This is a genomic window from Streptomyces sp. STR69 (assembly GCF_024519455.1).
Classification (GTDB): domain Bacteria; phylum Actinomycetota; class Actinomycetes; order Streptomycetales; family Streptomycetaceae; genus Streptomyces.
The window spans coordinates 226608-283015 of sequence record NZ_JALJRY010000004.1; the positions used below are offsets into that span (position 1 = coordinate 226608).

Genomic DNA, 56408 nt, shown 5'->3' on the forward strand with positions numbered 1-56408 from the left:
CCCTGCGCCGGGTGGAGGGTCGTGGTCGCGGTGCCGCTCGGCGGCCAGACCTTCGACGTCTCCCACTGGTCGGGGTGGCGTTCGACGTCGGCCATGGGCTGCCGGTCGATTCCGTTGTCGTAGCCGAGGAGTTCGTGGTCGAACCAGCGGTGGAGTGTGTCGACCCAGGCGTCGCGGCGGTAGTCGAAGGGGTCGACGTGGCCGGTCTGGGAGAGCCAGATCTTGCGCTCGACGCCGTTCTTGGCGAGGGCGTCCCACCACTGGCCGAAGTTCTTGGTGCGGACGTTGAGGTCCTGCAGCCCGTGCACGAGGAAGACGCTGGCCCTGACCTTGCTCGCGTCCTTCACGTAGTCGCGTTCTGTCCAGAACGGTGTCCAGTCGCCGGTGCGCGGAGCCCCGTCGACGATCTTCTGCTGGACGGCGGCGCACTTGGCCTGCGCGTCGGAGTTCTCGACCACGTTGGACAGCCAGTCGGGGCCCGAGTCGTAGAGCGGGGCGCCCTTGGCGAAGTAGTAGTCGTACCAGGAGGAGATGGCGCTGATCGGGACGATCGTCTTCAGGCCCTTGACGCCGGTGGCGGCGACGCCGTTGGCGATGGTGCCGTCCCAGCTCTTGCCGATCATTCCGGTTCTGCCGTTGGTCCAACTCGCCCGCGCGGAGACGGTTCCGGTGCGTGTGGTGTACGCCTTGGCGCGTCCGTTCAGCCAGTCGACGACGGCCTTGGCGGACTGGATGTCGGAGCGGCCGCCGACGTCGACGCAGCCGTCGGAGCGGTTGGTGCCGGCGAGGTCGACGCCGACGAAGGCGTAGCCGCGGGGCACGAAGTAGTTGTCGTAGAAGAGCGGCATCTGGACAACGTTGCCGCTCGCGTCGTAGGTCTTCAGCTGGCTCTCGTTGCCGCGTCCGCAGCAGGAGTAGTAGGGGCTGGCGTCCATGATGACGGGGACTTTGCGGCCCTCGCGGGCGGGTTCGCTCGGCCGGACGATGTCGACGGCGACCCGGTCGGTCTTCCCGTCGCCGTCGCCGTCGAGTCCGGTGTCCACCCAGACGGCCTCGCGGATCGCGTTCGCGTAGGAGTAGACGGGTTGGCTTTCCTGCGGGGCGCTCTGGGCCACTGCCGGGGTGAGGAAAGTGGCCAGGAGGGCGGCGGTCGCCGCCGTCGCGAGCGATCTCCAGATCGTGAAGCGCGTGCGTTTCGGCATGCGCGGACGGTACATCGGTCAACTCCCGTGCTGGAAGAGGCACTCGGAGTCATGTCGGCCGAATGGCGATCGTGTGACAGGAGGTGCCGTGGACAGGCACGGGAGCACAGGGACTGAATAGCCTTTGAACAGACTGAAGACCGAGTGGACCCTACTGCTCTCCGACACTTCGGCTCTTCGGCCTTCGTGGACCCCCACGGCTCTTCGGCATTCCGCGGAGCCCTACGACTTGGAGTTCTCGTGCACCGCAGAATCATCGCGCCGGGAGCGCTCGCGGCGGCCTCCCTGCTGCTGGCGATCCCGGCCTCGGCGGCAAGCTACTCCCCCGGCGCTCCGGGTATCGGCGACCCCTACTACCCGGCCTACGGCAACGGCGGATACGACGTCTCGCACTACGACCTCAGGCTTCAATACCAGCCCGCCACCGACGAGTTGGCGGGCACGGCGACGATCCTCGCCAAGACGACGCAGGACCTGTCGCGGTTCGACCTGGACTTCCTCCTCGACGTGAGCGAGGTGCGGGTCAACGGCGTGAAGGCGACCTTCGCGACCTCCGGGCAGCACGAGCTGGAGATCACCCCGAAGACCCCGCTGCCATCGGGCACGCCGATCACCGTCGTGGTCCGCTACAGCGGGGTGCCGTCCACGAAGAGCGCGTACGGCTTCAACACCTGGCACCGCACTCCGGACGGCGCGGTCGCGGCGGACGAGCCCGAGTCGGCGTGGTGGTGGTTCCCGAGCAACGACCACCCGAGCGACAAGGCAACCTACGACGTGTCCGTGGCCGTACCGAACGGCACCCAGGCCATCTCCAACGGCACGCTCCAGTCGACGAGTTCACAGCTCGGCTGGACCCGCTACAACTGGCGGCAGAACAAGCCGCAGGCCACCTATCTGGCCACGCTCGCGCTCGGCAGGTTCGACATCACGACCAGCACCTCCGAGGGCGGGGTCCCGGTCGTCAACGCCTACAGCAAGGACCTCGGCGACAACGACGGGTCCGCGCGGGCGAGCGTGGAGCGCACCGGGGAGATCGTCGACTGGCTGAGCGGCTATTTCGGTCCGTATCCCTTCAGCAACGCCGGCGGGTATGTGCCCAACACGACCACCGGGTACGCGTTGGAGACCCAGAGCCGCGTCTACTACAGCCCGAGGCAGTTCGCGAACGGCGCCAACACCTCTGTCGTCGTGCACGAGTTGGCCCACCAGTGGTACGGCGACGACGTGTCGCTGAAGGGCTGGAAGGACATCTGGATCAACGAGGGCTTCGCGCGCTACGCGCAGTGGCTGTGGTCCGAGCACGAGGGCGAGGGCACCACGCAGCAACTCGCCGACTACGTCTACGCGTTGCACCCCGCCGACGACGCCTTCTGGACGATCGCGCCCGGTGACCCGGGTCCGGACAACCAGTTCGAACTCCCCGTCTACGACCGGGGCGCGCTGGCCATCCAGGCGCTGCGCAACGAGGTCGGCGACGACGCGTTCTTCGCCATTCTGAAGGGCTGGCCGAAGGAGCACGCGTACGGCAACGCGTCGGTCGCGGACTTCCAGAAGTTCGCGGAAGAGGTGTCCGGGAAGTCGCTGTCGGCGCTCTTCGACATCTGGCTGTTCCAGCCGTCGAAGCCGGCGGCCCCGGCGGCCCGTTCGGCGTCCATCGCGAAGGCGTCGCAGGCTCCGGTGCAGCCGAAGTCGTGGAAGAGGATCGCCGCGACGAACGACGTGCACGGGGGCTGACGGCACGGCGGCGGCTGAACGGTACCGGCACCGCTCAGCCGCCGCCGGATCCCGAGGACACCTGGCCGTGCCCGGTGTCCTTGACGAACACGATCCCGTCGTTGCCGGTCAGGTGGGCCGGGTCCAGCGGGGCGTACCCGTACCAGGACGACACGCGGGGCGCGGGCGTCGACCCGGCGAGCGCGGTGGCGAGCCGACGGGGGTCGACGAGGCAACGGGGGTGCGGGAGCGCGTACAGCAGCCCCTCTACGGTGTCCGGGGGCGGGGCGTGCACCCCCTGGTGGGAGATCGTGCCGAGGGCCGTGGCCAGGAAGGCGTACTCCTCGCCCAGGTGCGCGCCGACGATCGCGCCGGCGCTCCACCACTCCACCGGCGGGCCGCCCATCCGCATGCTGCTCCTGTTCCGCTGGAGGTGGCCGTTGTGGGCGTTCACCAGTGCCGGGCCGCGTTCGACGACGGCGAGCAGGTTGGCGGCCATCATCGAGTCCCGCAGGGCGACCAGCCGTGTCATGCGGCTCGGTGAGGTGTCGGCCATCGCTGAGTGGTAGCGCAGCAGCCCGAGAGCGGTACGGCCGCAGAGGCGGGCGCGGTGCCAGTCCTCCGGTGCGGACGCCGCGATCAGTTGTGGTGTCCACGCGTCGAGCAGGGCCACCAAGTCGTCGGCGAGCAGGCGGAGTTGTCCGGCCTCGGGTGTCCGCCCGACGGACCGGGACGGGTTCGTCATGGCTGCGGTGTCGGTCCATCGGTCGTCCGTGCCGAGCAGTTCGTCGAGGGTCTTGGCGGTGCAGGGAAGGAGGTCGGCGGCGACTCCGGCGGTGAGGTGGGCGTGGAGTCCGGTGAGGGCCTGGCGGGGGCTCGCGGCGCCGGTGATCTCCAGCGGACCGTCGATTCCGGCGAACCGCACCTGCTCGGCGTCGGGCCGGCCGTCGTTGTACTCGCGCATCCAGCGCACGAGTTCGCGGTTGCCCGGGAAGGCGCCCCACTCGTGGCTGAAGCCGCGCGCCATGGTGTCGTCGAGGGTGCCCGCGCCCGAGGTGACGTGGTCGTCCACGACCAGGCCCATGAGGCAGTCGCTCTCGATGGCGATGGTGCGGTAGCCCTCCCGTTCGACGAGGTGGCGGAAGATCTCGTTGCGCACGTCGAGGAGGACGTCCTCGCCGTGGGTGGGTTCGCCGAGGGCGAGCAGCCGCGGTCGGGCCGGGAGCAGTTCCAGAACGGCTGCGGGGTCGACGCCGTGCACGGCATCGGCGATACCAGGAGAAATACTGGGAGAGGCACCAGGAGTCATATCCTCAAACGTATCGTTGAAGTCTCAGTGGAAACTTTTCGTCGACAGTGGCAGGACAGTGGCGCGAAACCTTCAAAGCGATGGTCGGCTCAGGCCGGTCGATCTGGCGCGCGGGCACGGTCTGTCGACGCAGGCGGTCCGCAACTACGAGGCGGCGGGCATCCTTCCGGCCGCCGAACGCACCGCGCACGGCTACCGCACCTACACACCTCGGCACGCGCGGGCCCTGCGTGCGTTCCTCGCGCTCGTCCCGGGACACGGCCACCGGACGGCCGCGGCGATCCTGCAGGCGGTCAACCGGGGCGCCATCGAGGACGCCCTTCGCCTCATCGACGAGAGTCATGTGCAACTGCTCGACGACCGCCGCACCCTCCAGGCGGTCGAGGCCGCACTGCGCGACCTCGGTCCGGTGCCCGAAGAGCGGGGCGACACGTTCGTCGGCCCCCTGGCGCGACGGCTCGGCATCCGCCCGGCCACCCTCCGCGCCTGGGAGCAGGCCGGTCTGGTCCGGCCGCGCCGCGACCCGCGCACCGGCTACCGGGTCTACGGCCCGGCCGACATCCGCGACGCCCTCCTGGTCCACCAGCTCAGACGCGGCGGCTACCTGCTGGAACACATCGCTCCGCTGATCGCCCAGGTCCGTACCGCCGGCGGTGTCGCGCCGCTGGAGTCGACGCTGCGCGACTGGCACGCCCGCCTCTCGGCCCGGAGCCGCGCCATGCTCGCGGGCGCCGCCGCCCTGGACGCCTACCTCGACGCCCCACCGGCGCCGACAGCCGCGCCGGACGCCGGCATACCCGCCCCGTCGACCACGCCCTAGCGGGGCGCACCGATCGCCGCGGCCTCCAACTCCTCGACGCGTACGAGGAGTTCGTCCCGGCCCACGGGGTGGACCTCCGTCGACGGCACCGTGCAGGCGTGGGCTCCGGCGACCGCGCCGTAGCGGGCGCAGCGCAGTGGCGGCTCTCCGGTGAGCCATCCGAAGAGGAAGGCGGCGGCGAAGGCGTCGCCCGCGCCGTTGGAGTCGACCACCGGTTTCGGTGGCGGCGCGGTCGGGATGTGGGTCAGCTCGTCGTCGGCCAGCAGGTAGGCGCCCTCCGCCCCGGCGGTGGCGATCACCAGCCGGGCCCGGCCCCGCTCGGCGATACCCCGCATGGTGTGCTCGGGGGTGCCGGTCAGCGCGGTGGTGGACAGGAAGACGATGTCCGCGGCATGGGCGAACTCCTCCTGGTACGCGCTCTCGCCGTCCCAGTTGTGCAGGTCCGTCGAGATCGTCGCACCGGCCTCGCGCAGCGCGGGCAGGGCGTGGGCGCAGGGCTGGGTGATCGAGACATGGGCGTGGCGGCTCGCCTCGGCGAGGGCGCGGACCGTGGATGCGGGGAGCCGGTCGCCGGGGTGGGCGCGGGTCGAGTCGTAGAGGGAGAGCCGCCGTCCGTCCGGGCCCACGAGGTTGACCGCGCGCTTGGTGCCGGCGGGCTGCGGGACTTCGGTGAACGGGATGCCGTGGTCGCGGTGGAGGGCGCGGACCAGGTCGCCCTCGGGGTCGGCACCGAGCATGTCGAGGTGGTGGGTGCGCAGGCCCAGCGCGCTCAGGCCGAGGGCCACGAAGTCGCCGGTCTGGCCGGCACGGGTGCGGATACCGGGGTCGATCATGTAGCTGTCGGCGTACGGGAGCGGCAGTTCGGGGACGTGAACGATGGTGTCCACGCCGGCGCCGCCGAGGACGAGGACGTCGATGTCTCTGTCGCGGCTCATGGCTCACGGCCTTCCCTCTGGTTGCGCAAGATTCTGCAACTCCTTTCAGTCCGGGGCAAGTTGTTTCGGCGGCTCAGCCCTCGTGGTCGTACACCGTCACGGCGATCCCGCGCCGCGCCAGCCGCTCGGTGACCAGTGGTTCGACCCGTGACCACTTGCCGCCCGCGAGGCCGCACCCGATGCGGGGCATGTGCACGGACGCGCCGAGCTCCGCCGCGCGGTCGGCCAGTAGGCCCAGGGCCGCGTCGATCGCCTCGTAACGCACGGGGACGCCCTTGCTGCCCGTGCGTATCCCTCGCTGGCCGATCATGTTGGCCACCCACACATGGCGCTCGACCCGCACGAACTGGACGGCGCCCAGCGCGAAGTCGTTGGCCGCGCGGGCTCGGTGCCAGGCCCGGTACTCCTGCTCCGGCTCCGGCCAGCGGCGGGACACGGCCAGCACGAAGCCCTTTCCCCAGCCCCCGATGTCGTTGCAGACATGCGCGATCATCTTGACGCCCTTGACCGACGGAACGGTCGCGTCACCCCGGACATAGTTGATCTCCCCCATGCCGTCCACCGTAGGCGGCACCACTGACAACGGCCCTCCGGCCGACAACGGCCTTCGGTGGTTTCACAGCACTGGTGAGACAGCGATACTGCTGCGCATGACGACCGACGCCGGGGAGCCGACGCTCACGATCGACGAGCTGGCCGCGCGGGCCGGCACCACGGTCCGCACGGTCCGGTTCTACGGCACGAAGGGGCTGCTGCCGCCCCCGGTGATCGGGGCCCGGCGGGTCGGGCACTACGGGCAGGAGCATCTGTCCCGGCTCGCGTTGATCGAGGAGTTGCAGCACCAGGGCATGACGCTGGCGGCGATCGAGCGCTATGTGGCGCAACTGCCACCGGACCTCAGCGCGCACGACCTCGCGATCCACCGCGCGGTGGTGGCGTCCTGGGCTCCGGAGGGCACGGAGACCCTGGACCGGCGGGAGTTGGAGCGACGGGCCGGACGGGCGCTGACCGAGGAGGACGTGGAACGGCTCGCCGCCATGGACGTGGTCCGGCCGGACGGCACCGCGTACCGCGTCGACTGCGGTCTGCTGCGGCTCGGTGTGCAACTGCTCGACGTGCCACTGTCCCAGGAGGCGATCCTCGCCGCGCGGAACGTACTGATCGAACACTCCCGTACGGCCGCCCACGAGTTGTCGCGGCTGTTTCGCGACGAGGTCTCCCAACGTGCCGCGCAGGACGTGAAGTCGCTGTCCGAACACATGCAACCCCTCGTGGTGCAGGCCCTCCTGACTGCCTTTCAGCGGTCCCTGCGGGAGGAGCTTCAGCAGTGGCTCGGCGCTTCACAAGTAGGCGGATCCTCCTGACACGTTGAGGGTCTGCCCGGTCAGGAAGCCGCTGCCCTCGTCGACCACGTACAGCAGGGTCGAGACCAGGTCGGACGGGCGCTGGGTGCGCGGCACCACCTGCTGATCGCGGACGTGCTCGAAGCCGCCGTCCGCGCCGACCGTCCGCTCGGCGGTCGCGGTGCGCACCATGCTGGGCGCGATGGCGTTGACGGTGATGTCGTACGGCCCGAGCGCCGCCGCGAGCGAACGTGTGAAGCCGATCAGGCCCATCTTCGAGGCGACGTACGGGACCATCGTGGGCGGCGCGGTGAGGACGGCCGCCGAGACGATGTTGACGACCCTGCCCCGGCCGGCGGCCTTCAGATACGGCAGGACCGCGCGGGTCAGCAGGAACGGCGCCTCCAGGTTGACGCGCATGACCCGGCGCCACTCCTCGGGCGTGATCTCCTCGAAGGGGCGGGCCGGGTAGACGCCGGCGTTGTTGACCAGAACGTGCAGGGTGCCGAATCGGCCGATGAGGCGGTCCAACGCCTGCTGGATCTGGGCCTCTTCGGTGACGTCGCCGATCAACTCCAAGTAGTCCGGGACCTTTTCGGCGGTCTCCGGCTGCGGGACGAGGTCGAGTCCGGCGACCCGGTAGCCGTGCCCGGCGAGCGCGACGGCGAACTCCTGCCCGAGGCCCTGCGCCGCTCCGGTCACCAGGGCGGTACGCGTCTCCATGGGGCGAGTGTGACGATCCGTCAGGCGTCGGGCAAGAGCGCATTCCACTCGCTGAAACGCCCTGGTTGCCGCGCACGCCCGGTGGGCCCACCCTGCGTGACGACCCCAGCACCAGCCGCTTACGGGAGCCGTGCCCGATGACCGAGACCGAGCGTGCCGTGGACGACGCGGACGATGCGGACGACGCCGAGCGCGCCCGCGAACAGGGCGGCGGGCAGAGCCGGTTCAGGCCGGTTCCACGTCGATGGGTCCGGGACGAGTACGGTGTGCTGCTCGTGCTGGGGCTGCTGATCGCCGGGATCGGCATCCCGTACCCGGACTTCCTGGACACGGACAACCTCCTGTCCACCGCCCACAACTCCGTCTACATCTCGCTGATGGCGTGCGGCATGGTCTTCGCGCTGTCGATGCGCGAGGTCGATCTGTCGGTGGGCGGGACCTACGCGATGTGCCTGGTCGTCGGGGCGCTGCTGGTGCGGGACGGCACCCCGCCGTGGCTTGCGGTGCCGGTGATGCTGGTCACCGGAATCGGGCTGGGGGTGTTCAACGCGCTGGTGACGACGCTGCTGGCGCTGCCGTCGTTCATCGTCACGCTGGGCACGCTGATGCTGTTCCGGGGTGTCGGGCTGGCGCTGGCGGACGGCAAGCAGATCACCGATCTTCCGCTGGGCGACTCGTTCTTCACGTTCGCGGGCGGTGATCCGGGCGGGGTGCCGTTCGCGCTGTGGGTGCTGCTCGCCGTGATCGTCGTACTGGCGGTCGTGCTGTCCCGGACCCGTTTCGGGGCCCGGGTACGGGCGATCGGGTCCAACCCCGACGCCGCCGCCTTCAGCGGCATCCCGGTCGTCCGCACCCGCATCCAGGCACTGGCCCTGTCCGGTCTCACGACGGCCTGCGCCGCCGCGCTGGCGCTCGCCTTCTACGGCGCCGGCGATCCGACTCTGGGCCAGGGCTACGAGTTGCAGGCGATCGCCGCGTGCATCATCGGCGGCACTCCGCTGGCCGGGGGGCGCGGCTCGGTGGTCGGTGCGGTGGCCGGGGCGATGATCCTTTCGGTGGTCGCCTCCGGCCTGGTGTTCTTCGAAGTACCCATCAACTGGACGTCGTTCGCGACCGGCGGGGTGATCCTCCTCGCCGTCGCGGCCGACAGCGCGCTGCGCCGCACCGGACGCCGTCGCAGGTGAAGTCCCTCGTGATCCACCAAGTCCCCCTGGACCCGCGCCCCTCTCCGCTCCAAGCCCCTCTCCGATCCAAGTCCCCCTGTGGTCCAGCCTGTTGGAGGCCGTGATGCACCCCCGTTCACGTACGTGGTCCGCGGCGCTCGGCGCCCTGGTCCTGTTGGCCGCCGCGGGCTGCGGCAGCAGTGGCTCCGGCGGCGGCAACGGCAGGCTGAAGATGGGGATCTCGGTCGCCAACATCTCCCTCAACTTCGCCCACGAGATGGTGCTTGGTGCGGAGAGCGCTGCGAGCCACGCGGGGAAGGTCGACTTCAAGGCCGTAGGACCGCCCAACACGGACGGACCGGCGGAGGTGCAGCTGTTCCAGAACCTCACCGCGGTCGCCAAGGACGGCATCGTCCTGGAGAACCTCGACCCGCCGATCTTCACCCGGCCCGCCGCCCGCGCCGTCGACCAGGGCATCCCCGTCGTCGCCCTGGACACCTCCCCCACCGACGGCAGCAAGGTCGACTTCTATGTGGGGAACGACAATTACGCGCTCGGCGAGTTGATGGCGAAGGAGGCCCTGAAGCGGCTCGGCACCAACCCCAAGGGCCAGATCGTGATCGGCGTGCCCAACCCGGGGACGCCGGTGCTCGACAACCGGGCCAAGGGCATCTCCGACACGTTCAAGAAGGAGGCGCCCGGCGTCAAGGTCCTCGGCCCCTTCCAGACGTACAGCGATCCCGGCCAGAACTACAGTTCCTGGTCCGCGCAGGTGAACGCGCACCCGGACGCGCTCGCCTTCCTCGGCGTGGGTGACGCCGACAGCTACAACCTCGCCAAGATCAAGAAGGCCGAGCACGGCAAGTGGCTCACGGCCGGCTTCGACGTCGACCCGAAGACCCTGGACGCGGTGAAGGACGGCTCCAACTTCGTGACCATCGATCCGCAGCACTTCCTGAAGGGCTATCTGTCCACGGCGATGCTGATCGAGGCCGTCCGCGACAAGAAGGGCAAGCTGCCCAGCGGTTGGTTCCTGTCCCCCGGCGGGGTCGTCGACTCGTCGAACATCGACGAGATCATCGCGCGGCAGAAGTCGGCGCAGGCGGCCTACGACTGGTACAAGCCGACGATCGACAAGCTCCTCGGCGACCAGGCGGCCAACCTCAAACCGCTCAAGGACGCGCGCTGACATGGTCCACGACGACATCCTCGTGGCGGAGGAACTGGTCAAGTCCTACGGCGGCGTACGGGCGTTGGACGGCGCCTCGATCCGGCTGCGCGGCGGCGAGGTGCATGCGCTGGTCGGCGAGAACGGCGCCGGGAAGTCGACGCTGGTGCGCATCCTGTCGGGGACACTGGGCGCGGACGGCGGGACGGTGCGGTCGGCCAAGGACACCCGGATCGCCGTCGTCTCCCAGGAGTTGAGCCTCTTCCCGGACCTCACCGTCCGCGAGAACCTCTTCCCGCAGCACCCGCCCCTGCGCCTGGGCCTGTTGGACCGGCGGGCCATGGACCGGGCGGCCCGGCCCGTCCTCGCGGAACTCGGCCTCGACATGGACCCGCGCACCGAACTGGGTGAACTCTCGCTGGCCGACCAGCAGTTGACGGAGATAGCCCGCGCTCTGCTGCGCCGCCCCGGGCTGCTGATCCTCGACGAGCCCACGTCGGCACTCCCGGCCTCCGCCGTCGACCGCCTCGAACGCGTCCTGCGCACGCTGACCGACCGGGGCATCGCCGTCCTGTACGTCTCCCACTTCCTGGACGAGGTGATGCGCTTCGCGCGCCGGGTGACGGTCCTGCGGGACGGGCGGGTCGTCCTGGCAGGTGTGGAGCGGGCCGGGGTCGACGTAGCGGAGCTGGTGTCGGCGATGCTGGGCGGGCGGCCGGAGCAACCGCCGCGCCGGGTACGGTCGTTGGTGGACCGGCCACCGCCCGTGGTGCTCTCCGGGGTGACCGTGCCGGGGCGGCTGACCGACGTGACGTTCACCGTGCGGGCGGGTGAGGTGGTCGGGGTCGCGGGGCTCCAAGGGGCGGGCCATCTCGACGCGTTGGCGGTGGTGTGCGGGCGTAGGGCGGTCTCCGGGGGCCGGGTGGACGTCGGCGGGCGGGGGCTGCCGCGCTCGCTGCGGGGCGCGGTGCGCGCGGGTGTCGCCTTCGTGCCGAGCGACCGCAAACGGTACGGGCTGATGGTGGACCGCACGGTGTGGGAGAACACCACGGCGGTCAGCTGGCTGGCGCTGGGCCGGGGCGGGATCGCCCCCGCCCGCTCCGAACTCGTGCGCTGCACGGCCGAGTCGACCGAACGGCTGCGGCTGCGCGGCGGGCCCTACGACCTGGTCGCCCGGCTGTCCGGCGGCAACCAGCAGAAGGTCGTCTTCGCGAAGTGGCTCGCGACCGAACCGAAGATCGTCGTCCTGGACGATCCGACCCGGGGTGTCGACGTCGGCGTACGCGCCGAAATGCACCGCATCGTCGGCGAGTTGGCGGCGGGCGGCGCGGCCGTCCTGATCGCCTCGACCGATCTCGCGGAGCTGACGGAGGTCTGCGACCGGGTGCTGGTGTTCGTGCGCGGGCGGGTCACGGAGGAGGTGCGCGGGGAGCAGTTGACCGAGCACGGGCTGGCGGTGGCGATGCAGCGGCCGGAGGTGGCGGCGTCGGACTGACAGGGTCCGGAGGTGGCCGCGTCAGACCGACAGGCTCCGTGTGATCGCCCGCGCCGCAGCGCACAGCCGGGCCCCGATGCGGTCCACGTCCAGGCGGCGGGTGCCGCCGGTGACGGAGATCGCGGCGATCGGGCGGGAGCCGCGGTCGGAGGCGTAGACGGGGGCCGCGACCGCCGAGATGCCGACCTCGGCCTCCTCCAGGTTGACGCCGTAGCCGCGGGCCCGGGTGAGGGCGAGGTCGCGGGCGAGCTGGCCCGGGAGGACCAGGGTGCGCGGGGTGAGGCGGGGCAGGGTGCGGCGGGGCGGGCGGGGGTCCTGGGCGAGGAAGACCTTGCCGGTGGCGGTGCAGTGGGCGGGCAGTCGGCCGCCGGTGCGGGAGACGATCGGGGTGGCGCGGCGGCCGGTGATCTTCTCCAGGAAGAGGGTGTCGGTGCCGTCCGGGACGGCCAGGTGCACGTTCTCGTGGGTCGCCTCGTGCAGATCGCCCAGATAGGGCAGCGCCACGTCCCGCAACTCCCGTACGGACGGGGAGGACTGGCCGAGGACGAAGAGGGCGAGCCCGATGCGGTAGCTGCCGTCCGTCATGCGCTCGACGAGGCCGAGCCGGACGAGTTCGCCGATCAGCCGGTGCGCGGTGGGCTTGGGCAGCCCGGTGCGTACGGCCAGTTCGGCGAGGGAGAGCGCGGTCCCCGCGTCGCCGCAGGCGCGGAGCAGCAACACCCCGCGTGCGAGCACCGACTTCGGCAGCGGCCCGTCCGTCATGGACCGATGGTGGTCGCTTCCGCGCACGGGTGACAAGGTGTGGGTCACGGTGAGTCGCGACCGCAATCGAAGCGGTATCTCTACGAGGTGCGCAGCGGTACGTCGACGAGCATCGGGCGCGTCAACCCGCTGACCCCGGCGACCAGTTCACGCAGGTGGTCCGCGCTCTCCGCTCGTACCGCGTCGACCCCGAAGAAGTGCGCGGCCACGGTGAAGTCCAGGGCGCCGAGTTCGGTGCCGGGGCAACTCCCCTTGCCGCCCATCGCGTTGTAGGTGTCCTGGAGGGTGCGGTAGCCGCCGTTGCCCATCACGACGAACAGCACCGGCACTTGCTGCCGCGCCGCGCTCCACAGCCCCTGGAGTCCGAACAGCGCGCAGCCGTCCCCGAGGACCGAGACGACCGGCCGGGCGGGGTCGGCGAGCGAGCGGCCGACGGCGGCGCCGATGCCCCAGCCGAGGCCGCCGCCGACGGTGTGGGTGTAGCTGCCGGGGCGGTCGAGTCGTAGCAGCCGACGGAGCAACAGGCCCACGGTGATGGCCTCTTCGACGACCACGGCGTCCGGCGGCAGTCCGCGGGCGACGGCGTGGGCGGCGGCCCAGGGCGCGAGAGGTGCCGCCGAGTAGGCGGCGCGGGCGGCGGACTCGGCGCGGGCCCGCTCGGCGGTGTGCCGTTCGCCGGCGCGCAGGACGCGGGCCTTCGCGGTGTGGTCCGGGACCTGTTCGCGCAGCAGCTCGGCGAGCCGGTGGAGCGAGGGCGCGAGGGAGCCGACGAGACCCGCGTCGGCGGGGAAGTTGCGGCCGATCTCCTCGGCGTCCGAGTCGAGTTGGACGACGGTGATGCCGGGCGGCAGGGCGGGCCCGGGGCTGTAGTGGTGGGGGGTGAAGGCGTGGGCGCCGACGATCAGGACGGTGTCGTACGGCGCGAGGGCGGCCCGGATCGCGTCGTGGCGGGGCGGCAGCATCCCGGCGTAGAGGGGGTGCGTGGCGGGGAAGTTGAGGCAGTCGGCCATCGGCTGGTGGTGGACGGTCGCGCCGCAGGCCTCGGCGGTACGGACGAGCGCGGCCACCGCGTCCTCGCGGCCCACTCCGTCCCCGGCGACGATCGCGGGGCGGGCGGCGCCGCCGAGCAGCACGGCGGCCCGGTCGAGCCCGGCGGCGGGCCCCGGCCGGGGCGGTGTGGTGCGGGCGGGGACCTCTACCTCGATGTCCTCGGCGAGCAGGTCCATGGGCAGGGACAGGAACACCGGCCCGGCGGGCGGCCGTTGGGCCTGCGCGAAGGCGCGGCGCAGGGCGAGGGGCAGGTCGCGGACGTGCTGGATGTCGTACGTCGCCTTGGCCGCGGGCCGTGCGAGGCCGAGGAGGTCGCCGGAGAGCATGGGGTCCTGCTGGAGGTGGCGGCGGTCCTGCTGGCCGGCCGTGACGACGAGCGGGGTGCGCGAACGGCGGGCGTTGAGGAGGCCGATGAGGCCGTTGGCGAGTCCGGCGGCGATGTGCAGGCTGACGAACGCGGGGCGGCCGGTGCCGCGGGCGTAGCCGTCGGCCATGGAGACGACGGCGCCCTCGTGGACGCCGAGGACGTACTCGGGGGCGTTCTCGGCCTCCGACAGGGCGGCGAGGAACGGGAGTTCGGTGGTGCCGGGGTTGCCGAAGATCCGGTCCACGCCCTCGCCGCGCAGGATGTCGAGGAAGGCGAGGGCGGGGCGGTGACCCATGGGGGCTCCTCGGGGGACGGGACCGGTGACCGGTTCGCCGGTCAGCGTCGGGGTCCCGTCCCCGCGAGGCAAGTGCAGCGTGTCGCTCAGCGATACGTCGACACGTCAGCGCGCATCGCTGAACCGCTCGCCCTTCTCGGCCTTCTCCACGAGCAGCGCGGGCGGGGTGAACCGCTCCCCGTAGCGCTCGGCGAGCGCACGCGCGCGTGCCACGAAGCCGGGCAGGCCGCCCTCGTAGCCGTTGATGTACTGGAGCACACCGCCGGTCCAGCCGGGGAACCCGATGCCGAAGATGGACCCGATGTTGGCGTCCGCGACGGATGTCAGGACGCCCTCCTCAAGGAGCTTGACCGTGTCGAGCGCCTCGGAGAACAGCATGCGTTCCTGCATGTCCGTGAAGGGGATCTCGGCGCCCTCGCGGGTGAAGTGCTCGCGCAGGCCCGGCCAGAGACCGGCGCGCCTGCCGTCGTCGCCGTAGTCGTAGAAGCCCGCGCCGCCGCTGCGCCCGGTGCGGCCGAACTCGTCGACCATGCGGTCGATGACGGCCTCGGCGGGGTGACCGGGCCAGGTGCCGCCCGCCTCTTCGACGGCCCGCCTGGACTCGTTGCGGATCTTGCGCGGGAGCGTGAGCGTCAACTCGTCCATCAGGGAAAGGACCTTGGCCGGGTAGCCCGCCTGTGCGGCGGCCTGCTCGATCGACGCGGGCTCGATGCCCTCGCCGACCATCGCGACACCCTCGTTGATGAACTGCCCGATCACCCGTGAGGTGAAGAAGCCGCGCGAGTCGTTGACGACGATCGGCGTCTTCTTGATCTGCCGGACCAGGTCGAAGGCCCGCGCGAGGGCCTCGTCGCCGGTGCGCTCGCCCTTGATGATCTCGACGAGGGGCATCTTGTCGACGGGCGAGAAGAAGTGCAGCCCGACGAAGTCGGCCTGGCGCTCGACACCCTCGGCGAGGACGGTGATGGGCAGGGTGGAGGTGTTGGAGCAGAGCAGCGCGTCGGGCTCGACGATGTGCTGGATCTCCTGGAACACCTTGTGCTTGAGGGAGGTGTCCTCGAAGACGGCCTCGATCACCGCGTCGCAGCCCGCGAGTTGCTGCGGGTCGGCGGTGGGGGTGATGCGGGCGAGCAGCGCGTCCGCCTTCTCCTGGGTACTGCGACCGCGCGAGACGGCCTTGGCGCAGAGCTTCTCGGAGTAGGCCTTGCCCTTGGCCGCCGCCTCCGGAGTCACGTCCTTCAGGACGACGTCGATGCCCGCGCGGGCGCACGAGTAGGCGATGCCGGCGCCCATCATCCCGGCGCCGAGGACGGCGACCCTGCGGACCGGGCGCGGCTCGATGCCCTTGGGGCGGTTGGCGCCGGAGTTGACGGCCTGGAGGTCGAAGAAGAACGCCTGGATCATGTTCTTCGAGGTCTGCCCGGCCGCCAGCTCGACGAAGTAGCGGGCCTCGATGAGCTGGGCGGTCTCGAAGTCGACCTGGGCGCCCTCGACGGCGGCGGCGAGGATGTTGCGCGGGGCGGGGTAGGGGGCGCCGTTGGTCTGCTTGCGCAGGCTGGCGGGGAAGGCGGGCAGGTTGGCCGCGAACTTCGGGTTGGCGGGGGTGCCGCCGGGGATGCGGTAGCCGGGCTTGTCCCAGGGCTGCTGCGACTGCGGGTTGGCGTCGATGAAGGCGCGGGCCTTGGCGATCAACTCGTCCGGCGTGGCGGCCACTTCGTGGATGAGGCCGTTGTCGAGAGCGCGCCGCGGGCTGTACTGGGTGCCCTGGAGCAGCACCTTCAGCAGGGCGTCGGTGATGCCCAGCAGCCGTACCGTGCGGACGACTCCGCCGCCTCCGGGGAGCAGCCCGAGGGTGACCTCCGGGCAGCCGATCTTCGAGCCGGGCGCGTCGAGGGCGACGCGGTGGTGGCAGGCGAGGGCGAGTTCGTAACCGCCGCCCAGGGCAGCGCCGTTGAGCGCGGCGACGACCGGCTTGCCGAGGGTCTCGATGCGGCGCAGGTTGCGTTTGATGGCGAGGCCGCCGTCGAGCAGTTCCTGTGCGGTGTCCGGGGTGACACGGATCAGGTCGCGCAGGTCGCCGCCCGCGAAGAAGGTCTTCTTGGCGGAGGTGACGATGATGCCGCGGATGGACTCCTGCTCGGCCTCCAGGCGGTCGGTGACCGCGGCGAGGGAGGCGCGGAAGGCCGCGTTCATGGTGTTGGCGGACTGGTCGGGGTCGTCGAGGACGAGGGTGACGACGCCGGTGTCGTCCTGTTCCCAGCGGATGGTGGTGCTCTCGGTCATGAGGGGGTTCTCCGTAGAAGTCTCTGGTCGCCGCGGAAGCCTCGGGTGGCCGCAGACAGCGCTGCCGGCCGCCGGGGTCTCAGAGGCGCTCGACGATCGTCGCGATGCCCATGCCGCCGCCGACGCACAGTGTGGCGAGGCCGTAGCGCTTGTCCTGGCGCTCCAGTTCGTCGACGAGCGTGCCGAGGATGATCGCGCCGGTGGCGCCGAGCGGGTGGCCGAGCGCGATGGCGCCGCCGTTGACGTTGACCTTGTCCAGGGACAGGCCCATGTCGCGGACGAAGCGCAGGACGACCGCGGCGAACGCCTCGTTGATCTCGACGAGGTCGATGTCGTCGATGGTCAGGCCGGCCTTGGCTAGGGCCTTGCGGGTGGCCGGGGCGGGCCCGGTGAGCATGATGGTCGGCTCGGAGCCGGAGACTGCGGCGGAGACGATCCGCGCGCGCGGGGTGAGGCCGTAGCGCTCGCCGACCTCCTTGGAGCCGATGGCGACGAGGGAGGCGCCGTCGACGATGCCGGAGGAGTTGCCCGCGTGGTGGACGTGGTCGATCTTCTCGACCCAGTGGTACTTCTGCAGGGCCACGGCGTCGAAGCCGCCGAGTTCCCCGATGTCCGCGAAGGACGGCTTCAGCCGGGCGAGGGAGTCGGCGGTGGTGCCGGGGCGCAGGTGTTCGTCGTGGTCGAGGACGACAAGCCCGCTGCGGTCGCGCACCGGGACGACGGACCGCTCGAAGCGGCCCTCCTTCCAGGCGGTGGCCGCCCGCTCCTGCGAGAGCGCCGCGTACTCGTCCACATCGCGCCGCGAGAATCCCTCGATCGTGGCGATCAGGTCGGCGCCGATGCCCTGGGGCACGAAGTTGACGGCGAGGTTCGTCATCGGGTCGTTGAACCAGGCGCCGCCGTCCGAGGCCATCGGCACCCGGGACATGGACTCGACGCCACCGGCGAGGACGAGGTCCTCCCAGCCCGAACGCACCTTCGCGGCGGCCATGTTGACGGCTTCGAGACCCGAGGCACAGAAGCGGTTCTCCTGCACTCCGGCCACCGTGTCCGGGAGTCCGGCGGCCACGGCGGCGATCCGGGCGATGTCGGAGCCCTGGTCGCCGACCGGGCCGACGACGCCGAGCACGATGTCGTCGATCGCGGCCGGGTCCAGGTCCGGGAAGCGGTCGCGGATCTCGTGGATGAGTCCGACGACCAGGTCGATGGGCTTCGTGCCGTGCAGGGATCCGTTCGCCTTGCCGCGCCCGCGCGGGGTGCGGATCGCGTCGTAGACATACGCTTCGGTGCTCACTGCCAAGCCTTTCACTGAGGGTTTTCGAGGACGCGTCGAGATGTTCCCCGACCGGAGTCCTCAACGACGTCGGCAAGCCGGGGGACGTCCCAGTCACGGGCCACGTCCGAGGTGTCGGCGCCCGGCAGGGCGGGCCCGCCGCGCACCGAGGTGGGCGTTTCGGAGAACCGGGGCGCGGGGGCGGGCTGGGTGATCCCGCCGTGCTCGGTGAAGGTCCCGCGCGCCGCGAGATGCGGATGCTTCGGGGCCTCGCGGAGCGACAGCACGGGCGCCACGCACGCGTCCGTCCCCTCGAAGACGACACTCCACTCGTCTCGCGTGCGGCTCCGGAAGCGGGCCGCGACCGCCTCGCGCAGTTCGCCCCAACGGGTCCAGTCCCGGCGGGCGTCGGCGAAGTCGGCGAGGTCGAGCAGGCGCGTGAACTCGTCGTAGAACCGCGGTTCCAGCGCGCCCACCGCCATGTGCTTGCCGTCGCCGGTCTCGTAGGTGCCGTAGTACGGGCAGCCGCCGTCGAGGAGGTTGGCGGCGCGCCGGTCCTGCCAGCCGCCGGCGGCGAGCATGCCGTGGATCATCGCGGAGAGGTGGGCGGTGCCGTCGACGATGGCGGCGTCGACGACCTGGCCGGTGCCCGTCACGCGCGCGTGGTGCAGTGCGGCGAGGACGCCGACGACGAGGTAGAGCGAGCCGCCCGCGTAGTCGCCGAGCAGGTTGGCGGGCGCGGGCGGGGGCTCCCCCGGGCTGCCGATCATGCCGAGGGTCCCGGTCAGCGCGATGTACGCGATGTCGTGCCCGGCGCGCTGGGCGAGCGGGCCGTCCTGGCCCCAGCCGGTCATACGGCCGTAGACGAGCCGGGGGTTGCGGGCGTGGCAGGCCTCGGGACCGACGCCGAGGCGTTCGGTGACGCCGGGGCGGTTGCCCTCGATCAGGATGTCGGCGCGTTCGACCAGGTCGAGGACGCGCGCGGGGCCCTCGGGGGCCTTCAGGTCGACGAGGACCGAGCGTTTGTTGCGGTTGGTGACGTCGCGCTCGGGGGCGACACCGAGTCCGGGCCCGCCGGGCCGGTCGACGCGGACGACGTCGGCGCCGAGGTCGGCGAGGAGCATGGCCGCGAAGGGGCCGGGGCCGATCCCGGCCAGCTCGACCACGCGCACGCCGGAGAGCGGGCCGTGCCCGGGCGTCGTTGCCGCTGTCATCCAGCCCCCAGCTGTGACACAACTGATGTAACACCGATGATGCTAAGAACGTGTTCCACTCGACACAAGCCCATGACGAGCAAGCGCTTAGTCAAAGTACCGCCGTCGGCCACCCCTGGCCACGGCCGTCCGCGTCCAGTTCGGCCGTCAGACGCTTCGGGGCGATCGCGCGGTAGCTCTCCTCCACCCAGCCGGAAGACGAACACCTTCTTGTTGACCTTCGCGACGCTCTCGCCCCAGGGGCAGTACCGATACGCGGCTCCGCCGCGCGGCCTCGACGACACCCGGCAGCCCGAGGGCGAACTCACGTACTTTCGCCCACTTCTTCAGGGCGTTCCTGGGCACGGCCACCTGCATACCTCCGGGCTCGTCGTCGGGCTCCGCACTCTTCACGCTAGCCTCAGCCACCGACAGCGGCGCGGGCTGCGGGACCCAGGAGTGTCATGAGCAGGCTGAACAGGACGGACCGTCCCTACGACATCGTGCTCTTCGGAGCCACGGGCTTCGTCGGCGCGCTCACCGCGGAGTACCTCGCCGCGCACGCGCCCGAGGGCCTGCGCTGGGCGATCGCCGGCCGCGACGAGCTGAAACTGAAGCGGCTGCGCGAACGGCTGCCAGGCGGCACGAAGGTGGGCGTCCTGCGCGCCGACGTGTCCGACCCCGCCTCCTTGCGCGAACTCGCCGAGCACGCGCGCGTGGTGGCCACGACGGTCGGCCCCTATGTGACCTACGGCGAGGACCTCGTCGCCGCCTGCGCGGACACCGGCGCCGACTATCTGGACCTCAGCGGCGAGCCGGAGTTCGTCGACCTGACGTACGTCCGCCACGACGCACGCGCGCGTGAGACCGGCGCCCGCCTGGTGCACGCGGCCGGCTTCGACTCGATCCCGCACGACCTCGGGGCGTATTTCACCGTCCAACAACTGCCGGAGGGGGTGCCCCTGACGGTGGACGGCTTCGTGACCGCCGACGCGATGTTCTCCGGCGGTACGTTCGCCACGGCGCTGACCCAACTCGGGCGCGGCAGGCAGGTGCTGGCCGCCGCGCGGGACCGGCGACGCCACGAACCGCGCCTGGTGGGACGCCGGGCCACCGCGCCCTCCGGGGCACCGCGGTTCGCGGGGGAGGTCGGTTCCTGGGCGGTGCCCTTGCCGACCATCGACCCGCAGATCGTTCAACGATCCGCCAAGGCCCTGGACCGCTACGGCCCCGACTTCCGCTACCGCCACTACGCGGCCGTACGGCACCTTCCCGTGGCGCTCGGCGGTGTCACGGCGGTCGGCGCACTGGCCACCGCCGCTCAACTCCCGCCCGCCCGCCGCTGGTTGTCCGACCGCCTCAAGCCGGGCGACGGACCGAGCCCGGAGAAGCGCGCGAAGAGCTGGTTCTCCGTGAAGTTCGTGGGCGAGGGCGGCGGCCGACGCGTCTTCACCGAGGTCGCGGGCGGCGACCCCGGCTACGACGAGACGGCGAAGATGTTCGCGGAGGCGGCCCTCTCCCTGGCCCTCGACGAACTCCCGCCCACCACGGGCCAGGTGACGACGGCGGTCGCGATGGGCAACGCCCTCATCGAGCGACTCCGCGCCGCGGGCATCACGTTCCGGGTGGCGGCGACCCGGTGAGGAAACCGGCTCCCCATGCCACGATGAACGCCATGGAGACGCCGTGGAGAGCGACACCGACCGGATGCCCTTCCTCCAGGACGAGTTGAGCTGTCGTCCCGCCCGCGGCATCGGGCCCTGAACTGGCCCCGCCGTTCGAGGAGTTCGAAGCGCCGCCCAGGATGGGCTATAGTTGATCACGAGCCGGTCGCCGGAACACCCGGAGCCTGGTTACGCGTTGGTCGTCCAAGGAAAGATGTCCCGCTTCCTGCGGGGAGATGCAGGTGCAAGGCCTGCCCGGCGCTCAAGTCCGAGCCCCACACCGATTGTTGCGGTGTGGGGCTCGTTTGTTTTCCGCCCCCGCCCGCCAGCCAGGCTCACGGCCACAGCGTGTAGATCATTCCGCCGATCCAGGCGAGGCCCGCCGCCACGGACAGGACCAGCGCGATCGTGACGGCACGCTCGATCGGCTGGCTCGGGTGGGCAACGGGCTTCGGAGAACGGTGCGTTGTCATGCGGCACAGCCTGCCGATCACCCGGGCGCGGCCACATCCGTACAAGTACTCAGAACAGGTACTCAGAACCAACTCGCCGCACGTACTCAGGCAGTGGCCTCCCGCAGCGCCCGCCGGCACAGCGCGTCCGCCCTGCGGGTCGTCTCCGGGAGGCGGTACTCCGGGGTCAACGCGAGGGTGTGGGCACAGGCGTTGTCCAGGGTCACCCGGTGGCCGACGGAGACGAAGACCGGCTTCACGCCCTCGCGGGTGCGCAGCGCGCGGCCGACCTCCTCGGCGTCCGCACGGAGCGGGGACGCGGATCCGCGCGGGACGCCCGGGTCGTCGTAGGTGAAGGTGAAGGGGTTCTTCGCGACGCCGATCGTGGGCAGGCCGGTGAGGACGCCGAGGTGGCTGGCGAGGCCGAAGCGGCGCGGGTGGGCCAGGCCGTAGCCGTCGCACACGACCAGGCCCGGCGGGCAGGGCAGGGCGTCCAACGCGGCCAGCACCGTGGGGATTTCACGGAAGGCGAGCAGGCCCGGCACGTACGGGAAGGAGACGCCTCCGACGGCGGTGGCCTCGGCGACGACCGTGAGGTCCGCCGCGTCCAGCACGACCGCCGCTGCCACCACGACGTCCCGCTCGTCGTCGTAGGCGACGTCAACTCCCGTGACATGCCCGGTCCTTGGCGGCGGCCCCGGTTCGTCGGTCACCACCCGCTCCCGCAACTCGTCCTGAACGGCGCGGGCCTGCTCCTCGGTCGCGGGCCAGCCCGCGGGAATGCGTACGGTCGTCATGGTGGTGCCGAGCGTACGGGGATCTTCGGCGGCGGGGCGCGCCACCAATGAACCGTCAGTCCTCCAGCCGGGCCACGCGGCCCTTCTCCCCCGCCGCCCAGCAGCCCAGGTCGGCCGCGCAGTCCACGGTGTCATAGGAGCCGGTGTCGACGGTCCTCCAGGTGCGGCCGGCGTCGGTCGTGAGGTCCGTGCCGGTGGGGCCGACCGCGAGGGCGGTGGAGCGGCTGTGGGGCAGCCAGGTCACGCCGGAGCGGTAGGCGGGCGGCGGGGTCGTGGCGGGAGCCCAGGTGCGGCCCCCGTCGCCGGTGACGGCCGCCGCCAGCGGTGACGGCTGGTCCGCGGTGTAGTTGCCGCCGACCGCGAGGCCGTGCGTACGGTCGCGGAAGGCGAGGGCGAAGACACCGCGCGCGGGGTCGCCGGCCGGGATCGGGGTGTCGGTCGCCGTCCAGGTGAGGCCGCGGTCGGCGGAGTGCAGGACACGCGCGCGTGCACCCCCGCCGGTGGCCAGCCACACGTCCCGGGGCCCGGAGCTCACCAGGCACTGGCCGCTGGCCGCGAAGCCCGCCTCGCCGTCGAGCGCGGCCGGCATCCCGGTGCTGGGCAGCACCTTCCAGGAACGGCCGCCGTCGCCGGTCGACAGGATGCGGAACTTCCCGTCCACCGGGTCGCTCATCGCGAGGCCGTGGCGGCTGTCGAAGAAGGTCATGCAGTCGTAGAAGGCGTTCGCGTCGGTGTTGCGGAAGGACTCCGTCCAGGTCGTCCCGCCGTCGTCGGTGCGGTAGACGCGGGACGCCTCGCCCTCGCCGATCGCCAGCACCACCGCGCGGTGCGCGTCGAACGCCTCGATGTCCCGGAACTGCAGATCGGCCGCGCCGGACGGCGAGACGTTCCGCCAGCTCGCCCCGCCGTCGGTGGTGCGCAGCACGGTGCCCGCGGTGCCGGCCACCCACGCGGTGTTCCGGCTGACCGCCGACAGTCCCCGGAAGCGCACACCGGCGGCCCCGCTGTCCTTGAGCTCCCAGTGCGGAGCCCGGTGCACCGTCTCCCGTGCCTGCGCCGGTACCGCGGTCAGCAGGGCCAGCGCCGCCGCGCACATCACCCCGGCCGCAGTCCTCCGGTACGTACGTCCCACCCGTCGCGTGTTCCCCATGCGCCTCATGGCGGGCGAAGCTAGCCCACTCCCCGAAGGCCGTCCAGATGGCCTGCGCCCGCCTTGGGCGCATATGGGCGGCGGTGACAGAGGTCACTAGAAATTCGTGTGCACGGATTGGCTGGTTCCGGCGTCTCTTCCAGTGCGGACCCATCCACTCGGAGGTCCGTTCCGGAGTCTTTTCGGGAGTCCGTCCGGCCGTCATCGCAGTCCGCACCGCCGTCACACAAGGGAGCAAGGCGTTGTCCATCGCAATCGAGCAGCTCGTAGAAGCCCGTCTCGTCGCCGCCGCACCGCGGATGACGAGCATTCCCGCCACCCTGCACTACGACCGGCGCGACCCCTTCGCCGTCCGGATGACCTTCCCGGCACCGGCCACCCTGGAGGGCGTCGAGGTCTGCTGGACCTTCGCCCGGGAACTCCTGGCGGCCGGTCTGCACGGCGCCGAGGGCCACGGCGACGTCCGCGTGCGGCCCTACGGCTTCGACCGCACCGTCCTGGAGTTCCACGCCCCCGAGGGGACCGCCGTCGTGCACGTCCGCTCGACCGAGATCCGCCGCTTCCTGCGGGCCACCGGCGAGCTGGTGCCCGCCGGTCTCGAACACCTCCAGCTCGACCTGGACCACGAACTCGCCGAGCTGATGCGGGACGCCTGCTGAGCTACTGCCCCCGGCCCAGCAGCGAGTTCAGCTCGCCGTAGCCCAGGCCCCCCACGACCGCGTCGTAGGTACCCGTGTCCAGCAGCTCCCGCGCGGCACGGCGGACCACGGCGTAGGTGGCCAGGGCGACGCTGGAGCCCGCGCTCACCCGGGCCACGCCCAGCGCGGCCAGTTCGGCGACCGGCGGTGCGCCGGGGCCGACCAGCACATTGAGCGGACCGTCGATCCCGTCGGCGAGTTCCTTGACCGTTCCCGGCTCGACGGCCCCGGGGACGAAGATCCCGTCCGCACCCGCGGCCCGGAACGCGGCGGCCCGTTCCAGGGTCGCGTCCACTCCCCCGGCGCCCCGCAGAAACGTGTCGATGCGCGCGTTGACGAACAGCGGCACCCCCTCCGCGTCGGCGGCCTCGCGGGCGGCGGCGATGCGCTCGGCCTGCTCCCCGACCGAGCGCAGGACGCCCTCACCCCCGTAGGGCGCGTCCTCGATGTTCACCCCCACCGCGCCCGCCGCGAGCACCGCGCGGACCGTGTCGGCGACGCCCGCCGGGTCCTTCGCGAAGCCGCTCTCGATGTCGGCGCTCACCGGCACGGTCACGGTCGAGGTGATGCGGGCGACCGCCTCCAGGGCCCGGCCCCGGTCCAGCCGGTCGCCGTCCGGGACGCCCAGGGCCCAGGCGAGGCCCGCGCTGGTGGTCGCCACGGCGGCGGCGCCCGCGTCCTCGACGAGGCGGGCGCTGGCGGCGTCCCAGGCGTTCGGCAGGACGAGCGGACGCCCCGGTACATGCAGCGCGTGGAAGGCCAGCGCCCGGTCACGAAGGGTGTTGTGGTTCGTCATACGGCCCACTCAAGCAGCCGCGGATGCCCGTCGGCTGGCAGGAATCCGACATCGATGTGTCGGCCGGGAGGCGCCCTCTTAATTGCGTTGACAGGCGGCAGAGGCCCTCCGTAGCGTTTCTCCCGGTCCTGTTGTCGTCGATTGGAGAAGGACGTTGCTCGTCTGAGGTTCTGAGACACCGCGTCACACACCTCTGAGGTGTGTCCGTCGTGTTCGACCTCGGCGTCCGAGCCGTCCTCCGGAACAGGGCCTTCTCTCTGCCCTCCGGGACCAGCCTCCCGCCCCGCGGTGTCTCGCAACGCGTCTGCCCTGACCGCACCGAGCAACCGCGAGGCCCGCATGAGTTCTTCCGTCACCTGTACGTCCCTCTCCTTCGCCTGGTCCGACGGCACCCCCGTCCTCGAAGACCTCGATGTCGCCTTCGGACCCGGCAGAACCGGGCTCGTCGGCGTCAACGGGTCAGGAAAATCAACCCTGTTGAAGCTGATCGCGGGCGAACTCGCCCCGGCCGACGGCACGGTGCGGGTCGCGGGCGAGGTCGGCCACCTCCCGCAGAACGTCACGCTCGACACCTCCCTGCGCGTCGACGAGACCCTCGGCATCGCCGCGCGCCGGGCCGCCCTGCACGCCATCGAGGCGGGTGACGCGTCCGAGGAGCACTTCGAGACGCTCGGCGACGACTGGGACGTAGAAGAACGGGCCCTCGCCACACTCGGCGAACTCGGCCTGGGACACATCGACTTGGACCGCACCATCGGCGAGGTGTCCGGCGGCGAGTCGGTCCTGCTGCGGCTGGCCGCGCTGCTGCTGGGCCGGCCGGACGTCCTGCTCCTCGACGAACCGACGAACAACCTCGACCTGTACGCGCGCAGACGGCTGTACTCGGCCGTCGCGTCCTGGCCGGGCGTGCTGATCGTGGTCAGCCACGACCGCGAACTCCTGGACCTCGTCGACCAGATCGCCGATCTGCGCTCCGGCGGGATCACCTGGTACGGCGGCAACTTCTCCGCCTACGAGGAGGCCCTCGCCGTCGAACAGGACGCCGCCGAACGGATGGTGCGCGTCGCCGAGTCCGACTTCCGCAAACAGAAACGCGAACTGGTCGACGCCCAGGTCAAGTTGGCCCACCGCAGGCGGTACGGGCAGAAGATGTACGACCAGAAGCGCGAGCCGAAGATCGTCATGCAGGCGCGCAGGCGGTCGGCGCAGGAGTCCGCCGGCAAGCACCGCATCCTGCACGAGGAGCGGCTCACCGAGGCGAAGGAACGGCTCGACGAGGCGGTGGAGGCCGTACGGGACGACGACGAGATCCGCGTCGACCTGCCGTACACGGCCGTACCGCCGGGTCGTACGGTCCTGACCCTCCTGGACCTCGAACTCGCCTACGGCGCGCGGGTGGCCGGCGGGCTCGATCTGCGCGGGCCGGAGCGGATCGCGTTGATCGGGCGCAACGGCGCGGGCAAGACGACGCTGCTGCGCACGATCGCCGGGGAACTGGAGCCGGTGTCGGGCGAGGCGACGGCGCAGGTCCCGCTGCGCTTCCTGCCGCAGCGGCTCGACGTCCTCGACGACGAGCTGACCGTCGCCGAGAACGTGGCCCGGTTCGCGCCGGCCGCCACCAACAACCGGGTCCGGGCCCGGCTCGCCCGTTTCCTGTTCCGGGGCGCCCGCGCCGACCAGAAGGCGGCGACGCTGTCCGGCGGCGAGCGCTTCCGGGCCGCGCTGGCCGCGCTGATGCTGGCGGAGCCCGCCCCGCAGCTGCTGATGCTGGACGAGCCGACGAACAACCTCGACATGGCGAGTGTGCGGCAACTCACCACGGCGCTGGAGTCCTACGAGGGCGCGTTGATCGTGGCCAGTCACGATCTGCCGTTCCTGGAGTCCATCGGTGTCACCCGCTGGCTGCTGCTGGACGGGGAGCTGCGGACGATCACTCCGGAGGAGGTGGAGCACCTGGTGTAGGACGGGGCGGCGAGTCTCAGGAGGGCCACAGCCTCACGGCAGGGGTTTTGTCGGCACGGACGGGTGACGCATGATGGCCAACCGGTGCCGCGATGCCGGCGCCGAAACGATCCCGCCGATACGGAGTCCCGCTCGTGCCCAGCCACAAGGCCCTCGTCCGCCGCCCCAGCCCGCGCCTGGCCGAAGGGCTGGTCACGCACATCGAGCGGGAGAAGGTCGACGTCGAGCAAGCCGTCGAGCAGTGGGAGGCGTACGTCCAGGCGCTGCGCACGCACGGCTGGGAGACCATCGAGGTGGAGCCCGCCGACGACTTCCCCGACTCCGTGTTCGTCGAGGACACGGTCGTCATGTACAAGAACGTGGCGCTGATCGCGCGGCCCGGCGCCGAGACCCGGCGCGAGGAGACCGGCGGGGTCGAGGAGGCGGTGGCCCGGCTCGGCTGCTCGGTGAACTGGGTCTGGGAACCGGGCACCCTGGAGGGCGGCGACGTCCTCAAGATCGACGACACGATCTACGTCGGCCGGGGCGGGCGGACGAACGCGGCCGGTGTGCAGCAGCTGCGGGCCGTGTTCGAGCCGCTCGGGGCGCGCGTGGTCGCCGTGCCCGTGAGCAAGGTGCTGCATCTGAAGTCGGCGGTCACCGCGCTGCCCGACGGGACGGTGCTCGGACACATCCCCAAGGTGGACCGGCCCTCGCTCTTCCCGCGCTTCCTGTCGGTGCCCGAGGAGGCCGGTGCGCATGTGGTGCAGCTCGGCGGCGACAAGCTGCTGATGGCGGCGAGCGCGCCCAAGACGGCCGACCTGCTGGCCGACCTCGGTCTGGAGCCGGTCGTGGTGGACATCAGCGAGTTCGAGAAACTCGAAGGCTGTGTGACGTGCCTCTCGGTCAGGCTCCGGGATCTGTACGCCTGACCGGGTGACCGGACCACCCGTTCGGTGCCGGGACCTGCGGTCCTGGCACTGTTCGGGATTCCCCGGCAACGTGGCCTGAACAGCGATCTTTACAGCGCCCTTAACCTACGCTCTCGTAACCTACGGTTTCGTAGCCTACGATTCCGTAAGTTGCACAGACCCCCGGCACCGCTCGCCGGTTTGTTCAGATTTGCACCACGTCCCCCTGGAGTCCCCGTGACGATCACTTCCCCGCACCTCGGCAGCCCCGCAGTCTGGACCGACGCCAAGCTGCTGTACGCGTTGGAAGAAGTCGTCGAGCAGGAACTCAACCGGCACCTCAAGGTCACCAAGGACTGGATGCCGCACGAGTACGTGCCCTGGAGCGACGCCCGCAACTTCCCCGGCTTCTTCGAGGACGGCGAGGCCTGGGACAAGGAGCAGTCCAAGGTCACCGAGATCGGCCGCATCGCCCTCGTGGTGAACCTCCTCACCGAGGACAACCTCCCCAGCTACCACCACGAGATCGCCTCCCTGTTCGGCCGCGACGGCGCCTGGGGCACCTGGGTGCACCGCTGGACGGCGGAGGAGGGCCGGCACGGCATCGTCATGCGGGACTACCTGCTCGCCTCCCGCGCGGTCGACCCGGACAAGCTCGAAGCGTTCCGCATGCAGCACATGAGCGAGGGCTTCGAGTCGGACAACCGGCACTCGATGCTGCACTCCGTGGCGTACGTCGCCTTCCAGGAGCTGGCCACGCGCGTCTCGCACCGCAACACCGGCCACCAGTCGGGCGACCCGGTCTGCGACCGCATGCTGGCCCGCATCGCGACCGACGAGAACCTCCACATGGTCTTCTACCGCAACCTCCTGAAGGCCGCGTTCGAGCTCGCCCCCGACCTCACCATGCAGGCCGTGCGCGACGTCCTCGTCAACTTCCGGATGCCCGGTCACGGCATGCCCGGCTTCGAGCGGTTCGCCGCCCAGATGGCCATCGGCGAGGTCTACAACCTGCGTATCCACCACGACGACGTGATCCAGCCCGTGCTGCGCTTCCTGAAGGTCATGGACATCGACGGTCTCGGCCCCGAGGGCCAGCGCGCCCAGGAGGAGATCGGCCTCTACATGGGCGGCCTCGACTCCGAGGCCTCGAAGTTCGACGAGAAGCTGGCAAACCGCAAGGCCCGGATGGCGGCCCGCGCGAGCGCCTGACCCGACCCTCCTCGGCCCGCTCCGGCGTTCGATTTGCCGGTGCGGGCCGCGGTCTGCCTGCGGCATCATTCCGGCATGCGCGACAACAGCACGTCAGGGGCGGCGGTCGGCTTTCTGCTGGGCCTGATCGACCACGAGGACGCGGACCGGATACGGCGGCGGATCGGCCTGCCCGAGCCGGCGGTACAAGCAACTCTCGAAGCCCGGCAGAACGCCCTGCTCTGGTCCTGGACGAGGACGGCGGTGCCCGCCTCCGTGCTGCTGTGGGTCCTGGAGCAGGACGATCCGGAACGGAACCAGTGGGTCTGGCGGCACAGGTCGGCGGACAACGCGATGCGGCGTGCCATCGCACGGGGTGTGCCGTTCGGCCCCGACCGTGAAGCGCTGGTGACCGTTGTCGACGGGCTGGGCCCGGAGCTGGCACCGCCGGTCCCCGAGAACTTCACCCGCTTCGGCCTGGTCGGCGCCCTGCGCGAGGGCACCTCCATGCAGTCCGCGCGGACGGCGGCGTCGATGGTGCTGGAGCGCTCCGACTGGCGTGCGGTCACCGAGGCGGACCGGAACCGACCACTGCCCGGTTACGCGCGCTGGGCACTGTCGATCCGGCCGGACTGCCCGCCCGCGCTGCGCGCGCACTTCGGCACGCACCGCAAGTTCACCCACCGGGTGCGGAAGGCCGGGGTCCTGGACGGCCCCGCCGACTACGCGACCTCTTGGGGCCCCGCGTCACACGTACTCAACGTGCTGTCCACCGGACAGTTGATGTTCCCCGCGCGCGTGGGCGAGGCCCAGGAGGCGCTACGACCGCTCGTGCGCGACCACTTGGGCGACCGCGAGGACGCCTGGGCCGTGCTGGCGCAGCTCATCGACACGTTCCAGGGGAACGCGGCGGAGCTGGTGATGACGGCGGGCGCGATCGCCTGAGGGGGCGGGGCGGCTGGATTCGAACCAGCGTGATTCCGGTTCTGGAGACCGGTGCGTCTGCCTCTGCGCTACGACCCCACCCTTGGGGCCAGAGCGTAATGCCTTGGCCCGTTGTCAGTGCGGCCTGGTACCAATGTGGCACTAGGGGAACTGCGGCGCGGGGGGCGTGGGATGGCGTACGGGGAGCGGGGTCGGCGTACTCCTGTGGTCGATCTGGCCGACCGCAGGGCGCTGGAGCGGTACCGGCCGGCGGACCCGGCGAAGGTCGCGGAGGCGCGGCGGCTGAAGGAGGCCGCGCTGCTGGACTTCGGGCTGACCGAGTCGGCGGTGGCGTCCTGGCTGTACGCGAAGTGCCATCACCAGATCCCGACCACGGCGGTGGACACGGCGGCCGTGGTCGCCTCCGGCGACGGCTCCTGTCTGCTGCTCTTCAACCCGGACTTCTTCGTCGGACTCGGCCTGGACGGCGTGAAGTTCGTGCTCTTCCACGAGGCCCGGCACCTGGTGCAGCGACACCTGTTCGCCGACCCCGAGCTGCGCGAGGACCCGGTGTTCGAGCTGGCCGCAGAGGTCTCCATCAACCATGTCGCCCTGGTCCGGCTCGGCCGGACCGAACTGCCCCTGCTGGACGGCCGCCCGACGGGCATCGACCCACGGCGGATCCACGACCTCTACCAAGAGGACCTCACCACGCACGGCCTGGAGCCCGTCCCCTACGAGGAGTTCGTCGCGACCGACATGAAGGTCTACGGCGAGCTCAAGCGCATGGCGCATCCCCCGGTCCCGGAGCGGCACCTGTGCGTGCACCTGATGGGCGGGTGGGTACCGGCCGACCAGGAGACGGTCGACGCGGCGACGTCGTCCGCGCTGCTGAACTCCCTGCTGGCCGCCCGGCGCGGACACGCGGGCGCGGAGCGGGAGTTGCTCGACCTGATGAGCCGTACGGAGGATGGTTCCGCGCGGGCCGCCCGGATCTGGGGGAACCTCGGCGCGGGCGTCCTGCGCGGCGAGACGGCACGCACGCGTACGGTCCACTGGTGGCAGCGCTGGCTGGTCGACGTCCTCGGCTCGAAGCTGCGCGACGGCGAGCGGCTGGTGTACCCGAAGAAACGCGGCGCCCTGCTCGCGGCCCTCGGCCAGGACCCGATGCTCTCGCGGCGCGGCCCGGTCCGCGACAAGGTCCTGGTCATCGCCTACGACACCTCGGGCTCGATGCCTCGGCAGGTGATCACCTGGCTCACCGAGCTCGTCGGTCGCATCGACGGAGTCGAGGCGCACTGGCTGTCCTTCGACGCCGTGGTCATGCCGTTCACACCGGGCGAGCGGGTGTACGGCGGTGGCGGCACCAGCTTCCAGGTCGTCGCGGACTACGTGGAGGGGCGTACGGAGGTGAACGGCCGCCGGTTCGACGTCACTCCGGACGCGGTCGTGATGCTCACCGACGGGTACGCGCCGCCGATCGCGCCCGCCGAGCCGGACAAGTGGATCTGGCTGATCACCGAGGGCGGCAGCGAGTGGCCCGAGACGCACACCCCGGCGATGGACTGCCATCGCGTCACGACAGGATCGCGGTAAATGAGCACGGAGACAGGGCAGTTGACGGCAGCCGAGGGCAAGCGCGACCGGCGTGAGCTGTCGCGTCTGGAGTCCTTCGTCGACGCGATGATCGACCTGGGGCAGACCGGGCAGATCTTCGGCGAGCACGGCATCGGCAAGACGGCGACGTTCTTCTCCCACATCGGGCGCGCCCACCCGGGCACCGCGCTGGTGTACGTCCCGGCGGCCAATCTGACGCCGGACGACCTGTTGATCAACGCTCCGGTGCGGGACCCGCGCACCGGTGAACTCGTGCTGCGGCAGCTGGTGATGAGCCAGTTGAAGCCGGGCACGCCGTTCGTGCTGCTCATCGACGACTCGCTGCAGGCGGGCGACACGATCCAGTCGCAGCTGATGCAGATCGCCTGCAACTGGACGCTCGGCGAGCACGATCTGCGGGCGCTGGGCTGTGTCGGTGTCTTCCTCACGGACAACGAGTCGCTGTCGGAGACCTCCGCCCGGCGCGGCGATCTCGCGCTGCTCGACCGCATGGTCACGATGCGGATCACGGCGAACGACACGTCCTGGCGCCGGCATCTCGCCGCCAAGTACCGTCCCTGGGACCTGAATCCGGTGTTCGCCGTGTGGGCGTCGCTCTCCCCCGCGCTGCGCGAGCTGCTCTCCCCGCGCACGCTGGACCATGTCCTGGCCAACGCGAAGGAGGGCTTCCCGCTCCGCTGGGGCCTGCCCCTGATCGACGGCGAGCGGCTGCGGCTGGCCGAGCCGGGCGCCGACGGCAGGCCCGGGCAGAACCGCACGACGGAGATCCTGGACCGCCTCGCCCAGGCCCTCGGCGTGCCCAACCCGGCCACGATCCCCGACCCGGTACGGCAGGTGGTGCGGGCCGCGCTGCGCAACCGCTGGACGGTGCTGCTGCAGGGCCCGCCCGGCTGCGGCAAGACGGAGCTGGTCCGGGAGACGGTCCGCGCGGGCCTGGGCCGGGAGCCGCTGTACTTCTCGCTGCCGGTGACGAACGTCGAGGACCTGTGCGCGCCGATCCCGTCGCCGGACGGCACCCTGGACAACCTGCTGGCCGCGAACTTCACCGGGCCCGACCCCAAGGCGATCGTGTGGGACGAGTACAACCGCCCCAAGGACAAGGCCGCGTTCGCCAAGCTCATGGAGATCACCCAGGAGTGGTCACTGGCCGGCCGCCGCATCGAGAACCTGCGGGCGCAGATCGCCGTCCAGAACCCGCCGTACCATCTCGGCCGCAAGCTGCTGGTCTCGCGGAACAACATCGCCCAGGCGACGCGGTTCACGGCCTCGCTGACGGTGGAACCGGACGACATCCCGGCCAACGAGTGGCTGCTCGCGCGGTACGGCTCGGACGCCGAGACGGTGTTGGAGTGGTGGAAGCACGACATCGACGACGACGGCCGCGCCTGGATCACCAAGCGCACCCTGGAGCGGCTCATCAAGCTGCACCGGAAGGGGCTGCCGCTGGAGATGGCGACGGTCTATCTCGGCGACGGCGAGTACGCGCCCGTGCCGCTCACCGCCCTGATCGACCGCTTCAAGGGCCGCCCCGTGACCGGTCTGCGTGAACTGGCCCGCGACGCGGACCGCTGGGAGGCCCGGCTGCGGCGCGCCGCCGAGCACACCGACGAGGGCGGCGACGACAGCGACGTGGTCCACCAGATCCTCGCCAACGCGGAGCTGTCCCAGCTGAAGAAGCACCGCGCGGTGGTGGCCCGCATGGTGGCACTGCTGCCGGCGAAGCTCCGGGCGACGTATCTGGTGGGGGCGTCGGCACAGCAACAGCGGTTCTGGACCGACGTGTTCACCGGGCTGGCGCGTCGCTGACCCCGTGGTCGCCCTCCCCGGGCCGCGCCGTGCGGTGCACGCTGCGTACGGCGGCCACGTCGGGGGCGAGCGGTGGTGGCGGGAGGTGGGCGGTGAGGGATTCCAGGCGGCGTTTGATGCTGGCGGCGATGCCCTGGCCGAGGACGAAGCGGGTGGGGGTGAGCGCGCCGGGTGCCGTGTCGAGGAGACGGTGGGCCTCGCGGCTGCGCATCCCGGTGTGGGAGAGGACGAGGTGGGTGAGGCGGTGCTCGGCGGCCACGAGGGTGCGGGCGATGGTCTCGGCGGCGGACAGATCGACGTGGTTGTCGGCGGCGTCCAGCACACCCGCCGCCCGGACCCGGCCGAGGTCCAGCAGGCCGACCCCGGCCCCGGTGGCCGCCGTCACCAGCCGTGCCGCGGCCCGCGGACCGATGCCGTTGCTGGCGACGGACAGCCGGGTGAGCCGTCCGTACGGTGCCCGTGCCAGGGCGTCGGCCAGCCGGAGGGCGCCCGCATCACCCAACTGGGCGGCGGACACGTAGAGTTCGTCGATCGCGCCCGCCGCGACGACGACGGCGAGCGGTGCGGCACCGTCCGCGCCGAGCGGGTTGCCGCCGACGAAGAGCCGCTCGATACGGCGCCCGTTGCCGGCGGCTGCCAGCAGCGCGTCGGCGAGGACGGTCACGGCCGCCGGGTCGAGCCCGGTCTGCACGAGGTCGAGCGTGCGCAACGACCGCGCGGACTCGATGAGTTCGGCCGCCGCCCGCCCTCCGCCGCTGCCCAGGGGATTGCGCTTGAGCCACACACCGGTCACGACCTGTGGCGAGGCACGCAACCGGTCGGCGATCCGGCAGGCACCGCCGGCCGTGATCCCGTTGCAGCCCAGGTAGAGCGTCTCGACCTCACCGCTCCCGCCCGCCACGACCTCGGCACCCTCGTCACCGAGCCCGTCGGTTCCGAGCAGCAAGTGCCTTACGGGCGAAGGCCCTTGGGCCAGTGCCTCGGCGACGCGGGCGGCGCCCTCCGCGCCCAGTCCCTGTTTGCACAGGTCGAGCCGCCCGTCCGGCAGCGCCGTCCCCACGGCGAAGTCCAGCCGCTCCCCGGCGGGCCGCCCCGCCCGCAACCAGTCGAGCAGCGGCCCGAGTTCGGCGACCGGACGTGGCGGCACGTACACCACACCGGCGAAGCCGACCGCGCCCGAGGCCTCCGCCTCGGGTCCGTCCGTGTCCTCCGCGTCCCCGCTCACCACGCCGCCTCCCGATAGTCCTTGAGGAACACCCCGGACACCGGATCCCCCGACTCGCCGCGCACGATGGGGTCGTAGACGCGGGCCGCGCCGTCCACGATGTCGAGCGGCGTGCGGAAGCCGGCCCCGGCGATGCGGCTCTTCTTGGGGGCGGGGTTCTCGTCGGTGATCCAGCCCGTGTCGACGGCGCACATGTGGACGCCCTGGTCGGCGAGTTCGGCGGCGCTGGTGCGGGTGAGCATGTTGAGCGCGGCCTTGGCCATGTTGGTGTGCGGGTGTCCGGCCGTCTTGTTGCGAACGGCGAACCGACCCTCGACGGCGGTCACGTTGACGACGTACCGGCGTGGGCGCGGTGACGCGAGGAGCAGCGGCAACAGCCGGTCGCACAGCAGGGCGGGGGCGAGCGCGTTGACGAGCTGGGTCTCCAGGACCTCGGCCGGGTCGAGAGCACCGAGCCGCGCCGACCAGGAGTTGTCCGGGGACGGGTCGGGCAACAGTCCGGCCTCGTCGGCCTCGCGCAGTACGACGGGCAGCGCCGAGGCCCCGCCCGCGAGCATCCTCATGGGTGTGAACCCCGGTGCCTGGCGGGCCCGTTCGGGCAGTGCGTCGCGCTCGCCCGCGGCCAACAGGGCGTACGACTGCGGGGGGCGTCGTACCGTCTGCGCGGCGTTGTTCACGAGGATGTCCAGCGGTTCGCCCGTCTGCCGCAACTCCTCGCACAGGCCGAGGACTTGGCGCGGGTCGCGGAGGTCCACGGCGAGCACCGTCAGCCGGTCCAGCCACTTCTCGCTGCCGGGCTCCGCGTGGAACCGGCGCACGGTGTCGTGCGGGAACCGCGAGGTGACCTGCACCTCCGCGCCGTCCCGCAGCATCATCAGGGCCAGTTGGAAACCGATCTTCACGCGCCCGCCGGTGAGCAGCACCCGGCGCCCGCTCAGATCCGTACTCAGCGCACGGCGGGCGGTGTTGTCGGCTGCGCACTCGGGGCACAGCCGGTGGTAGAACGAATCCACCTGTCGATAGGGCGACTTGCAGACATAGCAACCGCGCGGCTTGCGGTAGACACCACCGGCATCCCCGTGAACCGTCTCGCCGGTCGGACGCAGCGCGGCGTCCTCGCGCCGGTCCGCCGATCCCGTCGCCGTCGCGGCCATGGTCGCCGCGTCGGCGGCGGACACGTCGGCGCCGCGCGCCTTGCGGCGCCGCAGTCGCCCGTCCCTGGCGAAGGACGCGGCGACCTGTTCCGCGCGCAGGCGCACCGGATCGTCGGCGGGCAACTCCCGCAGTCTGCCCACCGCGTGGTGGAAGGCGGCGAGTTCCGCCTCGGTGATCCCGCCCTCGTCAGTCATCGATTCCCGCCCCGGCCGTGCTCCGAAATGGGCCCCGGCCGGATTCGAACCGGCGTATCCACCCTGACAAGGTGGCGAGTCTGCCTCTGCTCTACAGGGCCCCCGAACGCAGCCCGGGGATCGGATTCGAACCGATGTGACCGTCTTGCCAAGACGCGCGCCTGCCTCTGCGCTACGCCCGGGTGCGCCTCCGGATCCTAACCGCACTCCCCCGAGCCGGCCGCATCGATAAACGCCCCGGTCCCGGTCAGTGCGAGGCGCGTCGGAGCTCCAGGCGTTCCTTCTCCGAGAGGCCTCCCCACACGCCGAAGCGCTCGTCGTTGTCGAGGGCGTACTCCAGGCAGGCGGAGCGGATCGGGCACATGCCGCAGATGCGCTTGGCCTCCCGGACGGAGCTGCCGGGCTCGGGGAAGAAGAAGTCCGCCCCGGTCTGCGCGCACAACGCCTCCTGCTGCCAGTCCAGGTCGGGCGAGGTGATCGTGTCGATGTGCATGAGCAGGAGCGTGCCGTGCGGTGAAAAACGTTCGATCAACGCGGGATCAACGCCGCGCTCCGGGGCCTCCGGCCACCCCGATGGTGGCGCCGCGCCCGCACCGGCGCACGGCGGCGCGCGGAACCCGATGAAAACACGGAGAACTTCGACGGTCACCGAGGGTAATGACGACCGTATCCCCAAGTCGAACCGGCACTCCGGCAGCGATTGTCAGTGGGCGGTGCAAGACTCGGCAGTGCAGAGAACGGACCCCCTCACCACGGGACCCTTCAATGAGGAGGGCAAAGATGCTCACCACCCGTTTCGTCAACGGCGCTCCCAACTGGCTGGACGTCGGCTCGCCCGACATCGACAGCGCCATCTCCTTCTACGGCGGTCTCTTCGGCTGGGAGTTCCAGTCGGCGGGACCCGAGGCCGGCGGCTACGGCTTCTTCCAGCTGGACGGCAAGACGGTCGCCGGCGGTATGCCACTGCCCCCGGAGCACGACTCGTCCGCCTGGACGGTGTACTTCCAGAGCCCTGACGCGGAGGCCACGGCCAAGGCGGTGGAGCAGGCGCACGGCGCGGTCCTGTTCCAGCCGATGGACGTGATGGGCGAGGGTCACATGGCGATCCTCAGGGACCCGGCGGGCGCCGCGTTCGGCGTCTGGCAGCCGGGCCGGACCAAGGGTGTCGATGTGGCGGGCGACCCGGGTTCGCTGACCTGGGTGGAGTTGTACACGCCGGACGTCGCGGCGGCTGCGGCGTTCTACCACGCCTCGTTCGGTCTGGAGACCTCGGCCGCCCCCATGCCGGGCGGTGACTACACCTGTCTCAACCCGGCGGGTGCCGGTGAGGACGCGATGTTCGGCGGTGTCGTCCCGCTCGACTTCGACGCCACCGGGGCGGCCCCGGGGGCGTACTGGCTGGCCTACTTCGAGGTCGCCGACGTGGACGCCACCGTGGCCAAGGCGCTGGAGACCGGTGGCAAGGTCGCCATGCCCGCCACCAGCATGGAGGGCGTCGGCCGCATGGCCCAGCTCACCGACCCGCACGGCGCCCGCTTCGCGATCATCAAGAGCGAGCCGCCGCAGGGCTGACGGAGCCCCGGCGCCTGGGGGCGGGCCTACGCGGAGGCGCGGTGGACCAGTGTGGTCGGCAGGATCACGCTGGACGGCGCGCCTCCGATGCCGTCCCTGACCCCGCGGCGGTCGAGGCCGCGCAGCAGCAGGCGTGCCATCAACCGGCCCATCTCCTCTATGTCCTGACGGACCGTCGTGAGCGGCGGCTCGGTCTGCTCGGCGACCGGAAGCATGTCGTCGAAGCCGATGACGGCCACGTCCTCGGGCACCCGCAGCCCCTCCTCGCGCAGCACCTTCAGGGCGCCGTAGGCGGTGAGGTCGTTGGCGGCGAACACGGCGTCCACGTCGGGGCAGCGGTCGAGGAGTTCCCGCATGGCGCGCTCGCCGCCGCCCGGCGTGAAGTCGCTCTCGACGATGAGCCGGGGGTCGACGTCGACCATGACGTCCCGGAACCCGTCGAGCCGGTCCACCGCGGACGTCTGGTCGAGTGCGCCGGTGATGTGCGCGATCCGGGTGCGGCCGAGCCCGACGAGATGGCGTACGGCCTCGCGGGCACCGCCCCGGTTGTCGCAGTCGACGTACACGGTGGGCCCGGACGCGCGGGTCCCCTCGCTCCAGCAGGGCCTGCCGCCGAACACCGTGGGGACACCGGCCCGCTGGATCAGTCCGGGCAGCGGGTCGTCGAGGTGGAGGGAGAAGACGAGCGCGCCGTCCACATGTCCGCCGGCGAGATAGCGGCCGACGCGGGCGTGATCGGCGCGGCCTTCCGTGAGGAGCAGCACGAGTTGGGAGTCGTGGGCGGTCAACTCCTTGCTGATGCCCCGGAGTTGCATGGCGAAGAAGGGGTCGGCGAAGACCCGGGTCTCCGGTTCGGCGATCACCACGGCGATGGCGTCGTGCCGCCTGGTCACCAGGCTGCGAGCGGCCTGGTTGGGGACGTAGCCGAGTTCGTCCACGGCCTGCCGGACCCGTTCGACGAGCGATTCCCGCACCCCGTCCCCGCCGTTGACCACGCGGGACACGGTGGCCCGCGACACCCCCGCCCGCGCGGCCACGGCCTCCAGCGTGGGGCGCGGTGCTGTCTCGGTCACTTCTGGACCCCTCCTCGATGCTGCGGATCAGGATAGCCGCGGCCGAACCCGACGGTGAGAGCGCTCCCAACTCGGCGGGATCCCCTGGGTCACCCCAGCAGATTCACCCGTCGCCCGACCCCGTCCTGCTCCGCCCGCCGGTACGCCAGCCAGGCGAGCGCCAGGTCCTGCCAGGGCAGGCCGACGGGGGCGTACACCGAGCGGGCAGTGGCGTCGGTGCGGCCCGGGTGGTCGCCGCGCAGTACGTCGCCGAGTGTGGTGTCGATGTCGTCCGGCGCCAACGCGCCCACTGAAGCGACCAGTTGGCGGTCGTCGACGACGACGAGCGCCGCGTCGAGCAGGTCCGCGGCGAGTTCCCGCTTGCCGGGTTCGTCGGCGCCGAGGCTGGTGAAGTGCTGGCCCGCACGGGTGTCCGCGAGGGACAGCAGCGGGGTGCGGGACCAGGTCGCGAGGAGCACGATGTCGGCGTCCGAGGCGATCTCCGTCGCCGAGCCCAGCACCCGGCCGCCGTGCCGTACGGCGAAGTCGGCCGCCCGCTCGAAGTCCGTGTCATGGACGAGGAGTTGACCGTACGGCCGCAGGACGCCCAGCCCCCGCACCATCAACTCGGCCTGCGCGCCCGACCCGATGACCCCCACCACCGCGCCCTCGGCCGGACCCGCCAGCGCATGGGTGCCCAGCGCCGCCGCCAGTCCCGTACGCCAGGCGGTCACCGTCGCCGAGTCCAGCAGGGCGAGCAACTCGCCGTCCACACCGCTGTACAGGCAGATGACACCCCGCAACGCGGGCCGCGCACCGGGGAACTTGGCATTGACCTTCACGGTGTAGGCCTCGATGCCGGGCAGCAGTCCGGGAATCAGGGCGGTGGCCGTACCGGGGAACGGCAGGTCGGTGCGCACCCGTTGGCCGGGGATCGCCGCCTCGGCCCCCACGGCGCGGAAGCCGTCGCGCAGTGCGGCGAGACAGGCCGAGGGTTCCAGGAGGTCACCGAGATCGCTTCGGGTCAGGAGGCGGGTCATGCGCTCATGATCCGTCAGAGGCGGCGTCGGGGTCGGGGTCCTTCTTCGCGCGGCTCGGCTGCACCCGCTTGGGCTCCCCCGGCATCTTCGGGTACTCCGGCGGGTACGGCAGATCGCCGAGCCCGTGGTCGTGTTCGTCGCGCCTGGCCAGTTCGAGGAGGGCGTCGAGGGAGTAGCGGTGGTCGTCCATGTCGGCGTGCACGTCGCCGAGTTCGGCGAAACGGGCCGGCATGGTCGCCAGGTCGAAGTCGCGGGGGTGCGCGGCGTCGACCTCGTCCCAGCGCAGGGGTGCCGAGACGGGGGCGTACGGACGGGGCCGTACGGAGTAGGCGGAGGCGATGGTGCGGTCGCGGGCGGTCTGGTTGTAGTCGACGAAGATGCGCTCGCCGCGCTCCTCCTTCCACCACTTGATCGTCACCTGCTCGGGCATCCGGCGTTCCAGTTCGCGGCCGACGGCGATGGCGGCGCGGCGGACCTGGGTGAAGGTCCAGTGGGGTTCGATGGGGACGAAGACATGCAGGCCGCGTCCGCCGGAGGTCTTGGGGAAGCCCTTGAGGCCGCCGAACTCGTCGAGTACGGCGCGGAGTTCGTGGGCGGCGCGGACGGCGTCGTCGTAGTCGGTGCCGGGCTGCGGGTCGAGGTCGATGCGGAGTTCGTCGGGGCTGTCGGCGTCGTCGCGGCGCACGGGCCAGGGGTGGAAGGTGAGCGTGCCGTACTGGGCGGCCCACAGGACGGCGGCCTCCTCGGTCGGGCACATCTCGTCGGCGCTGCGTCCGCTGGGGAAGGTGATGTGGGCGGTCGGGATCCAGTCGGGCATGTTCTTGGGCGCCCGTTTCTGGAAGAAGTTCTCGCCCTCGACCCCGTCCGGGTAGCGCTCCAGGGTGGTGGGGCGGTTGCGCAGGGCGCGCAGGATTCCCGGGCCGACCGCGATGTAGTAGCGGGCGAGGTCCAGCTTGGTGAAGCCGCGCTCCGGGAAGAAGATCTTGCCGGGACTGGACAGCCGTACCGTCCGGCCGCCCGCCTCCAGTTCCACCGCTTCGCCCATGCGAGCCACGCTAGGCCCGCCGCCCAGAAATCGCATACCGGGCGACAAGCGGCGCACGAGCGCAGAATCGGAATCATGGATCTGCCGGTGATGCCACCCGTGAAACCGATGCTCGCCAAGTCGGTGGCGAGGATTCCGCCGGGCATGCACTACGAGGCGAAGTGGGACGGCTTCCGGGCGATCGTGTTCCGCGACGGCGCCGAGGTCGAGCTGGGGAGCCGTACCGGAAAGCCGTTGACCAGGTACTTTCCCGAGCTGGTCGAGGCGTTGAAGGCGCGGGTCCCGGAGCGCTGTGTGCTGGACGGCGAGATCGTGATCGCGCGGGAGGGGCGGCTCGACTTCGACGCGCTGACCGAGCGCATCCACCCGGCCGAGTCACGGGTGCGGACGCTGGCCCAGCGGACCCCGGCCTCCTTCGTCGCCTTCGACCTGCTGGCCCTGGCCGACGAGTCGCTGCTCGACGTACCGCTCGGCGACCGGCGTGCGCTGCTCGCGCGGGCGCTGTCGGGCGCGACCGCGCCCGTGCATCTGGCGCCCGCGACCACCGACATCGAGGTGGCGCGGCGGTGGTTCGAGCAGTACGAGGGGGCCGGGCTCGACGGTGTCGTGGCGAAGCCGCTGGATCTGCGCTACCGCCAGGACGAGCGTGCCATGTTCAAGATCAAGCACGAGCGGACGGCGGACGTGGTGGTCGCCGGGTACCGCCTGCACAAGAGCGGGCCCGTGGTGGGTTCGCTCCTGCTCGGTCTCCACGACGATCACGGCACCCTCCAACACGTGGGTGTGTCGGCCGCCTTCACGATGAAGCGGCGCGCCGAGCTGATCGATGAGCTGGAGCCGCTGCGCATGGACGACCCCGCGGGGCATCCGTGGGCGGCCTGGGCGGAGGAGGCTGCCCATGAGAGCGCCCGGCTGCCCGGGGCGCCGAGCCGCTGGTCGGGCAAGAAGGACCTCTCCTGGCTGCCGCTGCGGCCGGAGCGGGTGGCCGAGGTGGCGTACGACCACATGGAGAACGGCGCGCGCTTCCGGCACACGGCGCGTTTCCGCCGCTGGCGCCCGGACCGGACGCCCGAGAGCTGCACCTACGCGCAGCTGGAGGAGCCGGTCCGCTACGACCTTGCGGAGATCCTCGGCCCGCCGGACTGACTTCCTCCGGATCTTCCGGTGGGCCGATCGGCCCATTCGACGCGCACAAACACAACCGAGCGGGTATGGCCAGCAATGAACTTATAAGAGCACAATCGAAAACACGGACTGGTGGCAACGGTGGGCATGGGACAAAAGGCGCCCCGGCGTCGCGGCGCGAGAAGAGCGGCGCTGCTGGCCGCCACGATGGCGGCCTCCCTCGCGGTGGGCTGCACGGCGAAGCACGGCGGCACCGCCGACGACGGACGCGGACGGAGCCAGTCCCCCGCACAGAGCCCGACCCAGAGCCCGAGCGCGGGCGGCACGGTCGCCCCTGCCGCCGATCCGGTGCTCGCGGTGAAGATCGACAACGTGCCCGCGGCCCGCCCGCAGACGGGCCTGGACTCGGCGGACATCGTCTACGCCGAGCAGGTCGAGGGCGGGCTGAGCCGGCTGATGGCGGTCTTCGCCACCAAGCTGCCCAAGTCCGTCGGGCCGGTGCGCAGCGCCCGCGTGTCCGATCTGGAGCTGCTGCGCCAGTTCGACGACCCGACGCTCGCCTTCTCCGGGGCCCAGCACAAGCTGCTGCCACTGATCGACAAGGCACCGCTGCGCTCCGCGTCGCCCGACGAGGTGGCGAACGCCTACTACCGGGGCGTCGACAAGTCCGCCCCGCACAACCTCTATCTGCGCCCGAACAAACTGCTCTCCGCCGCCCCTGGCGCGGCGGCCCTGACGACCGGTTTCCACTACGGCGCGGCCCCCGCGGGCGGCAAGGCCACCGCCTCCCGCACGGTGCGCTATCCGGCGGCCCGCTTCACCTTCACCTGGTCCGGGTCCCAGCACCGCTGGCTGGTCACCGAGGACGGCACGCCCACCGTGACGACGGCAGGCAAGCGGCTGGCTCCGGCGACGGTCGTGATCCAGTACGTGCAGATCCGCAAGTCCGTGTACCACGACGTCCTCGGCAACAACACGCCGTACACCGTGACCGTCGGCTCCGGGAAGGCGGACGTGCTGCGGGACGGCCGTACCTACAGCGTCGACTGGAAGCGGCCGAAGGCTACGGACGGAACGGAGTTCACCACCTCCGACGGCACGCCCGTGAACTTCGCCGAGGGCCAGGTCTGGGTGGTGTTCGCGAAAGCCTGACGGCGGCGACGCCCGAGGGTCAGCGGTGGGCGGCGAGGGGCTCCGCGGGGTTGCGGAGCCCCTCGGCCGCGTCCGAGACCCGTTGGATGAGGTCGAGGAAGACGCCCTGTTCCTCGGCGGAGAGGGGGGCCAGGAAGACCTGGTTCATGCGGGCCGTGCGGACGGCGAGCTTGCGGTGGACCCGCCGGCCGTCGTCGGTGAGACAGAGCAGGAAACGGCGGCCGTCGCGCGCGTCACGTACCTTGTCGAGGAGACCGCGGCTGCTCAGCCGGCTGATCACCTCGGCGACGGTCGAGCGGTCCAGGCCCACCCGCTCGCCCACCGTGCGCTGGTCGAGCCCCGGCTCGGCGACGAGCGCGTTGAGCACCGCGAACTGCGGCGAGGTGATCTCCTCGGAGACCATCGTGTTCCACAACAGGTAGTGCGCCTGCTGGAGTCGCCGGGCGAGGTGCCCGGGGTGGATGGTGAGGTCCACCGCGCCCATGTGCCCTCCCGAAGTCATATTCGTCCGTGCACTGAACGATACCCGGGGACCCCGGAGCCGAGTCCAGGCCCGCGCACGGGACCGACCTGCGGCTTCTCCCAGGCCTTGACGCGGTGGCCCCGCAGTGGCAGCGTGAAAGAAACTTCACCGAAATGCTCAGTGCCCTGACGAACTGCGGCGATCTGCACCGCATGGACTGCTGACCGGGCGCTCGGACGGGACGGAGCTTCACGGATGGACAAGGTGGTCGCCACAGCCCTGGAGGCAGTGGCCGATGTGCCGGACGGAGCGACCCTGGCCGTCGGCGGCTTCGGGCTGAGCGGTGTACCGAACGTGCTGATCCAGGCGCTGTACGAGCGCGGGGTCGGCTCGCTGGGCGTGGTGTCCAACAACTGCGGGGCGCTGGAGTCCGGCCTCGCCGTACTGCTGGCCGCAGGCCGGATCGCCCGGGTGACCGGCTCCTACATCGGCGCCAACAAGGAGTTCGCCCGCCAGTACCTGGCCGGGGAACTGGAGGTCGAGCTGATCCCCCAGGGCACCCTCGCGGAGCGGCTGCGCGCGGGCGGGGCGGGCATCCCCGCCTTCTACACCCCGGCGGGTGTCGGCACCCAGGTAGCCGAGGGCGGACTGCCCTGGCGCTACGACGGCTCCGGCGGGGTCTCGCTCGCCTCGCCGCCGAAGGAGGTGCGGGACTTCGACGGCACCGAGTACGTGCTGGAGCGCGGCATCCGCACCGACTTCGCCCTGGTGCGGGCCGCGAAGGGCGACCGGCACGGGAACCTGGTCTTCAACAAGTCGACCCGCAACTTCAACCCCCTCGCCGCCATGGCGGGCAGGGTGACGATCGCCGAGGTCGAGGAGCTGGTGGAGCCCGGCGAGATCGACCCGGACGCGGTGCACCTGCCGGGGATCTTCGTGCAGCGGGTGGTGTCCCTCACCCCCGAACAGGCCTCCGACAAGCGGATCGAGCAGCGGACAGTGACGGTGAGCGGCTGATGGCCTGGACACGGGAACAGATGGCGGCCCGCGCGGCCCGCGAACTCGCAGACGGGCAGTACGTCAATCTCGGCATCGGCCTGCCGACCCTGATCCCCAACTACCTCCCGCCGGGCGTCGAGGTGATCCTCGAATCCGAGAACGGCATCCTGGGCACCGGCCCCTATCCGACCGAGGAGCAGGTCGACCCGGATCTGATCAACGCCGGCAAGGAGACCGTGACGGTCCTGCCGGGCGCCTCCTTCTTCGACTCCGCGCTCTCCTTCGGGATGATCCGGGGCGGTCACATAGACGTCGCCGTGCTGGGCGCGATGCAGGTCTCGGCCGGCGGCGATCTCGCGAACTGGGCGATCCCCGGCAAGCTGGTCACCGGGATCGGCGGGGCGATGGACCTCGTGCACGGCGCCCGCACGGTCATCGTCGTGATGACCCACGTGGCCAAGGACGGCTCCCCGAAGATCCTCAAGGAGTGCGCGCTGCCGCTCACCGGGAAGGCGTGCGTGAACCGGGTCATCACCGATCTCGGCGTGATCGACGTGACGCCCGAGGGGCTGGTACTGACCGAGACCGCGCCCGGTGTGACCGTCGAGGAGATCGTCGCCAGGACCGACGCCGAACTCACCATCACGGAGGGACTGTTGTGAACACGGTCTACATCGTCGACGCCGTCCGCACCCCGTTCGGCAGGTACAGCGGAGGTCTCGCCTCGGTCCGCCCCGACGACCTGGCCGCCCACGCCATCCGCGAACTCCTCGCCCGCACCCCGGACTTGGACCCGGCCCGCATCGAGGACGTGTACTTCGGCAACGCCAACGGCGCCGGCGAGGAGAACCGCGACGTGGCCCGCATGGCCACTCTCCTCGCGGGTCTGCCCACCTCCGTGCCGGGCGTGACCGTCAACCGGCTGTGCGCCTCCGGCCTGGAGGCGGTCATCCAGGCGGCCCGTGCGATCGCGGTCGGGGACGCCTCCATCGCCGTGGCGGGCGGGGTGGAGTCGATGACCCGGGCACCGTACGTCCTGCCCAAGTCGGACCGTCCCTTCCCGGCCGGGCACACCGAGTTGTACTCGACCACGCTCGGCTGGCGCATGGTCAACCCGGCCATGAACCCGCAGTGGACCATCCCGCTCGGCGAGAGCGCGGAGTTGATCGCCGACAAGCACAAGATCAGCCGCGAGCAGCAGGACGAGTTCGCGCTCGCCAGCCACAAGAAGGCGGCCGACGCACAGGCCGCGGGGCTCTTCGACGGCGAGATCGCACCCGTCCCGGTTCCGCAGCGCAAGGGCGACCCGGTCGCCTTCGCCGCCGACGAATGCGTACGGGCGGATGCCTCCCTGGCGGCGATGGCCAGGCTCAAGCCGTCGTTCCGCGCGGAGAACGGGACGGTCACGGCCGGCAACGCCTCGCCGCTCAACGACGGTGCCGCCGCCCTGCTGCTGGTCGACGAGGAAGGCCTCAGGGCCACCGGCCGTCAGCCCCTCGCCCGGGTCTCGGCGACCGGTGTGCACGCGCTCGACCCGGACTACTTCGGACTCGCCCCCGTCGAGGCCGTGAACCGCGCACTCGCCAAGGCGGGCAAGGGATTTGACGATCTGTCAGTCCTCGAACTCAACGAGGCCTTCGCCGCCCAGGTCCTCGGATGTGTCGCCGAATGGCCCGAGTTCGACCCGGCGATCCTCAACCCGCAGGGTGGCGCCATCGCCCTCGGTCACCCTCTCGGCGCCTCCGGTGCCCGGCTCGCCGGCACCGTCGCCCACCAACTCGCCCGCAAGGGTTCGGGAGTCGGTGTCGCCACCCTCTGCATCGGCGTGGGCCAGGGCCTCGCCCTCGTCCTCGAACGGTAGGAACCCCATGACGCTCACCCAGCACGACATCGACCTCGAAATAGCGGCCGAGCACGCGACGTACGAGAAGCGGATCGCGGACGGCGCCCCGGTCGAGCACCACCCGCGCCGCGACTACGCCCCGTACCGCTCCTCGCTCCTGCGACACCCGAAACAGCCGCCGGTCACCATCGACGTGTCGAAGGACCCGGAGCTGGTGGAGCTGGCCTCCCCCGCCTTCGGCGAGCGGGACATCACCGAGATCGACAACGACCTGACGCGGCAGCACAACGGGGAGCCGATCGGTGAGCGGATCACCGTCTCGGGGCGGCTGCTGGACCGCGACGGGCGGCCTGTCCGCGGCCAGTTGGTGGAGATCTGGCAAGCCAACTCGGCCGGCCGATACGCGCACCAGCGCGAGCAGCACGACGCCCCGCTGGACCCCAACTTCACCGGCGTCGGGCGCACGTTGACCGACGACGAGGGCACCTACCGCTTCACCACGATCCAGCCGGGCCCCTACCCCTGGCGCAACCACGTCAACGCCTGGCGTCCGGCGCACATCCACTTCTCGATGTTCGGCACGGCGTTCACCCAACGGCTCGTGACGCAGATGTACTTCCCGAGCGATCCGCTGTTCCCCTACGACCCGATCATCCAGTCGGTGACGGACGACGCGGCCCGGCAGCGCCTCGTCGCGACCTACGACCACAGCCTGTCCGTGCCCGAGTTCTCGATGGGCTACCACTGGGACATCGTGCTCGACGGCCCGCACGCCACCTGGATCGAAGAAGGACGCTGACCCGCCATGACGAAGATCGACACGAGCCGCCCGGAGTCCGTGCTGCCGACCCCGTCGCACACGGTCGGCCCCTTCTACGGCTATGCGCTCCCGTTCCCCGGCGGCGGCGACATCGCACCGGTCGGGCACCCGGACACGATCACCGTCCAGGGGTACGTCCACGACGGCGAGGGCAGGCCGCTGCCGGACGCCTTCGTGGAGCTGTGGGGGCCCGACCCCGACGGCAACCTGTCCACGACCGACGGCTCGATCCGGCGCGACCCGGCGAGCGGCGGCTATCTCGGCCGCAACGGCGTGGAGTTCACCGGCTGGGGCCGCATCCAGACCGACGCCAACGGCCACTGGTACGCGCGGACACTGCGGCCCGGCGCCCGCGGCCTCAGCGCCCCGTACCTGAGCGCGTGCGTCTTCGCGCGCGGGCTGCTGGTGCACCTCTTCACCCGGATCTACCTCCCGGGCGACGAGGCCGCGCTCGCCGCGGACCCGCTGCTGTCCGGGCTGGACCCGGCGCGGCGCGACACGCTGATCGCCCAGGACGACGGCAGGGGCACCTACCGTTTCGACATCCGCCTTCAAGGCGAAGGCGAGACGGTCTTCCTGGAGTTCCAGTGACTTTTGCCGACCCGTCGGACACCGGCCTGCTCGCCCCCGGGTGGGCCGGCTCCCCCGCCGCGTCCGCGACCAGCGACACCGCATATCTACGGGCACTGCTCCACGCGGAGGCCGCGCTCACCCGCGCCCAGGCCGCGCTCGGGCTCGCGCCCGCCGAGGCGGCGACGGCGGTGACCGCTGCGGCCGACGCGGACCGCTTCGACGTACGGTCCCTCGCGAAGCGCGCCCGCGGCGGCGGGAACCCGGTGATCCCGCTGGTCGCCGATCTGACGAAGGCGGTCGGCGAGGAGTACGGTCCCTACGTCCACCGGGGCGCGACCAGCCAGGACATCATGGACACCGCGACGATGCTGGTCGCCGCCCGCACCCTGGACCTCGTCCTCGGGGACCTCACGCGCACGGAACAGGCACTCGCCCGACTGGCCGCCGACCACCGTGACACCGCGATGCCGGGCCGGACACTCACCCAGCACGCCGTACCGACGACCTTCGGGCTGAAGGCGGCCGGATGGCGGTCGCTGGTGCTCGACGCGCGGGACCGGGTGCGGGTGGTGCGGGACGGGCTGCCCGTCCAACTCGGCGGCGCGGCAGGCACGTTGGCGGCCTTCATCGCGTACGGCGCCGAGGACCCGCTCGCGCTGCCGGACGCGTACGCCCGTGAACTCGGCCTGACGGCACCGCTGTTGCCCTGGCATACGCTGCGCACACCGATCGCCGATCTCGCCGGGTGCCTGGCCTTCACGGCGGGCGCGCTGGGCAAGCTCGCCGCCGATGTGCTCGTCCTGGGCCGTACCGAGATCGCCGAGGTCTCGGAGAGCAACGGCGGAGGTTCGTCGGCCATGCCGCACAAGGCGAATCCCGTACGGTCCACCCTGATCGCCGCCGCCGCGCGCAGGACGCCGCAGCTCGCGGCCGTCCTCTACGGCTCGCTGGTCGCCGAGGACGAGCGGCCGGCCGGGGCCTGGCACGCCGAGTGGGAACCGCTCAGGGAACTGCTGCGGCTGGTCGGAGGCGCGGCGCACGATGCCGCCGAACTGGCCGAGGGGCTGCGGGTGCACCCGGACGTGATGCGTGAACACCTCGGTCTCACCCATGGGTTGATCGTCTCCGAGCGGCTGTCCGCCGAACTGGCGCCGCTGCTCGGCCGGGCCCGGGCGAAGGAGCTGCTCACCGAGGCCGCGCGGCGGACGTACGCGGAGGACCGTCCGCTGTCCGAACTGCTCGCCGGGGAACCCGAGTTGAAGGATCTCGACCTCTCCGCACCCACCGACCCCGCCCGCTACACGGGTTCCGCCGGAGCCCTCACCGACCGTGCGCTGGAGCGACGTTGACCGAGAAGCTGCTCAACTTCCGTGCCGAGGGGCCCGCTTCCGCTCCCCCGCTGCTGCTGGGCCCCTCGCTGGGCACGTCGTACGCCCTGTGGGACGAGGTCGCGCCCGAACTGTCCATCACCCACCGGGTGATCCGCTGGGACCTGCCGGGACACGCGGGTTCGGCACCCGGTCTGATCGGTCCCGGGGCGACCGTCGGTGACCTCGCCGATCTGGTGCTCGCGCTCGCCGACTCCCTGGGGATCGGGCAATTCGCCTACGCGGGCGTGTCGTTGGGCGGTGCGGTCGGCCTGCACCTGGCCGTGCATCACCCGGAGCGCGTGTCGTCGCTCGCCGTCATCTGCTCCTCCGCGCACTTCAACGGGGCGAAGCCGTGGGAGGAACGGGCCGCGCGCGTACGGAGCGAGGGGCTGGGCTGGCTGGCCGAGAACGCGAACTCCCGTTGGTTCACGCCCGGGTTCACCGTGCCGGAGCTGGTGGCCGACCAGCGGGCCGCCGACCCGGCCGCGTATGCCGCGTGCTGTGACGCGCTGGCCGCGTTCGACCTGCGGTCGCGGCTCTCCGAGATCGGCGCGCGCACGCTGGTGATCGCCGGGCGCGAGGACCCGGCGACCCCGCCCGCGCATCTGCGGGAGATCGCCGACGCGGTGGCCGGCGCGGCCCTGGTCGAGATCCCGGGGGCCTCGCATCTGGCGCCCGCGCAGTGCCCGGGGGCCGTCCTCACGGCGCTGCGCGCGCATCTGGACGGGGGTGCGAGGCGCGGGATGGCGGTACGGCGTGAGGTCCTCGGCGACGAGCACGTGGACCGGGCTCAGGCCCGGCAGACCCCCTTTACCGCGCGCTACCAGGACTTCATCTCCCGGTACGCGTGGGGGGAGATCTGGACCGACCCCACGTTGTCGCGGCGCGAGCGGAGCATGGTCACGCTGACGGCGTTGATTGCTCACGGGCATTACGACGAACTGGCGATGCATGTGCGGGCGGCTCGGCGTAATGGGCTCACGGCGGAGGAGATCGGCGCGGTGCTGTTGCAGAGTGCGGTGTATTGCGGGGTGCCTGCGGCGAACTCGGCGTTCGCCGTGGCTCAGCGGGTGTTGGGGGAAGAGGGCGACTAAGGGGGTGGGGGTGGCGTTGTCAGTCGGCTGCGGCTGCGGCTGCGTCGTGGCTGGTCGCGCAGTTCCCCGCGCTCCTTAAAAGCACAGGCCAGCCCCGCGCTCCTTAAAAGCACACGCCTGCCTATGTCTTTAGGTGCACGAGGACTGCGCGCACCTCAAAGCACACGCCGGCCCATGTCTTTTAGGGGCGCGGGGAACTGCGCGACCAGCCCCCACCGGCCCGCGGCCTAACAACGACTCACCGCAACCCCCTCCCCGTCTCCAACACCTCCCGCGCCTGCGCCACCAAGCCGTCTGCCCCGCACGAACGCGCCAGCGTCAGACCCCTGTTGATCTCAGCCACGGACCGCGCAGCGATCCCGTACTCCACCCGCGCCGCCGCATGCTCGTACTGGCAGGGCGAAGACTCCAGGTACGCAACAGCCTGCGCAGCAAGCCGTACCGCGCGCTGACCCGTTTCCAGCGCGGCAGCGCACCGCAGGGCCTCGCCGATGGCGGTGTCCGTGCCGAAGCGTTCGGCCCGGCGGCGGGCGTCGGAGGCGAGCTGGGCGGCGCGGGTCGGGTCCTCGACGGCGAGGGCCCGGGCGAGGTCGATGGCCCACGGGACCAGTACCGGGTTGTGGTGGCTGCGCACGCTCGCCGCCTTCGCGGCCTGCTCCAGTTCGTTGATGCCGTCCTTGGTCCGGCCGACGGCGATCAGCAGCCGGCCGCGCACACAGCGGGGGTCGGGCAGCACGATGGTGGACGGGTAGGGCGGTGTGAAGCCGTACTGTTCGGCGATCGCCCAGGCCTGCTCGACATGGCCGCGGGCGAGCAGCGTGTCGACCAGGTTGCAGGTCGCCGACCAGTACAGGGGCAGTCCGCGGCCGACCCGCTCGGCCAGCCGCAGGGACTCGCGCAGCGAGATCTCCGCCTCCCGGAGCCGGCCGCGCCTGCGGAGGCCGAGGCCGAGATAGGCGTGCGCCAGGGAGAGGTGGCCGCCGCTCCAGCCCGCCGTCTCGTAGGCGCGCAGCGCTTCGTTGTAAAGGCTCTCCGCGCGGTCCAGGCGGTCCGTGTAGGCGTACGCGCTGGCCAGCATCATGAGGATCTCCAGGCCCCACTCGGTGTCGGTCCAGCCGAGTCCGGGGGCGAGCCGTCCGTTGACGAGGGCTCGGTCGCAGACCTCGACGACCTCCTCGGCGTTCTCACCGTGGGTCATGGCGTCGAAGCCGCGCAGGATCAGCAGGGCCCGCTCGGAGTTGTCCCGGCCGGTGCAGGTCGCGGCGAGTTCGGCGAGCCGCTCGGAGCGTCCCGGGGAGGTGCCCTCGCCCGCGTGGATGCCCTCCCACATGTACTGCACGGCCTTCAACCGCATCCTGGCGGCGCCCGGTTCGTGCCGGGCGGCCTCCGCCTCGACGGTGCGGACGGCCTCCTCCAGCTGGTCGTTGTGGGTCAGTGCCTGGGACAGTCGGAAGACGGCGTCCACGCGCGCGTGGCCGTCGAGGCCCGGCATGGCCAGGGCGCTCTGGATGTGGCCGATGGTGACGGCGGGTGCGGTGAGCAGGGTGGCGCAGCCCAGTTCGTAGAGCACGCTCGCGTGGGTCTCGGCGAGCGGCGGCTCCACCAGGGCGCGCTCCAGACAGCGGCGGGCGGCGTCGGGGGCGCCGATGGAGAGGTGTTCCCTGGCGGCCTCGCGCAGCTGCTCGACGAGTTCCTGGTCCTCCTCCGGGTGCACTTGGAGGAGGTGCCGTGAGGCGGCGGCGGCGCCGCGGCCGGAGTCGGTGACGACCTGGGCGGCGATGCCGTGCATGGCCGTACGCCATCCGCCCGGGATGGAGTCGTAGACGGCGCTGGCGATCAGCGGGTGGACGAACTCCAGCTCGCCGGCGTCGGCCTGGGAGACGGCGGGGTCGGGGGCGGTGAGGATACGGGCGTCGCGCAGCAGTTCGGCGCAGCGGTCCGCCTCGTCGCCGCTGATGGTGGCGAGCCGAGCGACCAGCTTCGCGGAGATGCCGGTGCCGAGGATGGCGGCGGCCCAGGCGAAGCGGGTGGCCTCGGTGCCGAGGCCGTCCAGGCGGGCGACGAGTCCGTCGCCGCGTGAGGAGGCGTTCAGGGCGCGCAGTTCGGCGGCCGAGGCCTCGACCGGCTGGAGTTGGCTGTCCTGCACCTTGGCGAGGAGTTCGACGGTCTCGTACGGGTTGCCGCCGGTGACCGCCCACACCTCGCGGCAGAACGGGTCGTCGGCGTGCGGGCCGACGGTGGCGCGGGTGAGGCCGGCGGTCGCCTCCGGGGTCAGGACGCTCAGGTGGGTGATGGGGTGGCCGGTGAGGTCGGCGATCGCGTCCAGATAACGGCCGCGCTCGCCGGTGACCTCGCCGGGCCTGCGGGCGACCACGACGAGGACGGACAGGTCGTCGAGGCGCTCGGCGAACGCGGAGAGCCAGCGCAGGGTCTCCTGGTCGGCCCAGTGGGCGTCGTCGATCAGCAGGACGAGGGGCCACTCGCGTTTGGCGAGTCTGCGCACGGCGGCGACCAGGCCGTCGCACACGCCCTGCGGGTCGGCCCGTCGCTCGCCGGGTTCGGCGATACCGAGGGCGGGTCCCGCGATGTCGTACCAGTCGCCGAGGTACTCGCGTGCCTCCTCGGGCATCAGCGAGAGCAGGGCGGGCTGCAGCAGTTGCCGTACGACGTTGAAGGGGACGGACTTGAGGGTCTCGCCGCCGCGGGCCTGCCAGACCACGCAGTTGCGCTCCTCGGCGATGCGGCGGATCTCCGCCAGGAGCGCGGTCTTGCCGAATCCCGCCTCGCCCCGGACGACCAGCAGACTGCCCGAGGACGACTGGTCCACGCACAGGGCGTCGATCGCCTCCACGACACCGGCGATCTCTTCGTCGCGCTCCCACAGGGAGGCCGAGGTGGCCTCCGGAGGCCGGTCCTCCGTCATCCCGATTCCTCCACGAATAGGCCGAACGACGTACAGGCCTCGAGCGTAGCCGTCCGGCTGTCGGAGCGGAGGCGGGTCCGGGCAGCTGTTGCCGTATCGGGTGACGGCGGGGCTCTTGGGCATGACGAACAGTCAGAAGGCATCCAAATGAAGCCACTTTCGATCAATCGCGTAACACCATGAACAGGCCCGTCCCGCGCCGATCCAGTCTGTGAATCAGCTCAAATTCGTTGTGCCGGTGGCGGGTTGCGTGATCGAATCCGCTCGGCGACCGATGTTGGCATGTGCGAATCAATGCCGGTCGTCCGATCCAGGATCGGATCACTCACCACAACGGGGAATCAACCATGAACAAGAAATGGGCCAGTGCCGCCCTCGTCACCGGCATGACGACATCCGTGCTCGTCGCCGCTCCGGCGACCCAGGCTTCCGCGGTCAACCACTGCACCGGCCACAAGATCACTTGGGCGAAGGTGACCAAGCCCTGGGCAATCACCCATCGCAAAGTCATCGAAAACTACACGGGCGGCACTGTCACCAAGACGTACAGCGTCGAGAAGGTCCTCATGATCGGGGCCTCGGTGACCTACACCGCCGGGGCCAAGATCAGCGCCGAGGTCCTCATAGCGAGCCTTGAGGGAAGCGCCAGTCTGCAACTCCAGGCGTCGGGCTCCTACACCAACAAGCATTCGGAGAGCATCACTTACACGCTGAAGCAGAACGGCACGTACGTGATCTACTCCGGCACGCGGAAAGTCTCGGGCAACTGGACACGGTGGGCCTGCGACGGCATCGGCTGGGTCAAGACCGGCCAGCGCGGAAAGGCCCAGAGCTGGACCGATCAGGTGGACGGCGGTGTTCGCTGCAACGCCACCGTTCCGAAGACGAGCCTTGCCTACGCGGTGAAGAAGAAGTACTGCTGATCGCCTACCGCTGGGTGGCCGACGGCGACCCCGCACCTGGTACGGCGGCGGCCCGGAACTGATTCCGGGCCGCCGTCCGTTGTGCAGGAGGGCGACCGACGCGAGTCGCGGCCGGATCCTCTCATCCCGCTTTCACCGACGCCTCATACGGTAGGGACATGACGCAGGTGACTCCCCCCGGGTGGTACCCCGATCCCGGGCAGACGAATGACGGTCCCTCCACCGAGCGCTGGTGGGACGGCACGGCATGGACGGACCGGACCCGCCCGGCCGGGTCGGCCGCCGAATGGGGTCCTCCGACCGAGCCGCCGTTCCCCGGGGCGTACCCGGCGTATCCCGCGCAGCCCCCGGCCGCGTCGCGCCGCAACCTCCGCACCGGCATAGCCGTGGCGGTGGCCGTCGCGGTCCTGACGGCCATCGGTGTCGGCGCCTACGCGCTGTCCGGCAACGACAGCGGGAACGGCAACCAGGCCGGCAACCAGCAGGCGCCGAACGGGCAGGGCGGTGTCGGCGGCCAGGGCGGACCCGAGGGCCAGGGCGGCACGGGCGGGCAGGGCAATCCCTTCGGCGGGTCCGGCGGGACGGGTGGTTCCGGTGGTACGGGCGGTGCGACACCCGCGCCCAGCCAGTCCGCGCAGCCGAAGGTCAAGGCCGGCGGCACGGTGACCGACTCGCTCGACGGCATCAGCTTCACCGTGCCGTCCGACTGGTACGGCCAGGTCATCGAGGGTGGCGCCCAAGTCAGCGCGAACGACACGTACAAGTGCCCCGGCGACACGTCCCAGGACTGTTCCACGGGTGGTGCGTACTCGGCCCCCGCCGTGCTCCTCGGCACCGCCGGCAGCACGGCCGAGGCGGTCGCCAAGGCCGACATCTCCGCCGCGGCCGAACAGCAGTACGGCGGCAAGGTCTACGGCGGCATCACCTCGCACCAGGTGCTCGCCTCCAAGGCCATCACCGTCGCCGGGCAGAAGGGCTACCTGGTGCGCTGGAAGGCGGTCACCAGCAAGGGTGCCGACGGCTATGTCGAGTCGCTCGCGTTCCCCTCGCCCGCGAGCACCGGCCAGATGGTCGTGGTCCGCTTCGGCGTCGACGTCGGCCAGAAGGAGTCCCTGATCGACCAGATCACCGCGGGCATCAAGGTGGCCTCGGGCGGCGGCGACGGCCAGACGATCTGATCCCGTTCCGCCCCCGGCACACAGTCGGCCGGGTGGGGCGCCTCTCCGCTCAAGAGGAACCCCACCCGGCCGGGGGGTGCGCGCCGCCCCCGTCCCCACGGTGCGGCGCGGCCAGGTCACCGTCCAGTCATCCCATGGACGGCGGCCTGATTCTCAGGGCGACCCGGACAGGCCCAGCGCGGGGAGCACCGCGGCCTCCACGAATCTGACGAGGTAGTCGGGGTCGGCGTAGCAGCCCTCAAGGACGGGGCGGGCCCGCAGGACGCCGAAGATCTGGGCGGGGACGTACGGCAGCGCGGGGTGGTCGGGCGGGATCTCGCCGCGTTCCACACCGCGGCGCAGGATGTCCTCCAGCGCGGCGATCTCGGGGTGGACGAGCGCCTCGCGCAGGGCCTGGGCGAGTTCGCTGTCCTGGGTGACGGCGTGGCCGAGGGCCGAGACGAGCTTGGTGTCCTTCGCCGACCAGGCGCCCGCGGCCCGCGCGGCCTGGCGCAGGTCCTCCGCGAGGGAGCCGGTGTCGATGCCGGTGAAGTGCGCCCGGCGGTTGGCGCGCAGCGCGGCGGCGACGAACTGGGGCTTGGTCCCCCACTGCCGGTACAGCGTGGACTTGCTGCACCGCGTACTGCTGGCGACGCCCTCCATGCTGACAGAGTCGTACCCGCATTCTCTGATCTGGTCGAGCACGGCGTCGAAGAACTCCCGCTCACGCTCGGGCGTGATCTTGGAGCGGCGCGAGGCGGCGACCGTGTCCGGTGCGTCCTCAGCCTGCGACGTCATGGCTCTTCTCCTCGCTCGGCCCGCGGACTCGAGGACCGCTCGACAGTGTGTCTCGTTTCGCTATCGATACGCCAGTGTACCGGTACAGCGGCGTATCGGAACACTCTCGTATCGGTACACTGGCGTATCGGAACGAACTCGTACCGATGAGTTCGGGCCGCCGGACGGGTCACAAGCCCTGCCAGCACCACCACACGCACCACCGTCAGCGAAGGGGCCGGGGGATGAATGCCCGCACCGAGCCTGCAGAGCCGGGGACCAGCGCGATAGCGCGGCCCCCGCTCGTCCGTGAGCTCCTGCTCGTCGCAGGACTCTTCCTCGTCTACAAGTTCGGCCGCCAGCTGGCGACGGGCCACACCGTGGAGGCCCTGCACAACGCCCGCCACGTATGGGACCTGGAACGGACCCTGCATCTTCCCGGCGAGGGCTCGGTGCAGTCGGTGCTGCTGCACAGCGACACCCTCGTGCACCTCGCGAACACCTTCTACGCGACCGTCCACTTCCCGGCCACCGTGGCCTTCCTGGTCTGGCTGTACCTGCGGCGCCCGGCGCACTACGTCTGGGCCCGCCGGGTCCTGGCGACGGTCACCTCGGCCGCCCTGGTCCTGCCCTTCGTGTTCCCGCTCGCGCCCCCGCGCATGCTGGCCGCGACGGGCCTGGTCGACACCGCGAAGGTCTACGGCCCCTCGGTGTACGGTCCGCCGACCAGCGACCACCTCTCGAACCAGTTCGCGGCGATGCCCTCGCTGCACTTCGGCTGGGCGCTGATGGTGGCGGTCGGCCTGATCGTGGCCACCCGCTCACGCTGGCGCTGGCTGTGGCTGCTCCATCCCCTGGTCACGCT

Annotated in this window: 50 protein-coding genes and 3 tRNA genes (2 of these 53 cut by a window edge); 27 read left to right on the plus strand and 26 right to left on the minus strand. The window is 71.4% G+C overall.

The window, feature by feature from the left end:
- Positions 1 to 1202, minus strand: the 5' portion of a protein-coding gene (locus OC490_RS09450) for a Xaa-Pro dipeptidyl-peptidase (protein ID WP_262057384.1). The gene continues 751 nt to the left of window position 1, outside the view; only the first 1202 of its 1953 coding nucleotides appear in the window; its start codon is at positions 1200 to 1202; the stop codon falls past the left edge of the window.
- 240 nt (positions 1203 to 1442) lie between these two features.
- Here OC490_RS09450 and OC490_RS09455 point away from each other — a divergent pair, with 240 nt between their 5' ends.
- A complete protein-coding gene (locus OC490_RS09455; RefSeq protein WP_262057385.1) occupies positions 1443 to 2936 on the plus strand; it encodes a M1 family metallopeptidase in 1494 nt (497 codons plus the stop codon).
- 34 nt (positions 2937 to 2970) lie between these two features.
- Here OC490_RS09455 and OC490_RS09460 read toward each other — a convergent pair whose 3' ends face one another.
- Complete coding sequence (locus OC490_RS09460; protein WP_262057386.1) at positions 2971 to 4224, minus strand: erythromycin esterase family protein; 1254 nt, start codon at positions 4222 to 4224, stop codon at positions 2971 to 2973.
- A gap of 58 nt (positions 4225 to 4282) precedes the next feature.
- On the opposite strand from OC490_RS09460, the gene OC490_RS09465 reads away from it, so the two are divergent.
- Positions 4283 to 5044, plus strand: coding sequence for a TioE family transcriptional regulator (locus OC490_RS09465; protein ID WP_262057387.1), 762 nt, complete (start codon positions 4283 to 4285; stop codon positions 5042 to 5044).
- Here OC490_RS09465 and OC490_RS09470 read toward each other — a convergent pair.
- Together OC490_RS09470 and OC490_RS09475 are read right to left on the minus strand one after the other, a co-directional pair.
- Complete coding sequence (locus OC490_RS09470) at positions 5041 to 5979, minus strand: PfkB family carbohydrate kinase (RefSeq protein WP_262057388.1); 939 nt, start codon at positions 5977 to 5979, stop codon at positions 5041 to 5043. The genes OC490_RS09465 and OC490_RS09470 overlap by 4 nt on opposite strands.
- 73 nt (positions 5980 to 6052) lie before the next feature.
- Positions 6053 to 6532: a macro domain-containing protein gene (locus OC490_RS09475; RefSeq protein ID WP_262057389.1), complete on the minus strand. Its 480-nt coding sequence runs from the start codon at positions 6530 to 6532 to the stop codon at positions 6053 to 6055.
- 97 nt (positions 6533 to 6629) lie between these two features.
- On the opposite strand from OC490_RS09475, the gene OC490_RS09480 reads away from it, so the two are divergent.
- Positions 6630 to 7343 carry a MerR family transcriptional regulator gene (locus OC490_RS09480; protein ID WP_262057390.1) on the plus strand — a complete coding sequence of 238 codons (714 nt, stop codon included), beginning with the start codon at positions 6630 to 6632 and terminating at the stop codon, positions 7341 to 7343.
- Here the strand turns inward: OC490_RS09480 and OC490_RS09485 are convergent.
- Entirely contained in the window at positions 7320 to 8045 is a 726-nt protein-coding gene (locus OC490_RS09485; protein WP_262057391.1) for an SDR family NAD(P)-dependent oxidoreductase, read from the minus strand. The two genes, OC490_RS09480 and OC490_RS09485, sit on opposite strands and share 24 nt — an antisense overlap.
- A gap of 137 nt (positions 8046 to 8182) precedes the next feature.
- Between OC490_RS09485 and OC490_RS09490 the strand changes: the two genes are divergently transcribed.
- The 3 genes from OC490_RS09490 (at position 8183) to OC490_RS09500 (ending at position 11871) form a co-directional block, all read left to right on the plus strand.
- Positions 8183 to 9229: an ABC transporter permease gene (locus tag OC490_RS09490; protein ID WP_262057392.1), complete on the plus strand. Its 1047-nt coding sequence runs from the start codon at positions 8183 to 8185 to the stop codon at positions 9227 to 9229.
- 103 nt (positions 9230 to 9332) lie between these two features.
- Positions 9333 to 10397: a sugar ABC transporter substrate-binding protein gene (locus OC490_RS09495; protein WP_262057393.1), complete on the plus strand. Its 1065-nt coding sequence runs from the start codon at positions 9333 to 9335 to the stop codon at positions 10395 to 10397.
- 1 nt (position 10398) lies between these two features.
- Positions 10399 to 11871 (plus strand): sugar ABC transporter ATP-binding protein, encoded by a 1473-nt coding sequence (locus OC490_RS09500; protein ID WP_262057394.1) that lies wholly within the window; start codon positions 10399 to 10401, stop codon positions 11869 to 11871.
- A gap of 21 nt (positions 11872 to 11892) precedes the next feature.
- On the opposite strand, the gene OC490_RS09505 is transcribed toward OC490_RS09500, so the two are convergent.
- From OC490_RS09505 to OC490_RS09525, 5 genes are all read right to left on the minus strand, one after another.
- Positions 11893 to 12633 (minus strand): IclR family transcriptional regulator, encoded by a 741-nt coding sequence (locus OC490_RS09505; RefSeq protein WP_262057395.1) that lies wholly within the window; start codon positions 12631 to 12633, stop codon positions 11893 to 11895.
- A gap of 80 nt (positions 12634 to 12713) precedes the next feature.
- Complete coding sequence (locus OC490_RS09510; RefSeq protein WP_262057396.1) at positions 12714 to 14345, minus strand: thiamine pyrophosphate-binding protein; 1632 nt, start codon at positions 14343 to 14345, stop codon at positions 12714 to 12716.
- A gap of 105 nt (positions 14346 to 14450) precedes the next feature.
- Positions 14451 to 16628, minus strand: coding sequence for a 3-hydroxyacyl-CoA dehydrogenase NAD-binding domain-containing protein (locus tag OC490_RS09515; protein WP_262057397.1), 2178 nt, complete (start codon positions 16626 to 16628; stop codon positions 14451 to 14453).
- Between the two features lie 79 nt (positions 16629 to 16707).
- Positions 16708 to 17922, minus strand: coding sequence for an acetyl-CoA C-acetyltransferase (locus OC490_RS09520; protein ID WP_262057398.1), 1215 nt, complete (start codon positions 17920 to 17922; stop codon positions 16708 to 16710).
- An 11-nt stretch (positions 17923 to 17933) separates the two neighbouring features.
- Positions 17934 to 19115: a CaiB/BaiF CoA transferase family protein gene (locus OC490_RS09525; RefSeq protein ID WP_262057399.1), complete on the minus strand. Its 1182-nt coding sequence runs from the start codon at positions 19113 to 19115 to the stop codon at positions 17934 to 17936.
- 443 nt (positions 19116 to 19558) lie between these two features.
- Between OC490_RS09525 and OC490_RS09535 the strand changes: the two genes are divergently transcribed.
- Positions 19559 to 20737: a saccharopine dehydrogenase family protein gene (locus OC490_RS09535; RefSeq protein WP_262057400.1), complete on the plus strand. Its 1179-nt coding sequence runs from the start codon at positions 19559 to 19561 to the stop codon at positions 20735 to 20737.
- Between the two features lie 356 nt (positions 20738 to 21093).
- Here the strand turns inward: OC490_RS09535 and mmpA are convergent, their stop codons facing one another.
- From mmpA to OC490_RS09550, 3 genes are all read right to left on the minus strand, one after another.
- Positions 21094 to 21231: a morphogenic membrane protein MmpA gene (gene mmpA / locus OC490_RS09540; RefSeq protein ID WP_200709604.1), complete on the minus strand. Its 138-nt coding sequence runs from the start codon at positions 21229 to 21231 to the stop codon at positions 21094 to 21096.
- A gap of 86 nt (positions 21232 to 21317) precedes the next feature.
- Positions 21318 to 22007, minus strand: a complete 690-nt coding sequence (locus OC490_RS09545) for an endonuclease V (protein WP_262057401.1) — start codon at positions 22005 to 22007, stop codon at positions 21318 to 21320.
- Positions 22008 to 22062: 55 nt separating this feature from the next.
- Positions 22063 to 23157, minus strand: coding sequence for a WD40/YVTN/BNR-like repeat-containing protein (locus OC490_RS09550; RefSeq protein WP_410098600.1), 1095 nt, complete (start codon positions 23155 to 23157; stop codon positions 22063 to 22065).
- A 242-nt stretch (positions 23158 to 23399) separates the two neighbouring features.
- On the opposite strand from OC490_RS09550, the gene OC490_RS09555 reads away from it, so the two are divergent.
- Positions 23400 to 23816: an SsgA family sporulation/cell division regulator gene (locus tag OC490_RS09555; protein ID WP_262057402.1), complete on the plus strand. Its 417-nt coding sequence runs from the start codon at positions 23400 to 23402 to the stop codon at positions 23814 to 23816.
- A gap of 1 nt (position 23817) precedes the next feature.
- On the opposite strand, the gene OC490_RS09560 is transcribed toward OC490_RS09555, so the two are convergent.
- Positions 23818 to 24651, minus strand: coding sequence for an isocitrate lyase/phosphoenolpyruvate mutase family protein (locus tag OC490_RS09560; RefSeq protein WP_262057403.1), 834 nt, complete (start codon positions 24649 to 24651; stop codon positions 23818 to 23820).
- A 339-nt stretch (positions 24652 to 24990) separates the two neighbouring features.
- Here OC490_RS09560 and OC490_RS09565 point away from each other — a divergent pair, with 339 nt between their 5' ends.
- The 4 genes from OC490_RS09565 to OC490_RS09580 all read left to right on the plus strand — a co-directional run bounded on the left by OC490_RS09565 (position 24991) and on the right by OC490_RS09580 (position 29639).
- On the plus strand, positions 24991 to 26613 hold the full coding sequence (locus tag OC490_RS09565; RefSeq protein ID WP_262057404.1) for an ABC-F family ATP-binding cassette domain-containing protein: 1623 nt from the start codon (positions 24991 to 24993) through the stop codon (positions 26611 to 26613).
- A gap of 134 nt (positions 26614 to 26747) precedes the next feature.
- Positions 26748 to 27524 carry a dimethylargininase gene (gene ddaH, locus OC490_RS09570; protein WP_262057405.1) on the plus strand — a complete coding sequence of 259 codons (777 nt, stop codon included), beginning with the start codon at positions 26748 to 26750 and terminating at the stop codon, positions 27522 to 27524.
- A 216-nt stretch (positions 27525 to 27740) separates the two neighbouring features.
- Positions 27741 to 28715 (plus strand): acyl-ACP desaturase, encoded by a 975-nt coding sequence (locus tag OC490_RS09575; protein ID WP_262057406.1) that lies wholly within the window; start codon positions 27741 to 27743, stop codon positions 28713 to 28715.
- 75 nt (positions 28716 to 28790) lie between these two features.
- Positions 28791 to 29639, plus strand: coding sequence for a hypothetical protein (locus OC490_RS09580; protein WP_262057407.1), 849 nt, complete (start codon positions 28791 to 28793; stop codon positions 29637 to 29639).
- A 5-nt stretch (positions 29640 to 29644) separates the two neighbouring features.
- Here the strand turns inward: OC490_RS09580 and OC490_RS09585 are convergent.
- Positions 29645 to 29717 (minus strand) — tRNA-Trp (locus OC490_RS09585).
- A gap of 93 nt (positions 29718 to 29810) precedes the next feature.
- Between OC490_RS09585 and OC490_RS09590 the strand changes: the two genes are divergently transcribed.
- Positions 29811 to 31214: a DUF2201 family putative metallopeptidase gene (locus OC490_RS09590; RefSeq protein ID WP_262057408.1), complete on the plus strand. Its 1404-nt coding sequence runs from the start codon at positions 29811 to 29813 to the stop codon at positions 31212 to 31214.
- Complete coding sequence (locus tag OC490_RS09595) at positions 31215 to 33041, plus strand: AAA family ATPase (RefSeq protein ID WP_262057409.1); 1827 nt, start codon at positions 31215 to 31217, stop codon at positions 33039 to 33041.
- On the opposite strand, the gene OC490_RS09600 is transcribed toward OC490_RS09595, so the two are convergent.
- The 5 genes from OC490_RS09600 to OC490_RS09620 all read right to left on the minus strand — a co-directional run bounded on the left by OC490_RS09600 (position 33019) and on the right by OC490_RS09620 (position 36108).
- On the minus strand, positions 33019 to 34266 hold the full coding sequence (locus tag OC490_RS09600; protein ID WP_262057410.1) for a ribonuclease inhibitor: 1248 nt from the start codon (positions 34264 to 34266) through the stop codon (positions 33019 to 33021). The genes OC490_RS09595 and OC490_RS09600 overlap by 23 nt on opposite strands.
- On the minus strand, positions 34263 to 35615 hold the full coding sequence (locus tag OC490_RS09605) for an SDR family oxidoreductase (protein WP_262057411.1): 1353 nt from the start codon (positions 35613 to 35615) through the stop codon (positions 34263 to 34265). The genes OC490_RS09600 and OC490_RS09605 overlap by 4 nt, the downstream gene beginning before the upstream one ends.
- A gap of 29 nt (positions 35616 to 35644) precedes the next feature.
- Positions 35645 to 35716 (minus strand) — tRNA-Asp (locus tag OC490_RS09610).
- A gap of 10 nt (positions 35717 to 35726) precedes the next feature.
- A tRNA-Ala gene (locus tag OC490_RS09615) sits at positions 35727 to 35798 on the minus strand.
- A gap of 64 nt (positions 35799 to 35862) precedes the next feature.
- Entirely contained in the window at positions 35863 to 36108 is a 246-nt protein-coding gene (locus OC490_RS09620) for a WhiB family transcriptional regulator (protein ID WP_262057412.1), read from the minus strand.
- A 287-nt stretch (positions 36109 to 36395) separates the two neighbouring features.
- Between OC490_RS09620 and OC490_RS09625 the strand changes: the two genes are divergently transcribed.
- Entirely contained in the window at positions 36396 to 37187 is a 792-nt protein-coding gene (locus OC490_RS09625) for a VOC family protein (protein ID WP_262057413.1), read from the plus strand.
- Between the two features lie 26 nt (positions 37188 to 37213).
- Here OC490_RS09625 and OC490_RS09630 read toward each other — a convergent pair whose 3' ends face one another.
- From OC490_RS09630 to ligD, 3 genes are all read right to left on the minus strand, one after another.
- Positions 37214 to 38260, minus strand: coding sequence for a LacI family DNA-binding transcriptional regulator (locus OC490_RS09630; protein WP_262057414.1), 1047 nt, complete (start codon positions 38258 to 38260; stop codon positions 37214 to 37216).
- 89 nt (positions 38261 to 38349) lie between these two features.
- Positions 38350 to 39279 carry an ornithine cyclodeaminase family protein gene (locus OC490_RS09635; protein WP_262057415.1) on the minus strand — a complete coding sequence of 310 codons (930 nt, stop codon included), beginning with the start codon at positions 39277 to 39279 and terminating at the stop codon, positions 38350 to 38352.
- 4 nt (positions 39280 to 39283) lie between these two features.
- A complete protein-coding gene (ligD, locus tag OC490_RS09640; RefSeq protein WP_262057416.1) occupies positions 39284 to 40324 on the minus strand; it encodes a non-homologous end-joining DNA ligase in 1041 nt (346 codons plus the stop codon).
- A 75-nt stretch (positions 40325 to 40399) separates the two neighbouring features.
- On the opposite strand from ligD, the gene OC490_RS09645 reads away from it, so the two are divergent.
- Both OC490_RS09645 and OC490_RS09650 read left to right on the plus strand, forming a co-directional pair.
- Positions 40400 to 41470, plus strand: a complete 1071-nt coding sequence (locus OC490_RS09645; RefSeq protein ID WP_262057417.1) for an ATP-dependent DNA ligase — start codon at positions 40400 to 40402, stop codon at positions 41468 to 41470.
- 126 nt (positions 41471 to 41596) lie between these two features.
- Complete coding sequence (locus tag OC490_RS09650) at positions 41597 to 42601, plus strand: DUF3048 domain-containing protein (protein WP_262057418.1); 1005 nt, start codon at positions 41597 to 41599, stop codon at positions 42599 to 42601.
- A gap of 19 nt (positions 42602 to 42620) precedes the next feature.
- Here the strand turns inward: OC490_RS09650 and OC490_RS09655 are convergent, their stop codons facing one another.
- Positions 42621 to 43085 (minus strand): MarR family winged helix-turn-helix transcriptional regulator, encoded by a 465-nt coding sequence (locus OC490_RS09655; RefSeq protein ID WP_262057419.1) that lies wholly within the window; start codon positions 43083 to 43085, stop codon positions 42621 to 42623.
- Between the two features lie 234 nt (positions 43086 to 43319).
- Between OC490_RS09655 and OC490_RS09660 the strand changes: the two genes are divergently transcribed.
- The 7 genes from OC490_RS09660 to pcaD are packed head-to-tail and all read left to right on the plus strand — an operon-like array spanning position 43320 to position 49763.
- On the plus strand, positions 43320 to 44081 hold the full coding sequence (locus OC490_RS09660; protein ID WP_262057420.1) for a CoA transferase subunit A: 762 nt from the start codon (positions 43320 to 43322) through the stop codon (positions 44079 to 44081).
- A complete protein-coding gene (locus OC490_RS09665; RefSeq protein WP_262057421.1) occupies positions 44081 to 44725 on the plus strand; it encodes a CoA transferase subunit B in 645 nt (214 codons plus the stop codon). The genes OC490_RS09660 and OC490_RS09665 overlap by 1 nt, the downstream gene beginning before the upstream one ends.
- Positions 44722 to 45924: a thiolase family protein gene (locus OC490_RS09670; protein WP_262057422.1), complete on the plus strand. Its 1203-nt coding sequence runs from the start codon at positions 44722 to 44724 to the stop codon at positions 45922 to 45924. The genes OC490_RS09665 and OC490_RS09670 overlap by 4 nt, the downstream gene beginning before the upstream one ends.
- 7 nt (positions 45925 to 45931) lie before the next feature.
- Complete coding sequence (pcaH, locus tag OC490_RS09675; protein ID WP_262057423.1) at positions 45932 to 46705, plus strand: protocatechuate 3,4-dioxygenase subunit beta; 774 nt, start codon at positions 45932 to 45934, stop codon at positions 46703 to 46705.
- Positions 46706 to 46711: 6 nt separating this feature from the next.
- On the plus strand, positions 46712 to 47317 hold the full coding sequence (gene pcaG / locus OC490_RS09680) for a protocatechuate 3,4-dioxygenase subunit alpha (protein WP_262057424.1): 606 nt from the start codon (positions 46712 to 46714) through the stop codon (positions 47315 to 47317).
- Positions 47314 to 48648, plus strand: coding sequence for a 3-carboxy-cis,cis-muconate cycloisomerase (gene pcaB, locus OC490_RS09685; RefSeq protein ID WP_262057425.1), 1335 nt, complete (start codon positions 47314 to 47316; stop codon positions 48646 to 48648). The genes pcaG and pcaB overlap by 4 nt, the downstream gene beginning before the upstream one ends.
- Positions 48645 to 49763, plus strand: coding sequence for a 3-oxoadipate enol-lactonase (gene pcaD / locus OC490_RS09690; RefSeq protein ID WP_262057426.1), 1119 nt, complete (start codon positions 48645 to 48647; stop codon positions 49761 to 49763). Before pcaB ends, pcaD begins: the two co-directional genes overlap by 4 nt.
- A gap of 238 nt (positions 49764 to 50001) precedes the next feature.
- On the opposite strand, the gene OC490_RS09695 is transcribed toward pcaD, so the two are convergent.
- A complete protein-coding gene (locus OC490_RS09695; protein ID WP_262057427.1) occupies positions 50002 to 52686 on the minus strand; it encodes an ATP-binding protein in 2685 nt (894 codons plus the stop codon).
- 347 nt (positions 52687 to 53033) lie between these two features.
- On the opposite strand from OC490_RS09695, the gene OC490_RS09700 reads away from it, so the two are divergent.
- The gene (locus OC490_RS09700) at positions 53034 to 53609 is read left to right on the plus strand and encodes a hypothetical protein (protein ID WP_262057428.1); all 576 of its coding nucleotides are present in this window, start codon (positions 53034 to 53036) and stop codon (positions 53607 to 53609) included.
- A gap of 158 nt (positions 53610 to 53767) precedes the next feature.
- Positions 53768 to 54787, plus strand: a complete 1020-nt coding sequence (locus OC490_RS09705) for a DUF2510 domain-containing protein (protein ID WP_262057429.1) — start codon at positions 53768 to 53770, stop codon at positions 54785 to 54787.
- A gap of 153 nt (positions 54788 to 54940) precedes the next feature.
- On the opposite strand, the gene OC490_RS09710 is transcribed toward OC490_RS09705, so the two are convergent.
- Positions 54941 to 55564 (minus strand): TetR/AcrR family transcriptional regulator, encoded by a 624-nt coding sequence (locus OC490_RS09710; RefSeq protein WP_262057430.1) that lies wholly within the window; start codon positions 55562 to 55564, stop codon positions 54941 to 54943.
- A gap of 224 nt (positions 55565 to 55788) precedes the next feature.
- Here OC490_RS09710 and OC490_RS09715 point away from each other — a divergent pair, with 224 nt between their 5' ends.
- On the plus strand, positions 55789 to 56408 hold the 5' portion of the coding sequence (locus tag OC490_RS09715; protein WP_262057431.1) for a phosphatase PAP2 family protein. Its footprint extends 178 nt past the window's final position; the window shows 620 of its 798 coding nt (coding positions 1–620); the start codon lies at positions 55789 to 55791; the stop codon falls past the right edge of the window.

Bases quoted from the DNA above. Each gene is read 5' to 3' on its own strand.
- OC490_RS09460 (WP_262057386.1), bottom strand. From the start codon at position 4,224: ATGACTCCTGGTGCCTCTCCCAGTATTTCTCCTGGTATCGCCGATGCC.
- OC490_RS09470 (WP_262057388.1), bottom strand. From the start codon at position 5,979: ATGAGCCGCGACAGAGACATCGACGTCCTCGTCCTCGGCGGCGCCGGC.
- OC490_RS09475 (WP_262057389.1), bottom strand. From the start codon at position 6,532: ATGGGGGAGATCAACTATGTCCGGGGTGACGCGACCGTTCCGTCGGTC.
- OC490_RS09480 (WP_262057390.1), top strand. From the start codon at position 6,630: ATGACGACCGACGCCGGGGAGCCGACGCTCACGATCGACGAGCTGGCC.
- OC490_RS09485 (WP_262057391.1), bottom strand. From the start codon at position 8,045: ATGGAGACGCGTACCGCCCTGGTGACCGGAGCGGCGCAGGGCCTCGGG.
- OC490_RS09490 (WP_262057392.1), top strand. From the start codon at position 8,183: ATGACCGAGACCGAGCGTGCCGTGGACGACGCGGACGATGCGGACGAC.
- OC490_RS09495 (WP_262057393.1), top strand. From the start codon at position 9,333: ATGCACCCCCGTTCACGTACGTGGTCCGCGGCGCTCGGCGCCCTGGTC.
- OC490_RS09500 (WP_262057394.1), top strand. From the start codon at position 10,399: ATGGTCCACGACGACATCCTCGTGGCGGAGGAACTGGTCAAGTCCTAC.
- OC490_RS09505 (WP_262057395.1), bottom strand. From the start codon at position 12,633: ATGACGGACGGGCCGCTGCCGAAGTCGGTGCTCGCACGCGGGGTGTTG.
- OC490_RS09510 (WP_262057396.1), bottom strand. From the start codon at position 14,345: ATGGGTCACCGCCCCGCCCTCGCCTTCCTCGACATCCTGCGCGGCGAG.
- OC490_RS09515 (WP_262057397.1), bottom strand. From the start codon at position 16,628: ATGACCGAGAGCACCACCATCCGCTGGGAACAGGACGACACCGGCGTC.
- OC490_RS09525 (WP_262057399.1), bottom strand. From the start codon at position 19,115: ATGACAGCGGCAACGACGCCCGGGCACGGCCCGCTCTCCGGCGTGCGC.
- OC490_RS09535 (WP_262057400.1), top strand. From the start codon at position 19,559: ATGAGCAGGCTGAACAGGACGGACCGTCCCTACGACATCGTGCTCTTC.
- mmpA (WP_200709604.1), bottom strand. From the start codon at position 21,231: ATGACAACGCACCGTTCTCCGAAGCCCGTTGCCCACCCGAGCCAGCCG.
- OC490_RS09545 (WP_262057401.1), bottom strand. From the start codon at position 22,007: ATGACGACCGTACGCATTCCCGCGGGCTGGCCCGCGACCGAGGAGCAG.
- OC490_RS09550 (WP_410098600.1), bottom strand. From the start codon at position 23,157: ATGGGGAACACGCGACGGGTGGGACGTACGTACCGGAGGACTGCGGCC.
- OC490_RS09560 (WP_262057403.1), bottom strand. From the start codon at position 24,651: ATGACGAACCACAACACCCTTCGTGACCGGGCGCTGGCCTTCCACGCG.
- OC490_RS09565 (WP_262057404.1), top strand. From the start codon at position 24,991: ATGAGTTCTTCCGTCACCTGTACGTCCCTCTCCTTCGCCTGGTCCGAC.
- OC490_RS09580 (WP_262057407.1), top strand. From the start codon at position 28,791: ATGCGCGACAACAGCACGTCAGGGGCGGCGGTCGGCTTTCTGCTGGGC.
- OC490_RS09590 (WP_262057408.1), top strand. From the start codon at position 29,811: ATGGCGTACGGGGAGCGGGGTCGGCGTACTCCTGTGGTCGATCTGGCC.
- OC490_RS09595 (WP_262057409.1), top strand. From the start codon at position 31,215: ATGAGCACGGAGACAGGGCAGTTGACGGCAGCCGAGGGCAAGCGCGAC.
- OC490_RS09605 (WP_262057411.1), bottom strand. From the start codon at position 35,615: ATGACTGACGAGGGCGGGATCACCGAGGCGGAACTCGCCGCCTTCCAC.
- OC490_RS09620 (WP_262057412.1), bottom strand. From the start codon at position 36,108: ATGCACATCGACACGATCACCTCGCCCGACCTGGACTGGCAGCAGGAG.
- OC490_RS09625 (WP_262057413.1), top strand. From the start codon at position 36,396: ATGCTCACCACCCGTTTCGTCAACGGCGCTCCCAACTGGCTGGACGTC.
- OC490_RS09635 (WP_262057415.1), bottom strand. From the start codon at position 39,279: ATGACCCGCCTCCTGACCCGAAGCGATCTCGGTGACCTCCTGGAACCC.
- ligD (WP_262057416.1), bottom strand. From the start codon at position 40,324: ATGGGCGAAGCGGTGGAACTGGAGGCGGGCGGCCGGACGGTACGGCTG.
- OC490_RS09645 (WP_262057417.1), top strand. From the start codon at position 40,400: ATGGATCTGCCGGTGATGCCACCCGTGAAACCGATGCTCGCCAAGTCG.
- OC490_RS09650 (WP_262057418.1), top strand. From the start codon at position 41,597: ATGGGACAAAAGGCGCCCCGGCGTCGCGGCGCGAGAAGAGCGGCGCTG.
- OC490_RS09655 (WP_262057419.1), bottom strand. From the start codon at position 43,085: ATGGGCGCGGTGGACCTCACCATCCACCCCGGGCACCTCGCCCGGCGA.
- OC490_RS09660 (WP_262057420.1), top strand. From the start codon at position 43,320: ATGGACAAGGTGGTCGCCACAGCCCTGGAGGCAGTGGCCGATGTGCCG.
- OC490_RS09665 (WP_262057421.1), top strand. From the start codon at position 44,081: ATGGCCTGGACACGGGAACAGATGGCGGCCCGCGCGGCCCGCGAACTC.
- pcaH (WP_262057423.1), top strand. From the start codon at position 45,932: ATGACGCTCACCCAGCACGACATCGACCTCGAAATAGCGGCCGAGCAC.
- pcaG (WP_262057424.1), top strand. From the start codon at position 46,712: ATGACGAAGATCGACACGAGCCGCCCGGAGTCCGTGCTGCCGACCCCG.
- OC490_RS09695 (WP_262057427.1), bottom strand. From the start codon at position 52,686: ATGACGGAGGACCGGCCTCCGGAGGCCACCTCGGCCTCCCTGTGGGAG.
- OC490_RS09700 (WP_262057428.1), top strand. From the start codon at position 53,034: ATGAACAAGAAATGGGCCAGTGCCGCCCTCGTCACCGGCATGACGACA.
- OC490_RS09705 (WP_262057429.1), top strand. From the start codon at position 53,768: ATGACGCAGGTGACTCCCCCCGGGTGGTACCCCGATCCCGGGCAGACG.
- OC490_RS09710 (WP_262057430.1), bottom strand. From the start codon at position 55,564: ATGACGTCGCAGGCTGAGGACGCACCGGACACGGTCGCCGCCTCGCGC.